This window comes from Amycolatopsis sp. NPDC045836, from assembly GCF_056431745.1.
The window spans coordinates 57672-115342 of record NZ_JBWKKF010000021.1; the positions used below are offsets into that span (position 1 = coordinate 57672).

Annotated in this window: 10 protein-coding genes and 1 pseudogene (2 of these 11 cut by a window edge); 6 read left to right on the plus strand and 5 right to left on the minus strand. The window is 72.6% G+C overall.

Annotation, left to right across the window (positions count from 1 at the left end):
* Both AC07EG_RS32215 and AC07EG_RS32220 read right to left on the minus strand, forming a co-directional pair.
* Positions 1-31576, minus strand: the 5' portion of a protein-coding gene (locus AC07EG_RS32215) for a type I polyketide synthase (protein ID WP_478257006.1). The gene continues 1364 nt to the left of window position 1, outside the view; 31576 of the gene's 32940 nt are visible here — the first part of the coding sequence; the start codon lies at positions 31574-31576; the stop codon falls past the left edge of the window.
* 36 nt (positions 31577-31612) lie between these two features.
* Entirely contained in the window at positions 31613-39349 is a 7737-nt protein-coding gene (locus AC07EG_RS32220) for a type I polyketide synthase (RefSeq protein ID WP_478257007.1), read from the minus strand.
* 223 nt (positions 39350-39572) lie between these two features.
* Between AC07EG_RS32220 and AC07EG_RS32225 the strand changes: the two genes are divergently transcribed.
* A complete protein-coding gene (locus AC07EG_RS32225) occupies positions 39573-40742 on the plus strand; it encodes a 3-deoxy-7-phosphoheptulonate synthase (protein WP_478257008.1) in 1170 nt (389 codons plus the stop codon).
* 19 nt (positions 40743-40761) lie between these two features.
* On the plus strand, positions 40762-42366 hold the full coding sequence (gene mhpA / locus AC07EG_RS32230; protein ID WP_478257009.1) for a bifunctional 3-(3-hydroxy-phenyl)propionate/3-hydroxycinnamic acid hydroxylase MhpA: 1605 nt from the start codon (positions 40762-40764) through the stop codon (positions 42364-42366).
* A 438-nt stretch (positions 42367-42804) separates the two neighbouring features.
* Here the strand turns inward: mhpA and AC07EG_RS32235 are convergent, their stop codons facing one another.
* Positions 42805-45525: a helix-turn-helix transcriptional regulator gene (locus AC07EG_RS32235; protein ID WP_478257010.1), complete on the minus strand. Its 2721-nt coding sequence runs from the start codon at positions 45523-45525 to the stop codon at positions 42805-42807.
* Positions 45526-45664: 139 nt separating this feature from the next.
* Between AC07EG_RS32235 and AC07EG_RS32240 the strand changes: the two genes are divergently transcribed.
* From AC07EG_RS32240 to AC07EG_RS32255, 4 genes are read left to right on the plus strand one after another with little or no spacing between them, the layout of a single operon-like run.
* Positions 45665-47059, plus strand: a complete 1395-nt coding sequence (locus AC07EG_RS32240; protein ID WP_478257011.1) for a glycosyltransferase — start codon at positions 45665-45667, stop codon at positions 47057-47059.
* Position 47060: 1 nt separating this feature from the next.
* Positions 47061-48119, plus strand: coding sequence for a DegT/DnrJ/EryC1/StrS family aminotransferase (locus AC07EG_RS32245; protein WP_478257012.1), 1059 nt, complete (start codon positions 47061-47063; stop codon positions 48117-48119).
* A 2-nt stretch (positions 48120-48121) separates the two neighbouring features.
* Entirely contained in the window at positions 48122-49297 is a 1176-nt protein-coding gene (locus AC07EG_RS32250; protein WP_478257013.1) for a cytochrome P450, read from the plus strand.
* Positions 49298-49308: 11 nt separating this feature from the next.
* Positions 49309-50502: a cytochrome P450 gene (locus AC07EG_RS32255; protein ID WP_478257014.1), complete on the plus strand. Its 1194-nt coding sequence runs from the start codon at positions 49309-49311 to the stop codon at positions 50500-50502.
* A 121-nt stretch (positions 50503-50623) separates the two neighbouring features.
* Here AC07EG_RS32255 and AC07EG_RS32260 read toward each other — a convergent pair.
* Together AC07EG_RS32260 and AC07EG_RS32265 are read right to left on the minus strand one after the other, a co-directional pair.
* Positions 50624-55849 (minus strand): annotated as a pseudogene (locus tag AC07EG_RS32260) (SDR family NAD(P)-dependent oxidoreductase); the annotation flags it as partial.
* 19 nt (positions 55850-55868) lie between these two features.
* Positions 55869-57671, minus strand: partial view of a type I polyketide synthase gene (locus AC07EG_RS32265; protein ID WP_478257015.1) — the 3' end only. 11532 nt of this gene lie beyond the right edge of the window; 1803 of the gene's 13335 nt are visible here — the last part of the coding sequence; the start codon falls outside the window, past its right edge; it ends in the stop codon at positions 55869-55871.

Genomic DNA, 57671 nt, shown 5'->3' on the forward strand with positions numbered 1-57671 from the left:
CCCCGGCCGGACGCACCGCGACCTGGTCCTCCCCGGTTCCGGCGAGCACCCCGGCCAGCAGTTCGGCGGTCCGGTCGCCGAACTCGCCGGGCAGGTCGACCAGCCCGCCCCAGCGGCGCGGCAGTTCGAGCGCGGCCACCCGGCCGAAGCCCCAGAGCGCGGCCTGTTCGGGGTGGCTGACCGGATCGGCCTGGCCGGCGGAAACCGCGCCCCTGGTCACGCACCACAGCGGGGCTTCGATGCCGGTGTCGCCGAGCGCCTGGGTGATCAGCAGCGTCATCGCCAGGCCGACCGGCACGTTGCCGACCGCCGGCGCTTCGGCGATGCCCGCCAGCGAGACGACCCCGGCGAACTCGTTGTGCGCCACCTCGGCCAGTTCCTTGGCCAGCTTGGTCCGGTGGGTGTCACCGACCTCCACCAGTACCGCGTCGTCACCGAGCACGGCCAGCACCGCGGTCACCCACGGATCGCTGGTGTAGCCGGTCGGCACCAGCGCGAGCCAGCTGCCGCCGAGCCCGGCGGTGGTGGTGATCGGCGTCCACGACTCGCGGTAGCACCAGGAATCCACAGTGGACTGCGTGCGCTGCCGGTGGCGCCACCCGGCCAGCGCGGGCACCACCAGTGCGGCGGTGTCGTCGTCCAGCGCGAGGGCTTCGGCGAAGCCGCCTTCCTCGACCAGGTCCCAGAACGCCGCGTCCACCGGATCGGCGGTGGCGGTTGCCGTGCGCTTCGCCGGTTCCGGCCAGTAGCGCTGGCGCTGGAAGGCGTAGGTGGGCAGCTCGATCCGCCGGGCGCCGGTACCGGCGAAGAACACCGTCCAGTCGACCGGCACACCCGCCACGTACGCCTCGGCGAGCGAGGTGGTGAACCGGGCCGGGCCGCCTTCGTCGCGGCGCAGCGAGCCGACCGCGACGGCCGGGATCTCCAGGTCCTCGGCGGTGGCCTGCACGGCCATGGTGAGCACCGGGTGCGCGCTGGTCTCCACGAAGGCGCGGAAGCCGTCGTCGAGCAGGGTCTTGACCGCACCGGCGAAGTTCACCGGCTGGCGGGCGTTGTGGAACCAGTACTCCGGCCCCAGTTCCGCGCTGTCGGCCAGTCCACCGGTCACCGTCGAGTAGAACGGGATCTTCGCTTCCCGCGGCTCGATCCCGGCGAACATCTCCAGGATCGCGTCCCGCAGCGGGTCCACCTGGGCACAGTGCGAAGCCACCGTGGACGGCACCACCCGCGCCCGGATGTCCTCGGCCACACAGCCCGCGACGAACTCGTTCAGCAGGTCGAGCGGTCCGGCGACGGTGAGCGCCTTGGGACCGTTGATCCCGGCGATCGTCAGCCCCTCCGGCAGGCGCGCGAGCAACTGCTCCTCGGTCAGCGCCACCGAGGCGACGGCGCCGTTGCCGACCAGTTCGTCGGCGAACAACTGACTGCGCAGCACCACGATCCTGGCGGCATCCTCCAGGGACAACGCCCCGGCGATGTAGGCCGCCGGGATCTCACCCTGCGACGAACCCACCACCGCAGCCGGTTCCACCCCGGCGGAACGCCACAACTGCGCCAGCGACACCATCACCGCGAACAACACCGGCTGCAGCACCTCGATGCGCTCCAGCCCGTCACCGCCGTCACGGGATTCACGCAGCACGTCGAGCACCGACCAGTCGACCATGGTGCCGATCACCCGGTCGCACTCGGCCATCCACTCGGCGAACACCGGCGACGAATCCAGCAACTCCAGCGCCATGCCGTTCCACTGCGCGCCCTGACCGGGGAACACGAAGACCGGCGCCGACGCACCCTCGGCCACACCGCCGCGCACCACCTGCGAACCCAGCAGCACCGCCCGCGAATCGAACACCGACCGCGTGGTCAGCAACGACGCCCCGATGTCGACCGGATCGCCGTCCAGCGCCCGGACCCGGTCCAGCTGGGCACCGGCCGCGGCCTCGGTCTTCGCGGAGACCACCCACGGCACCACCCCGTCGATCGGCGACCGCGTGCCCTTCAGCGGCAGCGCCGCCGGCTCGGCCTCCGGGGCCTGTTCCAGGATGATGTGCGCGTTGGTGCCGCTGATGCCGAACGAGGACACCCCGGCCCGCCGCACCCGGCCGACCTCCGGCCACGGCACGGTTTCGGACAGCACGCTGACCGCACCCGAGTTCCAGTCCACGTGCGACGACGGCTCGTCGGCGTGCAGCGTCTTCGGCAGCACCCCGTGCCGCAGCGCCATGACCATCTTGATGATGCCAGCGACCCCGGCCGCGGCCTGCGTGTGACCCAGGTTCGACTTGACCGAGCCCAGCCACAGCGGGTGTTCGCGTTCTTGGCCGTAGGTGGCCAGCAGGGCCTGCGCCTCGATCGGGTCACCCAGCGCGGTCCCGGTGCCGTGGGCCTCCACCGCGTCCACGTCCTGGGTGGACAGCCCGGCCGCGGCCAGCGCCTGCCGGATCACCCGCTGCTGCGAGGGACCGTTGGGCGCGGTCAACCCGTTCGACGCCCCGTCCTGGTTCACCGCGCTGCTGCGCACCACGGCGAGGATGTTGTGCCCCTTGCGCTTCGCGTCGGAGAGCCGCTCGACCACGATCAGGCCGACACCTTCCGACCAGCCCGTGCCGTCGGCCGCGTCGGAGAAGGCCTTGCACCGGCCGTCGGCGGCCAATGCGCCCTGCTTCGACAGCTCCGAGAACACCAGCGGCGTGGACATCACCGTGGCACCACCGGCCAGCGCCAGATCGCATTCACCCTGCCGCAGCGACTGGACCGCCAGGTGCAGCGCCACCAGCGAAGCCGAGCACGCCGTGTCGACGGTGACCGCCGGGCCTTCGAAGCCGAAGGTGTAGGACAGGCGGCCGGAGATGACGCTGGCGGCCAGGCCGGTCGCCCCGTGCCCACCGGTCTCCTGGCCGGTGTTGGCGATCAGCGTGGCGTAGTCCTGCCCGTTCGTGCCGACAAAAACGCCGGTCTGGCTGCCGCGCAGCGCGGCGGGGTCGAGCCCGGCGCGTTCCAGCGCCTCCCACGAACCTTCGAGCAGCAACCGCTGCTGCGGGTCCATGGCCAGCGCCTCGCGCGGCGAGATGCCGAAGAACGCCGGGTCGAACTCGGCCGGGTTCGGCAGGAAGCCGCCGAAGCGGGTGATGCTCGGGTTCTCGCCGCCGAACACCTCCTCCAGGTCCCAGCCGCGGTCGGCGGGGAAGCCGGTGATGCCGTCACGGCCGTCGACCAGCAGCTCCCACAGCTCCTCCGGCGAACGCACGTCGCCGGGGAACCAGCAGGACATGCCGACGATCGCGATGGGTTCGTCCGCATCGCGGGTCCGCTCGGCCACGGTGACCGTGCCCCGGTGGCCCAGCAGCTCGTCCCGCAGGAACTCCGCGAGCACCCGCGGGGTCGGGTAGTCGAAGACCAGGCTGGCCGGCAGGGCGAGCCCGGTGGCCTCGTTGAGCTGGTTGCGCAACTCGACCGCGGTGAGCGAGTCGAAACCGAGGTCGCGGAAGGCGTTGTCCACGCCCACCGCACCCGCGCTCGCATACGCCAGCACCGACGCGACCCGGGTCCGGACCACGTCGAGCACGGCATCGAGTTGCTCGGCGCCGGACAGCTCCAGCAGTTCCCGGTGCAGTTCGTTCGCGACGGTCTCGGTGTCCCGGCGGGCAGCCGTGGCCTCGTCCAGCAGGCGACGGGCACCGGGCAGGTCCGCCAGCGACGGCGTCGGCCGCAGGCCGAGCAGCCACCCGAGCACCTGCGGCTGCCGCAGGTCCGCGACCACCATCGCCGCCGCGCCTTCGGCGACCACCTGCCGCATCGCCGTGACCGCCAGCTCCGGATCCATCACCGGGGAGCCTTCGCGGTGGGCCCACTCCGAGTCGACGGCCATGCCCGCCCCGGCCCAGGCACCCCAGGCGATGGAGGAGGCGGCGAGGCCGAGCGAGCGGCGGCGCCGCGCCAGTGCGTCGAGCACCGCGTTGGCCGCGGCGTAGTTGCCCTGGCCGGGGTTGCCGACGGTACCGGCGACCGAGGAGAACAACACGAAGGCGGTCAGGTCCAGGTCCCGGGTCAGCTCGTCGAGCACCACCGCCGCGTCCACCTTGGCGCGGTAGACCGTGGTGAAGCGCTCGGGTGTGAGCCCTTCGAGCACCCCGTCGTCGAGCACCCCGGCGGTGTGCACCACCCCGGTCAGCGGCTGCTCGGCCGGGATCCCGGCGAGCACCTGCGATACGGCGTCGCGGTCGGCCACGTCGCAGGCGGTGATGGTGACGTCGGCACCGAGGCCGGTCAGCTCGTCCCACAGCTGGACCGCACCCGGCGCGTCCGGGCCGCGGCGGCTCAGCAGCACCAGCCGCTCGGCACCCCGGCGGGCCAGGTCGCGCGCCACGGTCGCGCCGAGCGCGCCGGTGCCACCGGTGATCAGCACGGTGCCCGACGGCACCCAGTCGCCGATCCCCCCGGGAGCCGGGGCGGCGATGACCCGGCGGCCGTAGAGGCCGCGGGCCCGCACGGCGACCTGGTCCTCCCCGGCCGCGCCGGAGAGCACGTCGGCGAACCGCTGCGCCACCTGCTCGTCGATCACCTCGGGCAGGTCGACCAGCCCACCCCACTGCCGCGGCAGTTCCAGCGCGGCCACCCGGCCCAGGCCCCAGACCCCGGCCTGCCACGGCGCGCTGAGCTGCTCGGACTCGTCCACCGCGACCGCACCGCGGGTGATCGCCCAGACCGGCGCCGGGATTCCGGCGTCGCCGAGCGCCTGCACCAGCGAAGTCGTCGCGGTGACCCCGCCGAGGTCGGCGTCCAGCGCGAGCAACGAGATCACCCCGGCGAAGCCGTCCTCGAAGTTCCCGGGCAGCCGCGCGGCGATCTCCTCACGGCCGATTCCGGCGACCTCGACCCGCAGCATGTTGGGGCCGAGCACGGCGCTCAGCCACTCGCCGTCGTGGAAGCCGGTGGGCACCACGACCAGCCAGGTGCCGGACAGCGCACCCGACGCGGTCCCCGGCAGCGCCCGCCAGGTTTCGCGGTACCGCCAGGAATCCACAGTGGACTGGGTCCGGCGGCGGCTGCGCCACGAGGACAACGCGGGCAGCAGGGCGTCCAGTGGTGCCTCGTCGACGCCCAGTTCGGTGGCCAGGCTCTCCAGGTCCTCGCGTTCGACGGCGGCCCAGAACTCGGCGTCCACCGTGGCTGCCGTGTCTGCCGTGGCTGCCGCCTCGACCGGCTCCGGCCAGTACCGCTCGTGCTGGAAGGGATAGGTCGGCAGGTCCACCCGGCGTGCCCCGGTGCCGGCGAAGAACGCCCGCCAGTCCAGGTCCACGCCGTTGACGTGCAGTTTCGCCAGCGCCGACACGGCAGCCAGTTCCTCGCCGCGGTCCTTGCGCAGCACCGGCACGGCCACCGCCGCGGGCGTGGTCTCGGCCGCCATCGCGGACAGCACGCCGTCGGGACCCAGCTCCAGGAAGGTGTCCACCCGCTCGCCGGTCAGCGTGCGCACGCCGTCGGCGAACCGGACGGTCTCACGGACGTGGCGCACCCAGTACTCGGGGTCGGCCAGCTGCGCCGGGGTGGCGATCTCCCCGCTCAGGCCGGACACCACCGGAATCCGGGGCTCGCCGAAGGACAGGCCCGTCACCACGGTCCTGAAGTCGTCGAGCATCGGGTTCATCAGGGGTGAGTGGAACGCATGGCTGACCGGCAAACGCCTAGACTTCCGCCCGCGCTCGGCAAAACCGGCCGCGATCTCGGCGGTGACCTGCGCGTTTCCGGAGATCACCAGTGACGTGGGCCCGTTGATCGCGGCGATCGAGACGTCCTCGGTGAGCAGTGGGGTGACTTCCTCCTCGGTGGCCTGGATCGCCACCATTCCGCCACCGGCCGGAAGGGCCTGCATCAGCCGAGCCCGCGCGGAAACCAGCGTGCAGGCGTCTTCCAGCGAGAGCACCCCGGCCACGTGGGCGGCGGCGATCTCGCCGATGGAGTGCCCGATCAGGTAGTCCGGCCGGATGCCCCACGACTCGGCGAGCCGGTAGAGCGCCACCTCCAGGGCGAACAACGCGGGCTGCGCGTTGCCGGTCTGGTTCAGCGCCTCCTGATCCTCGCCCCACATCACCTCGCGCACGTCCAGGTGGGACAGGACCTCGTCCAGTGCCCGCGCGAACACCGGGAACCGCAGGTACAGCTCCCGGCCCATGCCGATCCGCTGGGAACCCTGACCGGAGAACAACACCGCCGGCGAGCGCTCGCCCGCCACCCCGCGGGCGAGTTCGGCCGAGCCGTCCACCAGCACGGCCCGGTGCTCGAACGACGACCGGGTGACGGCCAGCGAGTAACCGAGGTCCAGCGGCGAGACCTCGTGGTTCGCCACGAAGGCGTCGAGGCGGGCGAACTGGGCGCCCAGCGCCTCGGCCGACCGGCCCGACACCAGCCACGGCACCACGGCCGGTTCGACCTCGGCCGGTTCGAGCACCGGTTCGACGGCGGGCGCCTGCTCCAGGATGAGGTGCGCGTTCGTGCCGCTCACGCCGAACGAGGACACCCCGGCCCGGCGCGGGCGGCCGGTCTCCGGCCACTCGGTGCGCTCGGTGAGCAGTTCCACCGAACCGGCGTCCCACTCCACGTTCGACGAGGGCGCGTCGACGTGCAGGGTTTTCGGCAGCACGCCGTGCCGCAGCGCCATCACCATCTTGATCACCCCGGCCACCCCGCCGGCGGACTGCGGGTGCCCCAGGTTCGACTTGATCGAGCCGAGCAGCACCGGCCGGTCCTGGCTGCGTTGTCCATACGTCGCCAGCACCGCCTGCGCCTCGATCGGGTCACCGAGCACGGTGCCGGTGCCGTGGGCCTCCACCGCATCGACGTCCGAGGTGGACAGCCCGGCCGCGGCCAGCGCCGCCCGGATGACCCGCTGCTGCGACGGCCCGTTCGGCGCGGTCAGCCCGTTCGACGCGCCGTCCTGGTTGACCGCGCTGCCCCGCACCACGGCGAGGACCGGGTGCCCGTTGCGCTGGGCGTCGGACAGCCGCTCCAGCGCGACCACCCCGACGCCCTCGGACCACCCGGTGCCGTCGGCGGCCTCGGCGAACGACTTGCACCGGCCGTCCACGGCCAGGCCGCCCTGCGAGCTGAACGCGTTGAACGCGCTCGGCGTGGACATCACCGCGACGCCACCGGCCAGCGCCAGGTCGCATTCCCCCTGCCGCAGCGCCTGCGCCGCCAGGTGGATCGACACCAGCGAGGACGAGCACGCGGTGTCCACGGTGACCGCCGGGCCTTCGAGACCGGCGGTGTAGGAGACGCGGCCGGAGATCACGCTGGCCACCGAGGAGGTGGTGGCGTAGACGTCCTGGTCACCGCCGTTGCCCGGCAGGTTCGGGTAGTCCTGCCCGGTGGTGCCCATGAACACCCCGGTCTGGCTGCCGCGCAACGACATCGGGTCGATGCCCGCCCGCTCGATCGCCTCCCAGGTGGTCTCCAGCACCAGCCGCTGCTGCGGGTCCATCGCCACGGCTTCGCGCGGCGAGATGCCGAAGAAGCCCGCGTCGAACCCGGCCACGTCGGTGAGGAAACCGCCTTCGCGGGTGGCGCTGTTGATGGCGTCCAGCGCCCAGCCGCGGTCGGCCGGGAACCCGGCGATCGCGTCGGTGCCGCTGTCGACCAGCTCCCACAGCTCCTCCGGGGTGGTGACCCCGCCGGGGTAACGGCAGGCCATGCCGACGATCACGATCGGGTCGTCGCCGACCGGCGCCACCGCACGAACCGGTTCCGGTGCGGCCTCGGCGCCGAACAGCTCACCGAGCAGGTGCTCGGTCAGCGCCCGCGGGGTCGGGTAGTCGAACACCAGCGCGGCGGGCAGCGCGAGCCCGGTCGCGGCCCGGAGCTGGTTGCGCAGCTGGACCGCGGTCACCGAGTCGAAGCCGACCTCGCGGAAGGCCTTGCCGGCGGGCAGGTCCTCGACGGCGTCGAAGCCGAGCGTGGCGGCGGCTTCGACGCGGACCAGGTCGAGCAGCACACGGGTGCGTTCGGCTTCGGACAGCCCGGCGAGGCGCTGCTTGAGCGCCGATTCCTCCTCGGGCTCGTCGTCCTCCAGCGCCTGGACCTCGGGCAGTTCGGCGAGCAACCGGCTCGGCCGGCGGCTGGTGAAGCTGGGCGCGAACCGCGCCCAGTCGGTGTTGGTGACGGTGATCAGCGTGCGGTCCTCCTCGATGGCCCGCTGCATGGCGCTGATCGCCAGCTCCGGCTCCATCGACAGCAGCCCGCGCCGCACCAGGTGCTCGGCCATGTCCTCGTGCGTGGCCAGGCCCGCTCCGGCCCACGCGCCCCAGGCGATCGAGGTCGCGGTGAGCCCGTGTGCGCGGCGGTACTGGGCGAAGGCGTTGAGGAAGGTGTTGCCCGCGGCGTAACCCGGCTGGCCACCACTGCCCCACATCGCCGCGCCCGAGGAGAACACCACGAACGCGTCGAGGTCACCGGTGAGTTCGTGCAGGTTCCAGGCGGCGGCCAGCTTGGCCCGCAGCAGGGCGTCCAGCTGCTCGACGGTCAGCGTCTCGGCCCGGGCGTCCCCGGCACCGACCCCGGCGGTGTGCACCACGGCGGTGACGGGGTGTTCGGCGAGCAGTGCGGCCAGTGCCTCGCGGTCGGCCGCGTCGCAGGCGGCGACCGTGACGCGGGCACCCATGCCCTCCAGTTCGTCCCGCAGCTCCGGCGCGCCGGGTGCGTCGAGGCCGCGGCGGCTGGTGAGCACCACGTGCTCGGCACCGGTGGACACCGCCCACCGGGCCACGTAGCCGCCGAGACCGCCGGTGCCACCGGTGATCAGCACCGTGCCGCTCGGCTGCCACGTACGGACCCGCTCGGCCGGGGCCGCGTGCACCAGGCGCCGCCCGTAGGTGCCGTCGGCCCGGATCGCCACCTGGTCCTCGTTGCCGGTCAGCACCGCGGGCAGGCGGTCGTCGAGCCCGGCCGGCACGTCGACCAGGCCACCCCAGCGGTGTGGCTGCTCCAGCGCCACCGCCCGGCCGAGGCCCCAGAGCGCGGCCTGCTCGGGGTCGGTGACCTCGGTGGCATCGGCCACCGCGACCGCACCGCGGGTGACGTTCCACAGCGGAGCTTCGATTCCGGCGTCGCCCAGTGCCTGCACCAGGATCAGCGACCGGGCCAAGCCCGCCGGAACGGCCCCGGTGCGGGGTGCGCCGGTGGTGCCCAGCAGGGACACCACCCCGGCGAACCCGGTGTCCAGCGCCCGCAGTTTCTCGGCCAGTCCGGCGCGGTCGGTGTCGCCGACCGCCAGCACGACGGTCTCCGTGCCAAGGTCGACCGGTTCACCGCCCTCGGGCACCACGACCAGCCAGGTCCCGGAGAGCGCACCGGCCGGGGTGAACCGCGTCCACGACTCGTCGTACCGCCAGGAATCCACTGTGGACTGGGCACGGCGGCGGCTGCGCCAGCCGGCCAGCGCGGGCACCACCCGTGCGGCGGTGTCGGTGTCCAGGTCGAGTTCGGTGGCGAAGTCGCCGTCGGAGACCAGCTCCCAGAACTCGGCGTCCACCGGGTCGACCGTGGTCGCCGGGGTGAGCGGCTCCGGCCAGAACTGCTTGTGCTGGAAGGCGTAGGTCGGCAGGTCGACCCGGCGGGCCCGGGTTCCGGCGTAGCACACCCGCCAGTCCACGCCCACCCCGGCCACGTACGCCTCGGCGAGGGAGGTCATGAACCGGGCCGGGCCACCCTCGTCACGGCGCAGCGAGCCCACCACGACGGCCGGCACGTCCAGCGACTCGGCGGTCTGCTGGGCGGCCATGGTCAGCACCGGGTGCGCGCTCGGCTCGATGAACACCTTGAAGCCGTCGTCGAGCACGGTCTTGACCGCACCGGCGAAGTTCACCGGCTGGCGGGCGTTGTGGAACCAGTACTCCGGCCCCAGTTCCGCGCTGTCGACCAGCCCGCCGGTCACCGTCGAATAGAACGGGATGCGGGCTTCCAGCGGGGTGATGTCGGCGAACATCTCCAGGATCGCGTCCCGCAGCGGGTCCACCTGGGCACAGTGCGAAGCCACCGTGGACGGCACCACCCGCGCCCGGATGTCCTCGGCCACACACGCCGCGACGAACTCGTTCAGCGGCTCCACCGGACCGGCCACCGTGACCGCCTGCGGGCCGTTGACCCCGGCCAGCGTCAGCCCCTCCGGCAGGCGCGCGAGCAACTGCTCCTCGGACAGCGCGATCGACGCCACCGCCCCGTTGCCGACCAGTTCGTCGGCGAACAACTGACTGCGCAGCACCACGATCCTGGCGGCATCCTCCAGGCTCAGCGCCCCGGCGATGTAGGCCGCCGGGATCTCACCCTGCGACGAACCCACCACCGCAGCCGGTTCCACCCCGGCGGAACGCCACAACTGCGCCAGCGACACCATCACCGCGAACAACACCGGCTGCAGCACCTCGATGCGCTCCAGCAGCACCGCGGCCGCCTCACCACCACCACGGGAATTCCGCAGCACCCGCAGCACCGACCAGTCGACCATGGTGCCGATCACCCGGTCGCACTCGGCCATCCACTCGGCGAACACCGGCGACGAATCCAGCAGTTCGACCGCCATGCCGGCCCACTGCGCCCCCTGACCGGGGAACACGAAGACCGGCGCCGACGCACCCTCGGCCACACCGCCGCGCACCACCTGCGAACCCAGCAGCACCGCCCGCGAATCGAACACCGACCGCGTGGTCAGCAACGACGCCCCGATGTCGACCGGATCGCCGTCCAGCGCCCGGACCCGGTCCAGCTGCTCGTCCAGCGCCGCCGCCGACTTCGCGGACAGCACCCAGGGCACCTGCCCCTGGACGGGGGCCGGGCCGGCGGGCAGGTCCAGCAGCGGGGCGTCCGACTTGGGCGCCTGCTCCAGGATCACGTGCGCGTTGGTGCCGCTGATGCCGAACGAGGACACCCCGGCCCGGCGCACCCGGTCGACGGCGGGCCAGTCGGTGGCCCGCACGAGCACCTCGACGTCACCGGCTTCCCAGTCGACGTGGGAGGACGGCGTGTCCACGTGCAGCGTCTTCGGCAGCACCCCGTGCCGCAGCGCCATCACCATCTTGATCACCCCGGCGACCCCGGCCGCGGCCTGGGTGTGCCCGAGGTTCGACTTCACCGAGCCGACGTACAGCGGCCGGTCGTGGCGGTCCTGGCTGCGTTGTCCATAGGTCGCCAGCAGCGCCTGCGCCTCGATCGGGTCACCCAGCGTCGTGCCGGTGCCGTGGGCTTCCACCGCGTCCACGTCCGAAGTGGACAGACCGGCATTGGCCAGCGCCTGCCGGATCACGCGCTGCTGCGACGGGCCGTTCGGTGCGGTCAGCCCGTTCGACGCCCCGTCCTGGTTCACCGCGGAGCCGCGGACCACGGCGAGAACGGTGTGCCCGTTGCGCTTAGCGTCGGACATCCGTTCCAGCACCAGCAGGCCGACGCCCTCGGAGAACCCGGCGCCGTCGGCGGAGTCGGAGAACGCCTTGCACCGGCCGTCCACCGCGAGACCGCGTTGCCGCGACAGCTCGATGAAGGTGCTCGGCGTGGACATCACCGTGACCCCACCGGCCAGCGCCAGGTCGCATTCACCCTGCCGCAGCGACTGCGCCGCCAGGTGCAGCGCCACCAGCGAAGACGAGCACGCCGTGTCCACGGTGACCGCCGGGCCCTCGAAGCCGAAGGTGTAGGAAATCCGGCCCGAAGCCACGCTCAGCGAGCCACCGGTGGCCTGGAAGCCCTCGGCGGTCCCGGCGTCCAGGATGGTGGCGTAGTCGCTGTACATCACCCCGGCGAACACGCCGGTCTGGCTGCCCTTGAGCGAGGCCGGGTCGATGCCCGCGCGCTCCAGCGCCTCCCACGAACCTTCGAGCAGCAGGCGTTGCTGCGCGTCGGTGGCCAGCGCTTCACGCGGGCTCATGCCGAAGAACACCGGGTCGAACTCCCCCGCGTCGTGCAGGAAGCCGCCGAGGCGGGTGTAGGAAGTGCCGGACACCTCGGGATCCGGGTGGTACAGCGCGTCGAGGTCCCAGCCCCGGTTGGCCGGGAAGCCGGTGATCGCGTCGGCGCCCTCGGACACCAGCCGCCACAGGTCCTCCGGCGAGCCCACGTCACCGGGGAACCGGCACGACATGCCGACGATCACGACGGGGTCGTCCGAGACCGCCCGCTGGACCTGCTGCGGAACCACGGCGTCGGTGTCGAACAGCTCGTCACGCAGGTGGGCCGCGAGCACGGCCGGGGTCGGGTAGTCGAAGACCAGGGTGGCGGGCAGCTTCAGCCCGGTCGCCGAGGTCAGCCGGTTGCGCAGCTGGACCGCGGTCAGCGAGTCGAAGCCCATGCTCTGGAAGGCGAGCTGCGGGTCGACGGCCTCGGCCCCGGCGTACCCCAGCACCACGGCGACCTGGGCACGCACCAAGTCGGCCAGTGCCTCGGTGCGCTCGGCCCCGCCCAGCGGCGCGAGCCGCTGCACCAGGGTCGACGCGGTTTCCGCGCCGGCCACCGTGCGCCGCGACCGGCTGCGGACCAGGCCACGCAGTAGTGGCCGCACCTCACCCTGCGCCCGCAGCGCGGGCAGGTCCAGCCGGATCGGCACCAGGGTGGGTTCGGCGGCGGCCATGGCGTCGTCGAACAGGGCCAGGCCCTGCTCGACGGTCATCGGCGGCATCCCCGCCCCGGTCAGCCGTTCCACGTCCGTTCCGGCGAGCATGCCGGTCTGGTCCCAGGCGCCCCAGGCGAGCGAGACCGCGGGCAGCCCTTCGGCTCGGCGGTGTTCGGCGAGGGCGTCGAGCCAGGCGTTGGCGGCGGCGTAGTTGCCCTGGCCCGCGGTGCCGAAGACCCCGGCGGCGGAGGAGAACAGGACGAACGCGTCGAGGTCGCCGGTGAGTTCGTGCAGGTTCCAGGCCGCGTCCACCTTGGGCCGGAGCACGGTGTCGAGTCGATCGGCGTCGAGCGAGCCGAGCACCCCGTCGTCCAGGACTCCGGCGGTGTGGATGACGGACTTCACCTCGTGCTGGGCCAGCAGCGCAGCCAGGGCATCCCGGTCGGCCACATCACAGGCCACCACCTGCACATTCGCGTCGAGGTCGCGGACGTCGGCCTCACCACGACGGCTGACCAGCACCAGCTCACGCACCCCGTGCTCGTCGACCAGGTGCCGGGCGACGGCCAGGCCGAGACCACCCGTGCCACCGGTGATCAGCACCGGACCGGTCCAGGTGAACGGGTTTTCCGGCTGGGTACGAACCAGGCGCGGCACCAGCAGCTCACCGTCGCGGACGGCCACGTGCGGCTCGTCCACCGCGAACGCCTCCGCGGGCACCTCCGCCGAATCGGCCTCGACCAGGCCGAACCGGCCCGGGTGCTCCGCCTGCGCGACCCGCACCAGGCCACCGACGGCCGCCGCGGCGAGACCGCCGTGCGTCACGACCACCAGGCGTCCGTCGCGTTCCCCGGCCAGCCAGTTCTGCAGCACCCCGAGCACTTCGGCCGTCGCCGCGTGCGTGGCGTCCACGACCTCCCCGGCGGTTTCGACGTGGTACACCTGATATTCGTCCACAGTGGACGAATCGGTGGCCGGCACCCAGCCGACCCGGAACAGCGGGTCACGCGGGGCCACCGGTTCCGCGACCACGCGGGTGGCCAGCGACCGCACCGAGGCGACCGGCGCCCCGGCCGGATCGGTGACGGCGATCGCGAAGCCCCCGGCGGTCGGCGTGAACCGGACCCGTACCGCGGTGGCGCCGGTCGCGTGCAGCGAAACGCCCTCCCACGAGAACGGCAGGCCCACACCGGCCTCCTCGTACACCCCGGTCACCCCGGCCAGCAGTTGCCCGTGCAGGCCACCGTCCAGCAGGGCCGGGTGCAGGCCGAACGCCTCCGCCGACACCCCGTCGGGCAGCGCGGCTTCGGCGAAGACCTCGTCACCGAGGCGCCAGGCTGCCCGCAGCCCTCGGAACACCGGGCCGTACTCGAAGCCGAGTTCGGCGAAGCGCTGGTAGCAGCCGTCCACCTCGATCGGCTCCGCTCCGGCCGGTGGCCAGGCGGTGTCGAACTCGGCGCGGTACTCGCCGGTGGCCAGCACCCCGGTGGCGTGCTCGGTCCACGGCTCGTCCACCGCCTCCTCCGGACGGCTGTGCACGGTGATCGGCCGCCTGCCGTCCTCGTCCGCGGCGCCGACGCGGACCTGCAGGCACACGGCCCGTTCGGTGAGCACCAGCGGCGCCGCCAGCGTCAGTTCCTCGATCCGGTCGCAACCGGCCTCGTCCCCCGCCGCCACGGCGAGTTCGAGGAACGCCGTGCCCGGCAGCAACGCCCGGCCCTGCACGTGGTGATCGGCCAGCCACGGGTGCGACCGCAGGGAGATCCGGCTGGTCAGCACCGCTTCACCGGCGGCGAGGCCGACGGCGGCGCCGAGCAGCGGGTGGCCGACCGCACCGAGCCCGGCGGCCCGGACGTCACCCGTGCGCCCGGTGGCCGCCGGCCAGAACCGTTCGTGCTGGAAGGCGTAGGTGGGCAGGTCGACCTGCCGGGCGCCCGCCGGGAAGAACGCCGTCCAGTCCACCTCGACGCCCCGGACGTGGGCTTCGGCCACCGAGGTGGTGAACCGGAGCCAGTCGCCGTCGTCCCGCCGGAGCGTGCCGAGCACCACCCCGGCGACCCCGGCGTCCTCCAGCGTCTGTTCCACGCCGACGGTCAGCACCGGGTGCGCACTCGGTTCGACGAAGACGCGGAAGCCGTCGCCGAGCAGTTCGCGGGTGGCGCGTTCGAATTCGACGGTCTGCCGCAGGTTGGTCACCCAGTACCCGGCGTCCAGCCGGGCGGTGTCGATCGGCTCGCCGGAAACCGTGGAGTAGAACGGGATGTCCCCCGTCCGCGGGGTGATCGGTGCCAGGTCGGCCAGCACGCGGTCACGGATGGTCTCCACCTGCGGGGTGTGCGAGGCGTAGTCCACCGGGATGCGGCGGGCGCGGATGCCGTCGGCTTCGCAGGCGGCCTTCAGCTCGTCGAGCGCGGCGGCTTCCCCGGCGACCACGGTCGCGGCCGGGCCGTTGACCGCGGCGATCGAGAGCCGCTGGCCCCACAGCTTCAGCCGTGGCCGCAGTTCGCCCACCGGCTGGCCGACCGACATCATGCCGCCGTGCCCGGCCAGGAACTCCGCCACGGCCAGGCTGCGCAGCGCGACCACCCGGGCCGCGTCCTCCAGGCTCAGCGCCCCGGCGACCACCGCCGCCGCGATCTCCCCCTGCGAGTGGCCGACCACGGCCTCCGGCTCGACCCCGGCCGAACGCCACAGCTCGGCCAGCGAAACCATCACCGCCCACAACACCGGCTGCACCACGTCGACCCGGTCGAGGTCGCCGTCACCACGCAGCACGTCCAGCAGTGACCAGTCCACGAAGGACGACAGGGCCTCGGCGCATTCGGCGATGCGCCCGGCGAACACCGGCGACGTCTCCAGCAGGTCACGGCCCATGCCGGCCCACTGCGAACCCTGCCCGGGGAACACGAAGACGGTCTTGCCGACCGCACCCGCGACCCCGGTGACCACCCCACCGGCGGTTTCGTCCAGCGTCCGCAGGTGCGTGTGGTCGAGCACCACCGCACGGTGCTCGAACGCGGTGCGGGTGGTCACCAGCGAGTACCCGACGTCGACCGGGTCGTGCCGCACCCCGGCCAGCCGGGCGGCCTGCGCACGCAGGGCCTCCGGCGTCTTGGCCGACAGCAGCCACGGCACCACCCCGGCCACCGGCTCGGCGGGCTCACCCGGCTGCTCGTCGGGGCCCTGCTCCAGGATCACGTGGGCGTTGGTGCCGCTGACCCCGAACGACGAGACCGCCGCCCGGCGCAGCCGGTCCACCTCGGGCCACCGCGTCGGCTCGGTGAGCAGTTCGACGGCACCGGCCTCCCAGTCCACATGGGACGACGGCGTGCCCGCGTGCAGGGTCCGCGGCAGCACCCCGTGCCGCAGGGCCATGACCATCTTGATCACCCCGGCGACACCCGCCGCGGCCTGCGTGTGCCCCAGGTTCGACTTCACCGAGCCCAGCAGCAACGGCCGGTCCTGGCTGCGTTGTCCATACGTGGCTAGGAGAGCTTGCGCCTCGATCGGGTCACCCAGCGTGGTGCCGGTGCCGTGACCTTCGACCGCGTCCACGTCCGAAGCGGACAGACCGGCGTTGGCCAGTGCCTGGCGGATCACCCGCTGCTGCGACGGGCCGTTCGGTGCGGTCAGGCCGTTCGACGCACCATCCTGGTTGACCGCACTCCCGCGCACCACCGCGAGCACCTTGTGCCCGTTCCGCCGGGCATCCGAAAGCCGCTCCAGCACCACCAGGCCGACACCCTCGGACCAGCCGACACCATCGGCATCATCCGAATACGCCTTGCACCGGCCGTCCGCGGAAAGACCGCGCTGGCGGGAGAAGGCGATGAAGGTGTTCGGGGTGGACATCACCGTCACCCCACCGGCCAGCGCGAGCGAACACTCGCCGTTGCGCAGCGCCTGCATCGCCCAGTGCATGGCCACCAGCGACGACGAACACGCCGTGTCCACGGTGACCGCCGGGCCCTCCAGCCCCAGCGTGTACGCGACCCGGCCCGAAGCCACGCTCGGTGAGGTGCTGGTCGCCTGGTAGTTCTCGAAGTCGTCGCCGTCGAGCAGGGAGGCGTAGTCGCTGTACATGACACCGGTGAACACCCCGGTCTGGCTGCCGCGCAGCGAAACCGGGTCGATGCCCGCGCGTTCCAGTGCTTCCCACGAACCTTCGAGCAGCAACCGCTGCTGCGAATCCGTCGCCAGCGCTTCACGCGGGCTCATCCCGAAGAACGCCGGGTCGAACTCCGCCGCCTCACGCAGGAAGCCACCTTGCCGGGTGTACGAGGTGCCAGGGCGCTCGGGATCGGGGTCGTAGAGCGAGTCCAGGTCCCAGCCGCGATCGGCGGGGAACTCGGTGATCGCGTCGGCGCCCTCGGACACCAGCCGCCACAGGTCCTCCGGCGAACCGATACCGCCGGGGAACCGGCACGACATGCCGACGATGGCGATCGGGTCGTCGGTGACCACCTGGCCGGCCCGCACGGGAACCGGGGCTTCGGCGCCCAGCAGTTCGTCGCGGAGGTGACCCGCCAGCGCGGCGGGTGTGGGGTAGTCGAAGATCAGCGTCGCGGGCAGGCGCAGGCCGGTCGCCGTGCCGAGGCGGTTGCGCAGCTCGACCGCGGTCAGCGAGTCGAAACCGAGTTCGGTGAACTGCCTGCCCGGCTCGACCTCGGCGGCGCCGTCGTGCCCGAGCACCCCGGCCACCTGCGTGCGCACCAGGTCGAGCAGCAGCTCCAGGCGGTCGGCCGGGCTGCGCCCGGACAACCGCTGGACCAGGTCCACCGCGGTCTCGGCCCCGGCCGCCGAACGCCGGGTCCGGGTGCGGACCAGGCCGCGCAGCAGCGCCGGGACCTCGTCCTGCGCCCGCAGCACCGGCAGGTCGAGGCGCACCGGGAGGACCAGCGGCTCCCCGGACAACGCGGCGTCGAACAACCGCACCCCCTGCTCCACCGGCAGCGGCGGCAGCCCGGCCCGCGCCAGCCGTTGGGTGTCGGCTTCGCCCGCCATGCCGGTTTCCCAGGCACCCCAGGCCATCGAAACACCCGGAAGGCCCTGTGCCCGGCGCTGGGCGATCAGGGCGTCGGCGAAGGCGTTGGCGGCGGCGTAGTTGCCCTGCCCCGCCCCGCCGAGCACCCCGGCGATCGAGGAGAACACCACGAAGGCGTCCACGTCGCCGGCCAGCTCGTGCAGGTTCCACAGCGCGTCGACCTTGGGCCGCAACACGGCGGCGAGGCGGTCGGGGGTGAGCGAGCCGAGCACACCGTCGTCGAGCACCCCGGCCGCGTGGATCACGGCCTTCACGTCGTGCTGGACCAGCAGCGACGCCAGGGCATCGCGGTCGGTCACGTCGCAGGCGGCGACCTGCACGCGGGCGTCGATACCGGACACGTCGGCCCGGCCGCTGCGGCTGACCAGCAGCAGGTCACGCACGCCGTGCTCCTCGACGAGGTGCCGGGCGACGGCCAGGCCGAGACCACCGGTGCCACCGGTGATCAGCACCTGCCCGCTCAGGGTGACCGGCGCCCCCGCGTGCGCGCGGGCGATGCGCGGCACCAGGATTTCCCCGTCGCGGATGGCGACGCGCGGCTCGTCGACGGTCAGCGCCCGCGGCAGCAGGTCGGTCGAGTCGGCCTCGACCAGGCCGAACCGGCCGGGGTGCTCCGACTGCGCCGAGCGCACCAGCCCACCGGCCGCGGCACCGGCCAGATCACCGGCCTTGGTGACGAAGACCAGCCGCGAGCCGTCGAAGCGCTCGTCCCCGAGCCACTCCTGCACCAGGCCGAACACCCGGGTGGTCAGCGCGTGCGTGGCGGCGACCGCCTCGCCGTCACCCTCGATCGGCACCACCAGGGTGTCCGGCACGTCCACCACGGACGACAGCGGACCGTCCAGTTCGATGACGGGTTCCGCGGCCGAAGCGGTGACCGGCCGCCAGTCGAGACCGTACAGATCGGTCACACCGGACCGCCCGGCCGGAAGCGGCCGGGTGACCAGCGATTCGACCGAGGCCACCGGCGCACCGGCCGGATCGGCGAGCGCGACCGACAGCGTGTCGCCGTCCTGGACCAGCCGGACCCGCACGGACTTCGCGCCGGTCGCGTGCAGCGACACCCCGGTCCAGGCGAACGGCAGGCCCGGGGTGCCGGAACCGGCGGCCAGCGCGGCGTGCAGGCTCGCGTCGAGCAGGGCCGGGTGCACACCGAAGCCGTCGGCCGGGGTGTCCTCCGGCAGCGCCACCTCGGCGTAGATCGCCTCGCCGGTCCGCCAGACCGCCCGCAGGCCCTGGAAGCTGGGGCCGTAGGTGAAACCGTGGTCGGCGAAGGTGTCGTAGGCGCCGGTGAGGTCGACCGGCTCGGCGCCGGCGGGCGGCCAGGTGGTGGTGTCGAAGTCGGCGCGGAACTCGCCGGTGGCCAGCGTTCCGGTGGCGTGGCGGGTCCACGCCAGGCCGTCCTCGGGGCGCGAGTACACCGCGAAGGCACCCGCGTCGTCGACCGAAACCTGCACCTGGACCGCGCCCTGGTCCAGGACGAGCGGTTCGGCGAGGGTCAGTTCGGCCACGCGGTCGTGGCCGAGTTCGTCCCCGGCCCGCAGGGCCAGTTCGGCGAACGCGGCGCCCGGCAGCACGAACCGGCCGTTGACCGCGTGCTCGGCCAGCCACGGCTGGGTGCTGGTGGACAGGCGGCTGGTGAACAACGCGCCGCCGCGCTCGGCGAGGTCCACCGCCGCCCCCAGCAGCGGGTGTGCCACCGCGGTCAGGCCGAGGCCGGACGCGTCGCCGGTGCGGGTGCTCGCCGACGGCCAGAACCGCCTGCGCTGGAAGGCGTAGGTGGGCAGGTCGACGCGGCGGGCACCGGTGCCCGCGAAGACCGGCGCCCAGTCCACCGCGATGCCGTTGACGTGCAGCGTGGCCAGCGCGGTGACGGCCGACAGTTCCTCACCGCGGTCCTTGCGCAGCAGCGGCACCGCGGTGGCGGACTCGGCGGCCATCGCCGTGAGCGTGCTGTCCGGACCCAGTTCGAGGTAGGTGGTCTCCGCGTTCAGGTGATCGGCGAAGCGCACGGTGTCGCGGACGTGGTTCACCCAGTACTCCACGTTCGTGACATCACCGGGCATCGGAATGCGCGGCTCGTGGAAGGTGAGACCTTCGATGGCGGCCCGGAACTCGTCCAGCATCGGGTCCATCAACGGCGAGTGGAACGCGTGGGACACCTTCAGCCGCGTGGTCTTCTCAAATCCCTCGGCAACCGACAGAACCGCGGCCTCTTCACCGGCGATGACCACACTCGACGGCCCGTTGACCGCCGCGATCGACACCCCTTCACGCACCGGGATATCGGCTTCGGCGGCCTTGATCGCCACCATCGCGCCACCGGCCGGAAGGGCCTGCATCAGCCGGGCCCGTGCCTCGATGAGCGTGCACGCGTCTGCCAAGCTGAGCACCCCGGCCACGTGGGCGGCGGCGATCTCGCCGATGGAGTGGCCCACCAGCGCGTCCGGCTTGAGGCCCCACGACTCGGCCAACCGGAACAACGCCACTTCCAAAGCGAACAACGCGGGCTGCGCATTGCCCGTCTGGTTCAACGCCTCCTGATCGTCGCCCCACATCACCTCACGGACGTCGAGGTGCTCGAAGACCTCGTCCAACGCCGCCGCGAACACCGGGAAGCGGGCGTACAGCTCCCGGCCCATGCCGATCCGCTGGCTGCCCTGCCCCGAGAACAGGAACGCCAGCGACCGCGCACCCGCCTGGCCACGGGCCACCTCGGTGCCGTCGACCAGCACCGCCCGGTGCTCGAAGGTGGACCGCGAAAGCAGCGAGAAGCCGATGTCCAGCGGCGACGCGTCCAGGGCCCGCAGGCGCCCGGCCTGCTCGTCGAGCGCGGCTTCGGTCCTGGCCGACAGCACCCACGGCACCACGGCCGGTTCGACCTCGGCCACCACCGGCGTCGGCTCGGAAACCGGGGCCTGCTCCAGGATCAGGTGCGCGTTCGTGCCGCTGACCCCGAACGAGGAGACCCCGGCCCGGCGCACACGACCGGACTCCGGCCACTCGGCGGGCTCGGTGAGCAGTTCGACGGCACCGGCCTCCCAGTCCACATGGGACGACGGCGTGCCCGCGTGCAGGGTCCGCGGCAGCACCCCGTGCCGCAGCGCCAGCACCATTTTGATCACCCCGGCGACACCCGCCGCGGCCTGCGTGTGCCCCAGGTTCGACTTGATCGACCCGAGCAGCAACGGCCGGTCCTGGCTGCGTTGTCCATACGTGGCGAGCAGCGCTTGCGCCTCGATCGGGTCACCCAAGGTCGTCCCGGTGCCGTGACCCTCCACCGCATCCACGTCCGAAGCGGACAGACCGGCACTGGCCAGCGCCTGCCGGATCACCCGCTGCTGCGAGGGCCCGTTCGGTGCGGTCAACCCGTTCGACGCACCATCCTGGTTGACCGCGGAACCCCGCACCACGGCAAGAATCTGATGCCCGTTCCGCTGAGCGTCCGAAAGCCGCTCCAGCACCACCAGGCCGGCACCCTCGGACCAGCCGACACCGTCCGCGTCATCCGAATACGCCTTGCACCGGCCGTCCGCGGAAAGACCGCGCTGCCGCGAGAACGAGACGAACGTGCTGGGCGTCGACATCACCGTCACGCCACCGGCCAGCGCCAGCGAGCACTCGCCACTGCGCAGCGCCTGCATGGCCCAGTGCATGGCCACCAGCGACGACGAACACGCCGTGTCCACGGTGACCGCCGGGCCCTCCAGCCCCAGCGTGTACGCGACCCGGCCCGAAGCCACGCTCGGTGAGGTGCTGGTGCCTTCGTAACCCTCGTCGCCTTCGACGAGACGGCCGTAGTCGTTGTACATGACACCGGCGAACACGCCGGTCTGGCTGCCCCGCAGGGAAACCGGGTCGATCCCGGCCCGTTCGATCGCCTCCCACGAGGTCTCCAGCAGCAACCGCTGCTGCGAATCGGTGGCCACCGCCTCACGCGGGCTCATCCCGAAGAACGCCGGGTCGAACTCGGCGGCGTCGTGCAGGAAACCGCCGGAGCGGGTGTACGAGGTGCCGGGGTGATCGGGGTCCGGGTGGTACAACGCCTCCAGATCCCAGCCGCGATCGGCCGGGAAACCGGTGATCGCGTCGGTGCCGTCCATCGCCAGCCGCCACAGGTCCTCCGGCGAGCCGACCCCGCCCGGGAAGCGGCACGCCATGCCGACGATGACGATCGGGTCGTCGGTGACCGGCGGGAGCGACCGCAGCGGTACCTCGGTGCCGGCCTCGGCGCCGAGCAGTTCGTCCCGCAGGTACTCGGCCAGCGCGAGCGTGGTCGGGTAGTCGAAGATCAGCGTCGCGGGCAGCCGCAAGCCGCTGGCCGCCCCGAGCCGGTTGCGCAGTTCGACCGCGGTCAGCGAGTCGAAGCCGAGGTCCTTGAACTGCCGTGCCGGTTCCACGCGGGTCGTGGTGCCGTGCCCGAGCACGGCCGCGACCTGCGTGCGCACCAGTTCGACCAGCACCTCGTGGCGCTCGTCCTCCCCGAGCGCGGTCAACCGGCGCACCAGCGAATCGGCGGCCTCGGCTCCGACGGCGGACCGGCGCGCTCGGGTCCGGACCAGGCCACGCAGCAGCGGCCGCACCTCCCCCTGCGCCCGGAGCGCGGGCAGGTCCAGGTGCACCGGGAGGACCAGCGGGTCCCCGCCCAGCGCGGCGTCGAACAACGCGACGCCCTCCTCGGCGGACACCGCACGCAGGCCCGTGCGTGCCATCCGCTCCGCCGAGTCGCGGCTCGAACCGGCCATCATGCCGGTCTCCGCCCAGGCACCCCAGGCCAGCGAGACGCCAGGCAGGCCCTCGGCCCGGCGGTGGGCGGCGAGGGCGTCGAGCCAGGCGTTGGCGGCGGCGTAGTTGCCCTGACCCGCGGTGCCGAAGACCCCGGCGACCGAGGAGAACACCACGAAGGCGTCCAGGTCGCCGGTGAGTTCGTGCAGGTTCCAGGCGCCGTCGACCTTGGGCCGCAGCACCTCGTCCAGTCGCTCGGGCGTGAGCGAGTCGAGCAGGCCGTCGTCGAGCACCCCGGCGGTGTGGATGACGGATTTCACCTCGTGCTGGGCCAGCAGCTCACGGAGAGCTTCCCGGTCGGCCACATCACAGGCCACGACCTGCACGTTGGCGTCGAGGTCGCGGACATCGGCCTCACCACGACGGCTGACCAGCACCAAGTCCCGCACCCCGTGCTGATCGACCAGGTGCCGGGCGATGGCCCGGCCGAGACCACCCGTGCCACCGGTGACCAGCACCGGACCGGTCCAGGTGATCGGGTCGGCCGCGGTGGCGCGAGCGAGTCGCGGCACCAGGACCTCACCGTCGCGGACGGCCACGTGCGGCTCGTCCACCGCGAACGCCTCCGCGGGCACCTCCGCCGAATCGGCCTCGACCAGGCCGAACCGACCGGGGTGTTCGGCCTGCGCCGAGCGCACCAGCCCGCCGACCGCGGCGGCGGCGAGACCGCCGTGCGTCACGATCACCAGCCGGGAACCCCGTTCTTCGGCCAACCGGCGTTGCAGCACCCCGAGCACCTCGGCCGTCGCCGCGTGGGCGGCTGCCGCGTCGTTCCCGGTGACTTCGACGTGGTGGACCTCGTATTCGTCCACGGTGGACTGGATCGGAGCGGGCACCCAGTCCAGGCCGAACAACGCCTCGGGCCGCGAGGTGCGGTCCAGCGGACGGGTGGCGAGCGCGCCGATGGTGGCGACCGGCTGGCCCGACGGATCGGCGACGGCCACCTCACCCGAACCGGACAGGCGGACCCGCACCGAGGTCGCGCCGGTCGCGTGCAGCGACACCCCCCGCCACGAGAACGGCACACGGGCCTCGCTGTCGGCGAAGGCCGCGGCGTGCAGGCTCGCGTCGAGCAGCGCCGGGTGCAAGCCGAAGTCGCTCACTTCGCTGTCCTCGGGCAGCGACACCTCGGCGAACAGGTCGTCACCGCGGCGCCACGCCGCCCGGAGCCCTTGGAAGACTGGCCCGTACTCGATGCCGAGTTCGGCGAAGCGCTCGTAGCAGCCGTTCACGTCGAGCAGTTCGGCGCCGGCTGGCGGCCAGACGGTGGCGTCGAAGGCGGGGTGCTCGGTGCCGGTACCCAGCACACCGGTCGCGTGCTCCACCCACGGCGAGCCGTCCTCGGCCCGGCTGCGGATGGTCACGGTGTGGCCGGTCACCCGGAGCTGGAGCTGGACGGCACCCTGCTCGGGCAGGACGAGCGGGGCGGCGAGGGTCAGTTCGTCGATGCGGTCGCAGCCGATCTCGTCGGCGGCCCGCAGCGCCAGTTCCACGAACGCGGTGCCGGGCAGCAGGATCCGGCCGCCGACCCGGTGGTCGGCCAGCCAGCCGTGGGTCCACCGCGAAAGCCTGCTGGTGAACAGGAAATCGCCTTCACCGAGGTCCGCCGACGCCCCCAGCAGCGGGTGCTCGGCCGAGGTGAGGCCGAGCCAGGAGGCGTTCCCGGTGCCGGTGGCGCCCGCGGGCCAGAACCGCTGGTGCTGGAAGGCGTAGGTGGGCAGCGGGATCCGGTGGGCGCCGGGGTAGAACGGCCGCCAGTCGACCGGCACACCGTGGACGTGCAGCCGGGCCAGCGCGGTCAGCGCCGACAGCTCCTCCGGCTGGTCCTTGCGCAGCAACGGAACCGCGAGGGCCGATTCGGCGGCCATCGCCGTGAGCGTGCTGTCCGGACCCAGTTCGAGGTAGGTGGTCTCCGCGTTCAGGTGATCGGCGAAGCGCACGGTGTCGCGGACGTGGTTCACCCAGTAATCCACGTTCGTGACATCACCGGGCATCGGAATGCTCGGCTCGTGGAAGGTGAGACCTTCGATGGCAGCCCGGAAATCGTCCAGCATCGGATCCATCAACGGCGAATGGAACGCGTGAGACACCTTCAGCCGCGTGGTCTTCTCGAAACCCGCAGCAATCTCCAACACCGCGGCTTCCTCACCGGCGATGACCACACTCGACGGCCCGTTGACCGCCGCGATCGACACCCCTTCACGCACCGGGATATCGGCTTCAGCGGCCTTGATCGCCACCATCGCCCCACCGACCGGCAACGCCTGCATCAGGCGGGCGCGAGCCGAGATGAGCGTGCACGCGTCTGCCAAGCTGAGCACCCCGGCCACATGAGCCGCCGCCACCTCACCAATCGAATGGCCCACCAGCGCGTCCGGCTTGACACCCCACGACTCCACCAACCGGAACAACGCCACTTCCAACGCGAACAACGCAGGCTGCGCATTCCCCGTCTGGTTCAACGCCTCCTGATCCTCACCCCACATCACCCCACGGACGTCCAGGTGCTCGAACACCTCGTCCAACGCCGCCGCGAACACCGGAAAGCGGGCGTACAACCCCCGCCCCATGCCGATCCGCTGCGAACCCTGCCCGGCGAACAGGAACGTCAGCTCACGCGTGCTCGCGGTCCCCCTGGCGACCTCGGTGCCGTCGACCAGCACCGCCCGGTGCTCGAACAGCGAACGCGCGGTCACCAGCGAGTACCCGATGTCGGCCGGGGAAGCGTCCAGCGCCCGCACGCGTTCGAGCTGGGCGTCCAGCGCGGCTTCGGTCTTCGCCGAGACCACCAGCGGAACGCGGTGCTCCACCGAGGTCGGCTCGACCGGTTCGGTGGCCGACGCCTGCTCCAGGATCACGTGGGCGTTCGTCCCGCTGACCCCGAACGAGGACACCCCGGCCCGGCGCGCACGACCGGACTCCGGCCAGTCGGCGGACGAGGTCAGCAGCTTGACCGCACCGGCCGACCAGTCCACGTGGGACGAAGGCGCGTCCACGTGCAGGGTCTCGGGCAGCACCCCGTGCCGCAGGGCCATGACCATCTTGATCACACCCGCGACCCCCGCCGCCGCCTGGGTGTGCCCGAGGTTCGACTTCACCGAACCCAGCCACAGCGGCCGCTCACGGTTCTGGCCGTAGGTCGCCAGCAACGCCTGCGCCTCGATCGGATCACCCAGCGTCGTGCCCGTCCCGTGCGCCTCCACCACATCCACGTCCGAAGCGGACAGACCAGCCGAAGCCAGCGCCTGCCGGATCACCCGCTGCTGCGACGGCCCGTTCGGCGCCGTGAGCCCGTTCGAAGCACCGTCCTGGTTGACCGCGGAACCCCGCACCACCGCCAGGACCTCGTGCCCGTTGCGCCGGGCATCCGAAAGCCGCTCCAGCACCAGCAGGCCGACACCCTCGGAGAACCCGGTCCCATCGGCCGCGTCGGCGAACGCCTTGCACCGGCCGTCGGCGGACAGCCCGCGCTGCCGCGAGAAGGTGACGTAGGTGCTCGGCGTGGACATCACCGTGACCCCACCGGCCAGCGCCAGCGAGCACTCCCCCGACCGCAACGCCTGCGCCGCCAGGTGCAACGCCACCAGCGACGACGAGCACGCCGTGTCCACGGTGACCGCCGGGCCCTCGAACCCGAAGGTGTAGGACAGGCGCCCGGAAGCCACGCTCAGCTGCGCGCCGGTGCTCTGGTAGCCCTCGTCACCCTCGATCAGCGAGCCGTAGTCGTTGTACATCACCCCGGCGAACACACCGGTCTGGCTGCCCCGCAAGGAAACCGGGTCGATCCCGGCGCGCTCGATCGCCTCCCACGAGGTCTCCAGCAGCAACCGCTGCTGCGAGTCCGTCGCCAGCGCCTCACGCGGGCTCATCCCGAAGAACGCCGGGTCGAACTCGGCGGCGTCGTGCAGGAAACCGCCGGTCCGGGTGTACGAGGTGCCGGGGTGATCGGGGTCCGGGTGGTACAACGCGTCCAGATCCCAGCCGCGATCGACCGGGAAACCGCTGATCGCGTCGGTACCGCCGAGCACCAGGTCCCAGAGGTCCTCCGGCGAGTTCACCCCGCCGGGGAAGCGGCACGACATGCCCACGATGACGATCGGGTCGTCGCTCACCGCGGGCAGCGCACCCGTCGGCGCCACGGCTGCCGACTGGGCCCCGAAGAGCTCGTCACGCAGGTGCGCGGCCAGCGCGGTGGGTGTCGGGTGGTCGAAGACCATGGTGGCGGGCAGCCGCAGCCCGGTGGCCGCGGTCAGCCGGTTGCGCAGTTCGACCGCGGTCAGCGAGTCGAACCCGAGGTGCTGGAAGGTCTGGGCGGGGTCGACCGCCGACGCGCCCGCGTACCCGAGCACCACGGCGACCAGGCCGCGGATGGTCTCGCGCAGCGACTCGGCGCGCTCGGCGTCACCCAGGCCCGCGAGCCGCCGCACCAGCGAGTCCGCGGCCGGTTCCCCGGCGGCGGCCCGGCGGGCCCGCGTCCGCACCAGGCCGCGCATGAGGTGCGGCACGTCGTCCCGGCCACGCAGCACCGTCAGGTCCACGTTCATCGGCAGCACCACCGGCTCACCGGTGGCCAGTGCCGCGTCGAACAACGTGACGCCCTGTTCGGCCGACAGCGGCGGCATACCGTCCTGCGCGAGGCGGCGCAGGTCGGCGTCGGTCACGCTGCCGGTCAGGCCGATCGCGCGGTCCCAGGCACCCCACACCAGCGACACCCCGGGCAGTCCGGCGGCCCGGCGCTCGCGGACCAGCTCGTCCACGGCGGCGTTGGCGGCGGCGTAGTTGCCCTGCCCGGCACCGCCGAACACCCCGGCGCCGGCGGAGTAGACCACGAACGCCGACAGGTCGCCGGTGAGTTCGTGCAGGTTGCGGGCGCCGTCCAGCTTCGGGCGCAGCACGGTGTCCAGTCGCTCCGGGGTCAGCGAGCCGAGCACCCCGTCGTCGAGCACCCCCGCCGCGTGCACCACGGCCTTCACGTCGTGCTCGGCCAGCAGGGCGGCCAGCTGCTCGCGGTCGGCCACGTCGCAGGCGGCGACCCGCACGTCGGCGTTGATGCCGGACACGTCGGCTTCGCCGCTGCGGCTGACCAGGAGCAGGTTGCGCACGCCGTGCACGTCGGCGAGGTGGGCGGCGAGCACCCGGCCGAGGCCACCGGTGCCGCCGGTGATCAGCACGAGTTCGTCGGGGTCCCAGCGGAACGGTTCCGCCGGGGCGGGCACGCGCGCGAGCCGCGGCACCAGGATCTCCCCGTCACGCACCGCGAGCTGCGGTTCGCCGGTGGCCACGGCCGCCGAGACCCGCGCGAGGTCGTCGGCCTCGACCAGCACGAACCGGCCGGGGTGCTCCGACTGCGCCGAGCGCACCAGGCCCCAGACCGCCGCGGTGGCTGCCGATCGGCCGCGGGTGAGCAGCACCAGCCGCGAGCCGTCGAACCGTTCCTCGGCCAGCCAGCGTTGCAGCAGGCCGAGCGCGTGCGCGGTGAGGTCGCGCACCGAGTCCGACTCCGGCAGCGGCAGCACCACCACCTCCGGAACGTCCTCGATGGACTCCAGGGTTTCGTGCACGGAGAGCACCGGTTCGGGCCCGGCTGCCGGAGCGGGCACCCAGTCGACCCGGAACAGCCCGTCGCGGGCGAGGTCGCCGACCTGGCCGGTGGCCACTTCCCGCAGCACCAGCGAATCGATCGAGGCGACCGGGCCACCCGCCGCGTCCGCGACCTCGACCGCCAGGCCGTTGCCTTCGGCCCGCAACCGCACCCGCGCGGTGGCCGCGCCGACCGCGTGCAGGGTCACGCCCGTCCAGGAGAACGGCAGCGCGCCACCGCTCAGCACCCCGAGCTCGGCCAAGCCCGCCGCGTGCAGTGCGGCGTCCAGCAGCGCCGGGTGCAGGCCGAACCCATCCGGTGAGACGCCTTCCGGCAGGGCCACCTCGGCGAACACCTCGTCGCCGTGCTGCCACGCCGCCCGCAGGCCCTGGAACACCGGGCCGTAGGCGAACCCGTCATCGGCGAAGCGCCGGTAGCAGCCGTCCACGTCCAGCGGTTCGGCGCCGGGCGGGGGCCAGCTGACGCTGTCGAAGGTGGCCGGGCGGGTGCCGTGGCCGAGGAAGCCGGTGGCGTGCTCGGTCCAGGGCAGGTCGGCGGCGTCCTCGGCCCGGCTGTGCACGACGACCGCGCGCCGCCCGTGCTCGTCGGGCAGGCCGACGCGCAGTTGCAGCTGCACCGCGCCCCGTTCGGGCAGCACCAGCGGCGCGGCCAGGGTGAGTTCGTCGACCCGGTCGCAGCCCAGTTCGTCCCCGGCGCGCACGGCCAGTTCGACGAACGCCGTGCCGGGCAGCAGGACCTTGCCGTGCACGGTGTGGTCGGCGAGCCACGGGTGCGAGCGCAGCGAAAGGCGGCTGGTGAACACGCTCTCGCCCTCGGCCAGTTCGACCGCGGCGCCGAGCAGCGGGTGTTCGACCGCGCCCAGCCCGGCCGCGCGCACGTCCCCGGCGCCGTTGGCCGCCGACGGCCAGTAGCGCTGCCGCTGGAACGCGTACGTCGGCAGGTCGACCCGGCGTGCCCCGCCGAAGAAAACCGGCCAGTCCACGGAAACCCCGGCGACGTGGGCTTCGGCGACCGAGGTCAGGAAGCGCAGGGCACCACCGTCGTCGCGGCGCAGCGAGCCGAGCACCACACCGTCGGCCCCGGCGGCTTCGAGCGTCTGCTCGACCCCGACGGTGAGCACCGGGTGCGCGCTCGGCTCGACGAACACGCCGAACCCGTCGTCGATCAGCCGCCGGGTGGTGCGCTCGAACTCGACGGTCTGCCGGAGGTTGGTGTACCAGTACTCGGCGTCCAGTCCGGCGGTGTCGATCGGCTCGCCGGTCACCGTGGAGTAGAACGGGAGGTCCGCGCTGCGCGGGCTGATCGGCGCGAGGTCGGCGAGCACCCGGTCGCGGATCGCTTCGACCTGCACGGAGTGCGAGGCGTAGTCCACGGTGATCCGCCGCGCCCGCACACCGTCGGCCTCGCAGGCGGCGAGCAGTTCGTCGAGGGCGGCGACTTCGCCGGACACCACGGTCGCGCCGGGCCCGTTGATCGCGGCCACGGACAGCCGGTCACCCCAGCGCGAAAGGTCCACTTCGGCGGCGGGCAGCGCCACCGACACCATGCCGCCGTGCCCCGCCAGCGACTCGGCCACGGCCAGGCTGCGCAGCGCGACCACCCGGGCCGCGTCCTCCAGGCTCAGCGCCCCGGACACCGCGGCGGCCGCGATCTCGCCCTGCGAATGCCCGACCACGGCCTCCGGCTCGACCCCGGCCGAACGCCACAGCTCGGCCAGCGAAACCATCACCGCCCACAGCACCGGCTGCACCACGTCGACCCGGTCGAGATCGCCGTCACCACGCAGCACGTCGACCAATGACCAGTCCACGAAGGACGACAACGCGTCGGCGCACTCCTGGATCCGCCTGGCGAACACCGGCGAGGCGTCCAGCAGGTCACGGCCCATCCCGGCCCACTGCGAACCCTGCCCGGGGAAGACGAACGCCGACCGGCCGACCGCCGACGCCACCCCCGAGACCACGCCGGCAGCCGGCTCCCCGGCGGCGAACGCGGCCAGTGCGCCACGGTCGAACGCGACGGCACGGTGTTCGAGCGAGGCACGGGTCGTCGCCAGCGAGAAGCCGATGTCCTCCGTGGACCCTTCGACGTCGCGGAGGCGGGCGGCCTGTGCCGTCAACGCGGCCTCGGTGCGTGCCGAGACCAGCCACGGCACCACCCCGGTCACCGGCGCCTCGTGCTCGACCGGCTCGACCGGCTCGGGTTCCGGCGCCTGCTCCAGGATGACGTGCGCGTTGGTCCCGCTGACCCCGAACGAGGACACCCCGGCGCGGCGGTCCGGCCGCGGCCACGGCGTCTGCTCGGTCAGCAGTTCGACCGCCCCGGCGGACCAGTCGATGTGCGACGACGGGCGTTCGGCGTGCAGCGTCTTCGGCAGCGCACCGTGCCGCACCGCCAGCACCATCTTGATCACGCCCGCCACCCCGGCGGCGGCCTGCGCGTGCCCCAGGTTCGACTTGATCGACCCCAGTTTCAGGGGGTGCTCGCGGTCCTGGCCGTACGCCGCCATCAGGGCGTCCGCCTCGATCGGGTCACCGAGCGCGGTCCCGGTGCCGTGCGCCTCCACGGCGTCCACATCGGACGGTTTCAGGCCCGCGTTCGCCAGTGCCGCCCGGATCACCCGCTGCTGCGACGGGCCGTTGGGCGCGGTCAGCCCGTTCGACGCCCCGTCCTGGTTGACCGCGGAACCCCGGATCACCGCCAGGATCTCGCGGCCGTTGCGCTGGGCGTCGGACAGGCGTTCCAGCACCAGCTGACCGGCGCCCTCGGACCAGCCCATGCCGTCGGCGTCGTCGGAGAACGCCTTGCTCCGGCCGTCCGCGGCGAGCGCGCCCTGCTTGGTGAACTCGGTGAACGCCCCCGGGGTGGACATCACCGCGACGCCACCGGCCAGCGCGAGCGAGCACTCGCCGTTGCGCAGCGCCTGCACGGCCAGGTGCAGCGCGACCAAGGAGGACGAGCACGCGGTGTCCACCGAGACCGCCGGGCCCTCGAAACCGAAGGTGTAGGAAACCCGGCCGGAGATGACGCTGGCGATCACCCCGGTGGTGGCCTCGCCGGCCAGCAGGTTGGCGTAGTCCTGGCCGTTGGTGCCGGTGAACACCCCGGTCTGGCTGCCGCGCAGCGACTCCGGGTCGATGCCCGCGCGCTCCAGCGCCTCCCACGAGGTCTCCAGCAGCAACCGCTGCTGCGGGTCCATGCCCAGCGCCTCACGCGGGGAAATGCCGAAGAAGCCCGCGTCGAAGTCGGCGGTGTCGTGCACGAAACCGCCCTCGGTGGCCCGGCTGGCACCGGTGCGGAACAGCGTGTCGAGGTCCCAGCCGCGGTCGCCGGGGAACGCCCCGATCACGTCGCGGCCCTCGGTCAGCAGCGCCCAGAGGTCCTCGGGTGACCGCACGCCACCGGGATACCGGCAGGCCATGCCGACGATCGCGATGGGCTCGGTCTGCCTGCGCTCCAGCTCCTGGACGCGTTCGCGGGCGCGGCGCAGGTCGACGGTGACTCGCCGCAGATATTCGACGACCTTGTCCTGCTGCTCATCCTGCTGCACTGGTCCATCCTCTTTCTGCTGCACAACCAGGGCGCCTCACGAGAGGTCGGAGAGTTCCCCGTCGATGATGTCGAGTAGGCGGTCCACCGGGACCGAGTTGATGTCTTCGGTGTCCTCTTCGGACGGACGGGCGGCCGGCTTCCGCAATCGGCCGAGGATCGCCTCCAGCCGCTCGCCGATCACCTGCGTGTCGGCGCCCTCCGCCTGCAACGCCGCCTCGAACCGGTCCAGTTCGCTGAGCGCGGAACCACGCGGCTGCTCGGGCGCCAGGTGCTCGGCCAGGTAACCGGCCACCGCCCGCGGGGTCGGGTGGTCGAACACCAGCGCCGCGGGCAGCGAAAGGCCCGAGCGCACCCGCAGTCGCTCCCGCAGCTCCACCGCGGTCACCGAGTCGAAGCCCTGCTCGCGGAACACCTTGTCGGCCGGGACCGCCTGCGCCCGGTCGTGCCCGAGCACCGCCGCGGCCTCCGCCCGCACCAGGTCGAGCAGCAGCCGTCCGCGGTCGGCCTCCGCCATGCCCGCCAGCTGCTGCCGCAGCTCCGGTTCCGCCGGAGCTTCCGGTTCGGTGACCTCGATCAGTTCCGAGAGCAGCGGACTCGGCCGGGCGGCGGTGAAGCTCGGCCCGAACCGCTTCCAGTCGGTGTTCGTCACGGTGAGCAGGGCGGCGTCCTCGGCCAGCGCCTGCTGCAGGGCGACGAGCGCCAGCCGCGGCTCCATCGGCAGCACACCGATCCGCCGCATGTGCTCGGACAGCTCGGGGTGGTCGGCACCCAGTCCGGCATCGGCCCAGGAACCCCACGCGATCGAGGTGGCGGGCAGGCCCCGGCCACGGCGGTGCATCGCCAGCGCGTCCAGGTAGGCGTTGCCCGCCGCGTACCCGGGCTGGCCGCCGCTGCCCCAGCTGCCCGCGCCCGAGGAGAACAACACGAAGGCGTCCAGGTCGCCGGTGAGTTCGTGCAGGTTCCGCGCCGCGGTCAGCTTCGACCGCAGGAGCCCGTCCAGCTGCTCGGCGGTGACCGAGCCGATCGGCGCGTCACCGACGCCGACACCCGCCGCGTGCACCACGACGTTCACCGGATTTTCGGCCAGCAGCAGGCGCAGGGCCTCGCGGTCGGCCACGTCGCAGGCGGCCACGGTGACCCGGGCGCCCTGTGCTTCCAGCTCGGCCGCCAGTGCCGCCGCTCCGGGTGCGTCCGGGCCGCGGCGGCTGGTCAGCACCACGTGCTCGGCGCCGCCGGCCACGGCCCACCGGGCGACCTGCCCGCCGAGACCGCCGGTGCCGCCGGTGATCAGGACCGTGCCGCGTGGCCGCCAGTCCACCCGGGAAGCCGGGGCCGGGACCAGCCGCCTGCCGAAGCTGCCGCCGGAGCGCACGGCCACCTGGTCCTCTTCACCGGTCAGCGCGGCCACGAACCGCCGTGCGGCGTGCTCGTCGAACTGCTCGGGCAGGTCGATCAGGCCACCCCAGCGGCGGGGCAGTTCCAGTGCCGCCGACCGGCCGAGGCCCCACAGCGCGCCCTGCTCGGGCCGGGTCACCTCGCCGGGGTCCGCGACCGCCACCGCACCACGGGTCACCAGCCAGACCGGCGCCTCGATCCCGGCGTCACCCAGGGCCTGCACCACTTCGACGGAGTAGAGCAGCCCGGCGGGCACGGACTCGATCGGCGGTGCCCCGCTCAAGCCCGCGAGCGAGACGACCCCGGCGAACTCCTGCCCGGCGAGGTCGGCGAACTTCGCGGCCATGGCCTTGCGGTCGGAGACCTCCACGCGCACCAGATCGGGGCCGAGCGCGGCGAGCACGGCCGTGGCCCACTCGTCCGCCCCGTCCAGCACGGCCAGCCACGGCTTTCCGGCTGCCACGGACTCCTCGGGCAGCTCGACCCACGATTCGCGGTACCGCCAGGAGTCCACCACGGACTGGCTGCGCCGCCGCTCCCGCCAGTTCGCCAGCGCGGGCACCACGGTGGCGGCGGTGGTCGAGTCGACCTCCAGCGCGGCGGCCAGGGTGTCCAGGTCACCGTCCTCGACCAGGCGCCAGAACGCGGCGTCCACCGGGTCCGAGGTGACCGGGGGCCGGGGCGGTTCCGGCCAGAACCGCTCGCGCTGGAAGGCGTAGGTCGGCAGGTCCACCCGCCGGGCCCCGGTGCCGGTGAAGAGCGCGCGCCAGCTCACCGGGACGCCGTTGACGTGCAGCCTGGCCAGGGCGGTGACCGCGCTGAGTTCCTCCCCGCGGTCCTTGCGCAGCAGCGGCACCAGCGTGGCATCCGGAGCGGAGTCGGCGGCCATGCCGGACAGCACGCCGTCCGGGCCCAGTTCGAGCAGCACGTCCACCCCCGCGTCCACCAGCGTGCGCACCCCGTCGGCGAAGCGCACGGTGTCACGGACGTGCCGCACCCAGTAGTCCGGCGAGCACAGTTCGGCACCGGTGGCGACGCCCCCGGTCAGGTTCGACACCACCGGCACCCGCGGCGCGGTGAACGACAGCCCCGACACCACCGCCCGGAAGTCATCCAGCATCGAGTTCATCAGGGGTGAGTGGAACGCATGGCTGACCGGCAAACGCCTAGACTTCCGCCCGCGCTCGGCAAAACCGGCCGCGATCTCGGCGGTGACCTGCGCGTTTCCGGAGATCACCAGTGACGTGGGCCCGTTGATCGCGGCGATCGAGACGTCCTCGGTGAGCAGCGGGGTCACTTCGTCCTCGGTGGCCTCGACCGCCACCATTGCTCCCCCGGCGGGGAGTGCCTGCATCAACCGCGCGCGGGCGGTGACCAGCGTGCACGCGTCGTCCAGGTCCAGCACCCCGGCCACGTGGGCCGCGGCGATCTCGCCGATGGAGTGCCCGGCCAGGTAGGCCGCCTTGACGCCCCACGACTCGATCAGCCGGTACAGCGCCACCTCGACGGCGAACAACGCGGGCTGGGTGTGGCCGGTCTGGTCCAGCGCCTCGGGGTCCGTCCCCCACATGACGTCACGCACGTCGAGGCGCTCCAGCACCTCGTCCAGCGCGGCGGCGAACACCGGGAACCGCTGGTACAGCTCACGGCCCATGCCGAGCCGCTGCGAACCCTGCCCGGAGAACAGGACCGCCGGCGAACGGTCACCCGCCTCACCCCGCGCCACCTCGGTCAGGCCGTCCTCGGTGGACAACAGCACCGCGCGGTGCTCGAACACCGACCGGGAGATCACCGTGGAGTAGCCGACGTCGAGCGGGTCGCCGCCGACCGCACGCAAGCGGTCGGCCTGGGCAGCCAGCGCGTCCGGGGAGCGCCCGGACACCAGCCACGGCACCACCGACGGCGTGACCTCGGCGGGCTCGGCCACCCGCGGCTGCGGTGGTGCCTGCTCGACGATCACGTGCGCGTTCGTGCCGCTGATGCCGAACGAGGACACCCCCGCCCGCGCCGGCCGGTCGGGAACCGGCCACTCGCGCGGTTCGGTGAGCAGTTCCACCGCACCGGCCGACCAGTCCACGTAGGACGACGGCTGGTCCACGTGCAGGGTGCGCGGCAGCACCCCGTGCCGCAGCGCCATGACCATCTTGATCACCCCGGCGACCCCGGCGGCGGCCTGCGTGTGCCCCAGGTTCGACTTCACCGAGCCCAGCAGCAGCGGCCGGTCCTGGCTGCGTTGCCCATAGGTGGCCAGCAACGCCTGCGCCTCGATCGGATCACCCAGCGTGGTGCCGGTGCCGTGCGCCTCCACGGCGTCCACCTCGGCCGGTTTCAACCCGGCGCTGGCCAGCGCCTGCAGCACCACCCGCTGCTGCGACGGGCCGTTCGGCGCGGTCAGCCCGTTCGACGCGCCGTCCTGGTTGACCGCGCTGCCCCGCAGCACCGCGAGGATCTGGTGCCCGTTGCGCTTGGCGTCCGACAACCGTTCCAGCACCACGAAACCGACGCCCTCGGACCAGCCCGTGCCGTCCGCGGCGTCGGCGAACGACTTGCACCGGCCGTCCGGCGCGAGGCCGCCCTGCAGGGAGAACTCCACGAACGTCTGCGGGGTCGACATCACCGCGACGCCACCGGCCAGCGCCAGGTCGCATTCGCCGTCCCGCAGCGACTGCCCGGCCCAGTGCATCGCCACCAGCGACGACGAGCACGCCGTGTCCACGGTGATCGCCGGGCCCTCCAGCCCCAGCGCGTAGGCCACCCGGCCGGACACCACGCTGCCCGCGTTGCCGATGCCCCAGTACGCCTCCGAACCCTCCGGCGGCTCGGCCAGCCCCCAGCCGTAGTCGTGGTACATCACCCCGGCGAACACCCCGGTCCTGCTGCCGCGCAGCGACAGCGGGTCGATCCCGGCGCGTTCCACCGCCTCCCACGAGGTCTCCAGCACCAGCCGCTGCTGCGGGTCCATGGCCAGCGCCTCGCGCGGGGAGATGCCGAAGAACCCGGCGTCGAACTCGGGGGCGTCGTAGAGGAAACCGCCCTGCTGGCAGTAGCTGGCCCCGGCCTCGGAACCGAACAGCCGGTCGAGGTCCCAGCCGCGGTCGGCGGGGAAGTCCGAGACCACCTCGGCGCCCTCGGTGACCAGCCGCCACAGGTCCTCCGGCGAACGCACCCCGCCGGGGTACCGGCAGGCCATGCCGACGATGGCGATCGGCTCGTCCGGCCCGGTCACCGGCTCGTCCACGGTGATCGGCGCGGGCTTCTCGCCGAGCAGCACCGCCCGCAGGTGCCTGGCCAGCGCCACCGGCGTCGGGTAGTCGAAGGCCACCGTCGCGGTCAGGTCGAGGCCGGTCGCCGCGGCCAGCCGGTTGCGCAGTTCCACCGCGCTGACCGAGGTGAAGCCCAGTTCGCGGAAGGTCTTCCCCACACCGGCCCGGTCGCCGCCGGTGATGCCGGGAATGGTCGCCACCTCGGCGCGGATCAGATCGACCAGGAAGGTCTCCCGCTCCTCGACCGACATCGCGGCGACGCGTTCCTTCAGCGACGACGAGTCCGTCACGGGCGCGGTGTCGACCAGGCCCCGCAGCAACGCGGGCACGGTCCGCGAGGCGGTCTGCTCGTGCACCCGCATCACCACCGCCTGGGGCAGGTCCATCGCGGTGACCGCGTCGAACATGGCCAGGCACTCCTGGGTGGACAGTTCGGCGGCGGGTGCGGCGGTGCCGAGCGCGACGCACACCGCGGGCAGGCCGCGGGCACGGCGGGACTGGGCGAGCGCGGTGAGGAAGGCACCGGCGGCGGCCTGGTCCCCGCGACCGGCGGCGCCGAGCGCCCCGGCCACCGAGCCCAGCAGCACGAACGCGGCCAGGTCGCCGCCCTCGGTCAGCTCGTGCAGGTTGACCGCACCGTCCACGACGGACCGGAAGGCCAGGCGGCGGTCCCCCGGCGGGGCCGCCGGGCCCTCCACCTCACCGTCGCAGTGCAGCACGGCGGTGACCGGCCGCTTCAGCCCGCCGAGCAGCTGCCCGAGCGCGGCGCGGTCGCCGGTGTCGCAGGTCGCCGTGGTCACCCTGGCACCGAGCTTGGTCAGCTCGGCCGCCAGCCCGTCGTCCCCCGGGTTGATCAGCAGCAGGTTCCTGGCGCCGTGCGCGGCCACCAGGTGCCGGGTCAGCGCCACCCCCATCGGCCCGGTGGCACCGGTGACCACCACCGTGCGCTTGGCGTCGAGGTTCAGCGGCGTGCCCTCGGTGGTCGCGGTGACGCGCATCAGGCGGGGGCGGAAGGCGATGCCACCGCGGATCGCCAGCTGCGGCTCGTCCGAGCCGACCGCGAACGGCAGCACCGGTGCCGCCCGCTCGTCCACGTCCACCAGCACGAACCGGTTCGGGTACTCGGCCTGCAGCGACCGCATCAGCCCCCACAGCGAGGCGTGCACCAGGTCGCCGACGTCCTCACCGGCGCCGGTGGCCAGCGCTCCCCTGGTCACCACGACCAGGCGGCACCCGGCCAGCCAGTCGTCGTGGGCCCACGACCACAGCAGGTCCGACAGCTCGCGCATCGCCTCGTGCGCGGCGTCCGTGCCACGCAGATCGCTGCGGCAGCACAGCACGGCCACCTCCGGCACCGGCTCCCCCAGCGACGCGGCCACGTGCAAGGCGGCGGCATCGGGGTACGCCCGCACCGACACCCCGGCGGAGACCAGGCCCGCGGTCAGGCCGAAGTGGTCCCGGCCGAGCACCGCCCAGCCGGTCGGCAGCGGGGTGGTGCTGGTGCGGACCGAGGGCAGCGGCACCCAGTCGGTGCGCAGCAGGGACTCGTGCCTGCCGCCGCCGGCCGCCCGCAGCCGGGCCGGCCGGTCCAGCAGCACGTGCCGGGTGATCTTGCCGGACGGGGTGCGCGGCACCTCGTCGATCTCGTACAGCTCCTCGGGCACCTTGAAGTTGGACAGCTGCTCGCGGCAGGCGTCGAACAGGCGCTCGGGGTCGAGGCCGGGCCCCGGCACGACGAAGGCGATCGGCACCTCGCCGAGCACGTCGTGCGGCCGCCCGACCACCGCGGCGTCGGCCACCCCCGGCACCTTGCGGAGCACCTCCTCCACCTCGCCGGGGTGGATGTTCTCGCCGTTGCGGATGATGAGTTCCTTGATCCGCCCGGTGATGGTCAGGTAACCGGACTCGTCACCGCGGGCCAGGTCGCCGGTGCGGTACCAGCCGTTGACCATCGCCTCGGCGGTCGCCTCCGGCTGGTTGTGGTAACCGACCATCACGTTGGGACCGCGGACCCACACCTCGCCCTCGGCACCGGGTGCCACGTCCAGGCCGGTGTCCGGGTCGACCAGGCGCACGGTCACGCCGGGCACCGGCAGCCCGCACGAACCGTCCACCCTGGTCCCGGTGATCCCGTTGACCACGAACGAACCGCAGGCTTCGGTGCTGCCGTAGCAGTCGAGCAGCGGCACGCCGAACACGCGCTCGAACTCGTGGCGCAGGGGCGCGGGGCACACCGTGCCACCGGTCATGCAGGCCCGCAGGCTGCTCGCGCGGACCTCGACGTCCTTCGCGGCTTCGAGCAGGTAGTGGTAGAGCGCGGGCACCCCGGCGAGGAAGGTGTAGGCGTCCTCGCCGAGCGTGCGCAGCACGTCCTCGGCGGCGAAGCCGTCCATCAGGTGGGCGGTCGCCCCGACCGCGGTCACGCCCAGCACGGTGAAGATGTGCGCGAGGCTGTGGTGCAGGGGCAGCGGCCAGAGCACCAGGTCCGTTTCGGACAGTCCGATGATTGGCGCGTAGCAGGCGGCCACCGACCACAGGCAGTTGCGCTGGGTGGACAGCACCCCCTTCGGTTTCCCGGTGGTGCCGGAGGTGTAGAGCATCCAGGCGACGTCGTCGAGTTCCTGGTCGTCCCGCGCGGGCAGCTCCGGCGGGGTGTTCATCAATTCCCGGTAGGACACCACCGATCCGTGCTCGGGCAGCGGTTCGTCGCCGGTGACCACCACCCGCAGGTACGGCCGCCCGGGCAGCAGCGCGAGCACCTGGTCGAGGTGGGCCGGGTCGGTGATGACCACGCTGGCGCCGCTGTCGTCGACCACGTGCGCCAGTTCGGCGGCGGCCGAGTGCGGGTTGAACGGCACGCCGACCCCGCTGGCCCTGGCGATGGCCAGGTAGCTCTCGATCACCTCGACCGAGTTGCCGAGGTAGATCAGCGCGCGGTCACCGGGTTGCAGGCGCAGCCCGGCCAGGTGCCCGGCCAGCCGCCCGGTCCGCCGGTGCAGTTCCGCGTAGGTGACCGCCCGCCGGTGGTCGCGGAAGGCGACCTTGTCCCGCAGCCGCCCGGCGTGCGCGGCCAGCAGTTCGGGCAGGGGCCGGATCAGCTCTGTACGCAACATCAGCGGAACTCCCGGGGTCGGCGGTGCAGTTCACCGGCGCGATGCTCCCCGCCGCACAACGGTTATTTCCCTGCATCACCCCCTTATGACCCCCCTATCTTCCGCCGCGTGCAGTCATTTCCCTAGTGTGTGCGCGCTCGCCGCCGTGGTGGGTCGCGGCGCTGGTAGCGTCCGTTTCCGTGCACATTTTCCCCCGTTGTGCCAACGCAGGAGATGTTGCCGAATGCAGCCCACCACGTGCCGGACGGACCCCGGCGGTGCGCCGCTTCCCGCGGCCGAGCAGCCGGACTGGCGGCACCACCCGGACTACGAGCGCACCCAGCGACGGCTCAGCGCCGCCGATCCCCTGGTCACCCCCGCGGAACTGACCGAGGTGCGTGGCGCGCTGGCGGCGGTGGCCGAGGGCTCGTCCCGCGTGCTCCAGGCCGGCGACTGCGCCGAAAGCTTCGGTGACGCCAGCCTTTCCTGCACCGCGGCCAAGGTCGCGGTGCTCAACGACCTCGCCGACCTGTTCGGCAAGAAGCTTTCCCAGCCGGTGGTCCGCTTCGGACGGATGGCCGGTCAGTACGCGAAACCGCGGTCGAACGCCTTCGAGACGGTCAACGGCGTCGAAGTGCCGGTGTTCCGCGGGCACCTGATCAACTCCGCCGAACCGGACCACGCGAGCAGGCAGCACGACCCGCGCCGCATGTTGTGGGCCTACCACGCCAGCGCCGAGGTGCTGGGCGCCTTGCGCACGCACTGGGCACCCGAGCAGCACAGCGGCCCGTGGACCAGCCACGAAGCGCTGGTGCTGGACTACGAACGCCCGCTGGTCCGGAGTGGACCCGGCGGCGACTATCTCGGTTCCGCGCACTTCCCGTGGATCGGCGAGCGCACCCGGCAACTCGACCACGCCCACGTGCACCTGCTGGCGTCGGTGACCAATCCGGTCGGCTGCAAGGTCGGGCCGCGCACGGATCCGGACACCGCGGTGCGGCTGTGCGAACTGCTCGACCCCGAGCGCGTGCCGGGCAGGCTGACGCTGATCGTGCGCATGGGCAAGGCCATCGGCTCGGCCCTGCCGCCGGTGGTGCGGGCGGTGCGCCGCGCGGGCCACCCGGTGGTGTGGCTCAGCGATCCCATGCACGGCAACACCGTGCGCGCCGAGACTGGGCAGAAGACCAGGTACCTGGCGGACATCATCGACGAGGCCGCCGCCTTCACGCGGCTCGTCGAGGAGCAGGGCGCGCACGCCGGCGGGCTGCACCTGGAGGTGGCGGCCGCGGACGTGACCGAGTGCGTCGGCGGGCCGGTGGCCGGGGAACGGCAGCTGGGGGCCAGGTACCGGTCGCTGTGCGATCCGCGGCTGAACCCGGAACAGGCTTTCGAACTGATCGACACCGTTTACTGACGCGAGCGGGATGGAACCCATGCCAGAACCCAGGACCACCGACGCCGACGTGGTGATCGTCGGCAACGGACCGGCCGGCCAGACCCTGTCCATGCTGCTCGCCCAGCGCGGGTGGCGGGTGATCGTGCTGGAACGCTGGCCGGAGCCGTACCCCTTCCCGCGCGTCAAGGGGTTCGACGGGGAGACCGCACGCAACTTCGCCGCGGCGGGCATCGGCGAGGCGCTGCCGCGGATCTACGAGCGGCTGGGCGAGTACGAGTTCCTCAACGCCGCCGGGCAGCGGCTGATGCGCTTCGACGTCCCGTTCGAAACCGGCCGCGACGGCTGGCCACCGGCCGTGGTCATCCACCACCCCACCCTGGAAGCCGCCCTGTCCGAGCAGGCCGCGAAACTGCCCACGCTGAAGGTGCTGACCGGCCACACCGCCACCGGCCTGACCGACCACGGCGACCACGTCGAGGTCGAGGCCCCCGGCCCGCACGCGGAGTACGACCGGATCACCGCCTCCTGGGTGATCGGCTGCGACGGCGCCAACAGCTTCGTCCGCGAGCACATCGGCTCCACGAACACGGACTTGGGCTTCAAACAGGACTGGCTGCTCTGCGACGTGCTGTTCCACGAGCCACGTGAGTTCCACCCGAACGACCGGCAGATCTGCGACCCCCTGCGGCCGACGACCATGGTCGCCAGCGGCCGGGGCCACCGCCGGTGGGAGTTCCGGCGGCTGCCGGGCGAGACGGTCGAGCGGATGAACCGCCCGGAAAACGTCTGGCGCCTGCTCAAGCGCTTCGACGCGACGCCGGAGAACGCCACCCTGTGCCGGCACACCATGTACACCTTCCAGGCCCGCATCGCCGACAAGTGGCGGGAGGGCCGGATCCTGATCGTCGGCGACGCGGCCCACCTGATGCCCCCGTTCGCCGGCCAGGGCATGTGCTCCGGCGTCCGCGACGCCGCGAACCTGGCGTGGAAACTGGACCTGGTCCTCCGCGGCGTCGCTACTGATGAACTGCTGGACGAATACCCCGCCGAACGCGACCCCCAGGTGCGGCACGCGATCAACGTCTCGGTGGAGATGGGCAAGATCATCTCGGAACTGGACACCGTCGCCGCCGCCAACCGGGACGCCCACCTGCTGGGCATGCAAGCCGCCCCCGAAGCCGACGGCTCCTCCTCCGACGACTCCTCTTCGTTCTACTCGCTGGAAACCGGCGTGATCCGAAGCGGTGCCCTGGCCGGTGAACTCAGCCCCCAGGGCCGGGTCGCCCGAGGCAACGAGGAGGCCCTGTTCGACGACGTCGTCGGCCGGGGTTTCGTGCTGCTGTCCACTTTCGACCCGTTCTCCGTGCTGGACAGCGAAGACCTGGAGTTCCTGGGCACCATCGGCGCCCACCTGGTCCGGGTGCTGCCCTCGGACACCTCCCCCACCGATGTCAAACCCCACGAGGTGGTCGACGTGCAGGACGTCTACCTGCCCTACCTGGCCGAGGCCAAGGTCGTCGGCGCCCTGGTCCGCCCGGACTTCTACCTCTACGGCACCGCCCTGGACCGAGCCGACCTCTCCACCCTGGTCCGCGACCTGCGCACCCACCTCACCACCAAGGCCCCGGCCCCCACCCCCTGACCTCAAGCGGGCACCACCCCGGCAGCCGGGCACCCACCCGGCAGCCGCCCGAAGCACCGCCGGCCAAGCACCACACCAGAATCAAGCACCCATCAGAAGCCAGACACCACACCAGAGTCAAGCACCCCACCAGAACCAGACACCACACCAGAAACCAAGCACCCCACCAAAAACCAGACACCACACCGAAAGCCAGACATCGCCCCAGAAGCCAGACATCCCCCCAAATCGGGCCACCAAATCGGGCTACCAAAATCGGGCACCAAACCGGCAGCCGGGCCCCAACCGCACCACCCAGCCACCCAGCCCCGCCCCCACCCCGCTCCACAGCCCAAAACACGGCGAAGACCTCGTTGCCAAGGTAATCCCCCCAGCCTTGACAACGAGGTCTTCGCCGTAGTCACAATGAAAAAGCGGGGTGACTCCCCCCAAACCCCCCTACCCCGCCCCAGCCATATCCGTCAGCAACTCCACCGGCAAATCCTTCCGGTACTTGACATTCAACTTCCGGTAAACCCGCGTCAAATGCTGCTCAATGGTACTCGGCGTGATGAACAACTTGTTCGCGATTTCCCGATTCGTGTACCCCACCGCCGCCAGCGCCGCCACCCTCCGCTCCGCGTCCGTCAACGCGTCCACCCCCCTGTCCGTGGGCGTCTTCCGCCGCGAAACCTCCGGCTTCGCCGACCGGCTCGGCAGCAGTTCCTCACACAGTTCCAAAGCATCACAGGCGTTCGCCACGTGCCAGGCCCGTCGCGCGATCGTCCAGGCGCGGCGGTGTTCCCGCAGTGCCTGGTGCGTGCGGCTCAGCTCGGCCAGCGCCAGCGCCAGCTCGTACTGGTCCCCGTGCTCCTCCAGGATGGACACCGCCTCGGCCAGCAGCTGCGGGCGCGTGTGCGGCTGGCTCGTCGCGGCCAGCAGGCGCAACGCCGTGCCGCGCGTCCGTGAACTCTCCGGCCCGAGCTTCGCCAGCTGCTCGTTGACCAACCGGCGTGCCTCGTCGCGGTTGCCGTGCCGCAGCCACGCTTCGGCCGCGCTCGTCCGCCACGGCACCAGCCCCGGTGAGTCCAGGCCCCAGCTGGTCATCAGTTCACCGCACGCCAGGAAGTCGGCCAGCGCTGCGTAGTGCCGTGAAGTGGCCAGGTAGTGCGTTCCGCGCGCGGCCAGGTAGTGCAGCCCGTGGCGGCTCTGGAACATCGCCTCCGGCACCGACTGCTCCAGCTGCTTCGCCGCGTCCGCGTGCCTGCCCATCCGCGTCAGCGCGGTGATCAGCGCGCCGAGCGGCAGTCCGGCGGCCACGCCCCAGCCCGTGGGCGGCAGCAGGTCGAGCGCGGTCCGCGCCTGCTCCACCGCCACCGGCAGCTCACCCCGCCGCACCGCGATCTCCGCCCGCGCCGCGGCGAACAACGCCCGGCTGACCGGCGTGCGCGCCTCACCGAGCAACCGCCCGGCCGCCGTCTGCGCGGCCTCCAGCCGGTCCGCGTAGACCAGCGCCAGCAACGCCGACATCGCCGTTTCCGGTCCCCACGACCGGCTGTCGCTCGGCCGGGCCGCCTCCAGCACCTGCTCGGCGTCGGTCACCACCTGCGCACCCGGCCCGTACGCCAGCACCCCGGCCAGCGCCGCGGTGGCCTTGAGCGACGGCCCGGTGGTCAGGTCGAGCGAGCGCCGGGCGGCGTCGGCGGTCACCGGCCCGCGGGTGGCCAGCGCCGGGTGCGTGCAGGCCAGCCACAGCTCCATCGCCCGCGTGTCCTCCCCGCCACGGGCCACCGGCCGCCCGTCCCGCTCCACCACCTCCAGCGCCCGCTTGGCCTCGGTGAACCGGCCGTCCCAGAGCAGCTGCCGGACCAGGGCCAGCACGTCGGGCTCGGTGAGCCGGTCGACGGCCCGGGCCAGCGGCGGCAGCCGCCGGGCCGCCGCCGAGGGGTTGACCCGCCATTCCGCCCGCGCCAGCCGGGCCGCGATCGCCGCCCGCTCCTGCACCCCCGGGCACCCGCGGTGGGCGAGTTCCAGGCAGCGCACGGCGTCCTCGATCCGTTCGTCCCGCAGTGCCTGGTCGGCCGCCTCCACCAGTACCGGCACCGTCCACGGGCTGTGCGTGTCCTCGGCGTCGAGCAGGTGCGGCGCCACCTCGACCGCGGGTGCGCCCCGGTCGTGCCGCAGGCGGGCGGCGGCGAGGCTGCGGGCCCGGCGGTCCGCCGCGGACATGTCGGCCAGCACGGCCTCCCGCGCCGCCGGGTGGCGGAACCGGCCGTGTTCGGTCAGTTCCGCCGCGTCGAGCGACGAGATCGCCGACGCCACCGCCGCCGCGGTCAGGCCACCGAGTTCCGCGACCGCCGCCGGGGTCGCCGCCTCCCCCAGCACCGCCAGTGACCGGGCGACCGCCAGCACCTCCGGCTCACCGCGGTGCAGGCTGCTCAGCAAGCCCTGCCGGAAGCACCGGCCGGGCACCACCTCCCCCGGCTGCTCGGGCAGATCGGCCAGCACCGCCCGGACCAGCAGCGGGTTGCCGCCCGTCACCGGATACAACTTCGGCGCCAGCCGGCGGGCCCGCCTGCCGCCCAGCTGCTCGGCGGCGAGCGCGGCCACCCCCTCCTCGGACAGCGGCGGCAGCTCCAGGTGCACGCAGTCGTGCCGGGCGAGTTCGTCGTGCAGCGCGGAGTGCCCGGCCGCCGGGGTGTCCACTTCGGTCAGCACCAGCAGCGCGTCCGCCCCGCGCAACCGGCGCAGCAGGTACCGGAGCCAGTGCCCGGACTCGGCGTCCGCGTGCTGCACGTCGTCGACGGTGATCAGCACCGGGGCCCGGTCGAGCAGGATCCGGCAGAGCGAATGCCGCAGCCGCGCGAGTTCCCGTTCGCCCACACCGGTTTCCAGCGCCCGGGTCAGCCGGTCCGCGGTCTCGGGCGGCAGGTCGACGCCACGGAACAACTGGTGCACCACCCCGAACGGCAACGCCCGCTCGTCACGCGAACACGAAGCCGCGTGGTGCGGCCGGTCCGCGACGGCGGCCAGCGCGGACAGCAGCTCGGTCTTGCCGGTGGCGACCGGCCCGGTGAGGCGGACCACGTGCCCGCCGCCGTCGAGCAGGCCGCTGAGGCGGTCCCACTGGGCCTCGCGCTCGACCAGTCCGGCCGGGGGTTCCGCGTCGCGATCGGCCATGCTCGCGCCCCTCGTGTCGACACTCCGCCGAATACACTCAAGCACGCGTTACCGCAGCACACCCGGGGTACTAGGGGTTTTCCTCGAGTTGCGGTGAGGCTCACGACAAGGCTTCCGGCGGTGCGCCATGCTCCCGGTCATGGCGTTCGAAAACCGCAGTCAGCGCCCCGTCCTGTTCGTCAGCTACCCCGAAAGCGGGCTGCTCAACCCGATGCTCGTCCTGGCCGGGGAGCTGTCCCGCCGCGGTGTCGCCGATCTCTGGTTCGCGACCGACGAAAACCGCTCAGCCGCCGTCGACGGCCTGAACGCGGGCACCCCGGTCGAGTTCTACTCCCTCGGTGAGCCGATCCCCGAACTGTCCTCACCGAACTGGGACGACAAGACCTATCGCGAAGTCACCCAGAAATCGAAGTTCAAGGCCCGGCGGGCGGTCATCGAGCAGACCGACCACCCGCGGCTGCGGGTGCCGAAGTACCGCGCGCTCGAAGAGGCCGTCGAGAAGATCAACCCGGCGCTGATGGTGGTCGAGAGCATGTGCCGGTTCGGCATCGAACTGGCCATCACCAAGAAGATCCCGTACGTGCTGAACGTGCCGTTCGTGCCCAGCAACCTGCTCACCTCCTACGTGCCGATCGGCCCCTCCTACACCCCGAAGGGCTTCCCGGTCCCGCATTCCGGCCTGCCGTTCCGGGGTTCGCTCCGGCAACGCGTGGCGAATCGGCTGTTCGGCTGGCGCACGCTGACCATGGCGATGTCCCCGGCCATGCGGGCACGCCAGGCCGAGGACGCCGAAGTCCGCGCGGAACTGGGCGTCGCCCCCGAGGCGTACGGGCAGTTCGCCCGCGTGGAACGAGCGGAACTGGTGTTGTGCGACACCATCGCCGAACTGGACTACCCGTTCGAACTGCCGCCGAAGGTGCGGCCCGTCGGCGCGATGGTGCCGCCGCTGCCCGAAGCGGCGCCGAACGAGCTGACCGCCTGGCTCGACGCCCAGGATTCGGTCGTGTACATGGGTTTCGGCACCATCACCCGGCTCACCGCCGAGCAGGTCGGCGCGCTGGTCGAGGTGGCCAGGCGGCTCGACGGCCGCCACCAGGTGCTCTGGAAGCTGCCCGCCGAGCAGCAGCGGTGGCTGCCACCCGCCGAACAGCTGCCCGGCAACCTGCGCATCGAGCACTGGGTGCCGTCGCAGCTCGACGTGCTCGCCCACCCCAGCGTGAAGCTGTTCTTCTCGCACGGCGGCGGGAACGCCTACAACGAGGGCGTCTACTTCGGCAAACCGCAGGTGATGCGGCCGCTGTGGGTGGACTGCTACGACCAGGCGGTGCGCGGGGAGTCCTTCGGCATCAGCCTGACCCTGGACGATCCCCGCGGCATGGCGGTCGACGACGTGCTGGACAAGCTGACCAGGGTGCTCGGCGACGACTCGTTCCGCACCCGTGCCGAACGGCTCGCCCGGTTGCAGCGGGCGGCGGGCGGCCGGGAAGCCGCCGCCGACCTCCTGCTCGGCCTGCCGTCGATGGCGAGGAACTGACATGAGCTACCGGTATCCGGTGTCCCAGCCGTGGCTGGAGGGGCGCGAACTGGAATACGTCACCAAGGCCGTCACCGGGAACTGGATCTCCTCGCAGGGCCCGTACGTCCGGCAGTTCGAGGAGGCTTTCGCCGCCTACAACGGGGTCGCGCGCGGGGTGGCCTGCTCCTCGGGCACCACGGCGCTGACGCTGGCGTTGCGGGCGCTCGGCATCGGCCCCGGCGACGAGGTCCTGGTGCCGGAGTTCACCATGATCGCCAGCGCGTGGGCGGTGACCTACCTCGGGGCCACCCCGGTGTTCGTCGACTGCGGTGACGACCTGAACCTCGATCCGGCGCTGCTCGAAGCCAAGATCACGCCGCGCACCAAGGCGATCATGCCGGTGCACGTCTACGGCAGGCGCTGCGACATGGACGCGATCATGGCCATCGCCTTCGAGTACGGCCTGCGGGTGGTCGAAGACGCCGCCGAGGCGCACGGCGTGAAACCGGCCGGTGACATCGCCTGCTACTCGCTGTTCGCGAACAAGATCATCACCGCCGGTGAGGGCGGGATCTGCCTGACCGACGACCACTGGCTGGCCGACCAGCTGGCGCACCTGCGGGGCATGGCCTTCACCGCGGACCACAACTTCCTGCACAAGAAGCTCGCCTACAACTTCCGCATGACCAATCTCCAGGCCGCCGTCGCGCTGGCGCAGGTGGAGCGGCTCGACGAGATCCTCCAGCGGCGGGCGGCGATCGACAAGCACTACACCGCCGGCCTGGAGGGCATCGGCGGCATCACCCTGATGCCGCCGCGCGACGTGCTCTGGATGTACGACCTGCTGGCCGACCGGCGCGACGAGCTGATGGCCCACCTGGCCGCCGAAGGCATCGAAACGCGGTACTTCTTCAAGCCGATGAGCCGCCAGCCGGGCTACCTGGCCGACGGCTGGGCGGAGCTGAACGCGAACCGGTTCGCCGAAACCGGCCTGTACCTGCCGACCTACACCCAACTGACCGAGTCGGACCAGGACTTCATCATCGGGAAGATCCGCGGGTTCTACGGGGAAGAGTGATCATGCCGAGTGCCGAACAGCCGCTGGTCCCGTTCATGCTGAAGCGGCCGGGGCAGCCGTTCCCGCCCGCCGAGTACGAGCAGTTCCGGAAGGTGGACGGGCTGGTGCGGGCGTCGCTGCCGACCGGCGGCCAGGTCTGGCTGGTCACCCGGCACGAGGACGTGCGCAAGGTGCTGACCGAGCCGAGGATCAGCTCGAACCCGTCGAAGGAGGGTTTCCCCCGGCCCGGCCGCACCGGCGGCGCGCCGTCGGCCCACGAGGTGCCCGGCTGGTTCGTCTCGCTGGACCCGCCCGAGCACACCCGGTTCCGCAAGGCGCTGATCCCCGAGTTCACCGTGCGCCGCATCAAGGAGATGCGCGAGGCGGTGGAGGCGATCGTCGACGGGGTGCTGGACCGCATGCTGGCCAAGGGGAATTCGGCGGACCTGGTGGCGGACTTCGCCTTGCCGGTGCCGTCGCTGGTGATCTCCTCGCTGCTCGGGGTGCCCAAGGTGGACCGGGACTTCTTCGAGTCCAAGACCCAGGTGCTGGTCACCCTCAGCTCCACCGACGAGGAGCGCGACGACGCCAGCCAGCAGATCCTGCGGTACCTCAACCGGCTGATCTCGCTGCGCGGGAAGCGGCCCGGCGACGACCTGATCAGCAGGCTGGTCTCGGCGGGCACCCTGGACCCCGCCGAGATCTCCGGGGTGGCCATGCTGCTGCTGATCGCCGGGCACGAGACCACGGCGAACAACATCGCGCTCGGCGCGATGACGCTGATCGACAACCCGCAGTGGATCGGGGACGAGCGCGTGGTGGAGGAACTGCTGCGCTACTACTCGGTGGCCGACGTGGTGGCGTTGCGCGTGGCCGTGGAGGACGTGGAGATCGGCGGCCAGCTGATCAGGGCCGGGGAGGGCATCGTGCCGCTGGTGGCCGGGGCCAACCACGACGAATCGATGTTCGAGCGGCCCCGCGAGTTCGACCCCGGGCGTTCGGCGCAGCACCACGTGGCCTTCGGCTACGGCGTGCACCAGTGCCTCGGCCAGAACCTGGTGCGCGTCGAGATGGATGTGGCCTACCGCAAGCTGTTCGAGCGCGTGCCGACGCTCAAGGTGGCCGAGGCCCCCGAAGGTCTGCCCTACAAATACGACGGTGTGCTGTTCGGGCTGCACGCGTTGCCTGTTTGCTGGTAGGAGAACTGGGGATGACCACTTCGCAAGACGAGCTGCCGTCGCTGGCGGCCGAATCGGAGGGCCTGCTGCGCATGCGGCCGAGCACGCTGCTGCGCGAGTTGCAGCAGCGGGCGCCGGTCTGCCGCGTGCGCACGCCCGCCGGCGACGAGGCCTGGCTGGTCACGCGCTACGCCGAGGTCAAGCAGCTGCTGATGGACGAGCGGATCGGGCGGTCGCACCTGGACCCGGAGTCGGCACCGCGCTATGTCGACAACCCGTTGCTGGACATGCTGATCATCCCGGACCACGAGGCCGCGCGGGACGCGCACAAGCAGGCGCGGTCGTGGCTGGCGCCGAACTTCACCGCGCGCCGCGTGCTGAACCTGAAGCCGCGGGTGGAAGCGATCGCAGCGTCTACTTTGGATTCGTTCGCGGAGTCCCCGCGGCCCGCCGATCTGCACGGCGGGTTCTCCTTCCCCTTCGCGTTGCTGGTGCTGTGCGAGCTGATCGGGGTGCCGCTGGACGAGCGGGACCGGATCCTGGAACCGCTGCAGCAGATGGGCGGCGTCGACGACCGGAACGGCGCCGAGGGCGGTATGGGCGCGATCTTCGCGTACGCCGCCGAACTCGGGGCGCGCAAGCGCGTGGAACCCGGTGAGGACGTCATTTCCCGCATGGTGCAGAACGGCGCCACCGACGAGCAGGTCGGGCCGATCGCGGCGAACCTGCTGTTCGCCGGGCTGGAGAGCGTGGCGTCGCACATCGACCTCGGGGTCGCGCTGCTGTCGGCCCACCCGGACCAGCGCGACGCGGCGCTCGCCTCCTCGGGCGGGCTGACGCACGCGGTCGAGGAGATCCTGCGCGCGGCGAAGGCGGGCGGCTCGGCGTTGCCGCGGTACGCCGCCGAAGACATCGAAATCGGCGGGGTCACCATCCGCGCCGGCGACCTGGTGCTGATCGACTTCACCCTGGCGAACTTCGACACCCGGGCCTTCGACGACCCTTCGCGGTTCGACGTGACGCGCTCGCCGAACGCCCACCTGACCTTCGCCCACGGCATCTGGCACTGCATCGGCGCACCACTGGCGCGGGTGCAGCTGCAGGTCGCCTTCTCGGCCCTGTTCACCCGGCTGCCGGACCTGCGCCTGGCGGTGCCGGTCGAAGACCTGCAAATGCGCGGCAGCGGCCTGGCCGACGGTTTGGGCGGTCTCCCCGTCACCTGGTAGCCCGTTTTCACCCCGTCGACGTGCCTGCACGTCGACGGGGTTTTTTCACGGCCTGAGTTCCGCGGCCCCCGGGCACGCCGCCGCTCACGGCCGCGAGGGGCGCGGCCGTGAGCGGCGGGGGTCACTTGAGCGTGGTCAGCCAGTCTTCGATGACGCCGGCGGTCAGCCCCGAGTGCTCCTTGACCATGGCCATGTGGTCGGCTTCGATCATGCGGACTTCGGTGGTCGGGATGGGGACCTCCGTCATGGCCGTTTCCAGTTCCGTGCCGTCCACTTCGACGGCGCACCGGATCAGCAGCGTGGGCGCTTCCGGGTGCAGCCCGATGTCGGTCATCTTCATGAACCAGTGCGCCATGGCCGACAGGCGGGCGCTGTTCATCTTCACCGCCGGCGAGTCCATGGTGTTGAAGTAGTTGTTCGACACCGCGTCGAAGTTGATGCCTTCGTTCGAGTCGTAGCGCAGGCTCAGCGTGTCCAGCAGGATCACCGCCTCCGGGCTGATCCCCCACGTCTGCTCCAGCACCGCCGCCGCGAAGTAGGCCAGCGTGCCCCCGGTCGAGTGCCCCACCAGCACGAACGGCTCGCCGTCGCTGGCTTCCAGCACGCTCTCCGCGACCACCCGAGCCGCCGCTTCCGTGGTCGCGGGCAGGCTCTCGCCCGGCGCGAAGCCGACCAGCGGCAGGGCCGAGACGTGCCGCTTGCCCCGCAGGTGCGCGGCGATCCGCGCGTACATGTGCACCCCGGCGCTGGCCCCCGGCGCGCTGATGCAGATCAGCCGCGGGGTCGACGGCCCGTCGGCCAGGGTCACCGCGGCGGGCAGCTCCTCCAGCTCGGCCGGGGTGTCGAAGGTCGGCCGCAGCTGCGCCACGTACTTCAGCATCCGCAGCCCTTCCACCGCCTTGCCCTCGTTCACCGCCTTCATGAACAGGCCCTGCACGGTGTCGTCCGGGTCGACCAGCTGCTGCGCCCCACCGGACACCGCCGTCGAAGCCGGTTCCGCGGGCAGCTCGCCCAGCAGCCACTCCGCCAGCTTCGACGGCGTCTTGTTGTCGAACACCACCGAACTCGGCAGCTTCACCCCCAGCAGTTCCGAGAGCTGGTTCCGCAGCTCCACCGCGATCAGCGAGTCGAAGCCCAGCTCGAGGAAGTCCCGTTCCGGATCGACCTCACCGGCGTCGCTGTGCCCCAGCAGCACGGCCGAGGTCTGCACGACCAGCTCCTGCAGCGCGTCCTGCTGCCCGGCCGGGTCCATCCCGCGCAGGCGGTCGAGCACGGTGACCGAAGCCTTCTCCGCCGCGGCGGGCACCGGATCGCCGAGCAGGCCGCGGAACAGCGGTGCCGCGCCGCCCTGCGAACGCTGGCCCTCCTCGTTGAAGTGCATCGGCACCACCACGGCGTCCGGGCGCGACAGCGCCGCCTCGAACAACGCCATGCCCTGGCCGGGCGTCAGCGGCGGCATCCCGGAACGCGTGATGCGCTCCATCGCGGCCTGGCTGAGCCCGCTGGTCATCCCGCTCTCCTGCGCCCACGGCCCCCACGCCAGCGAGGTCGCCGCCAGGCCGAGCCCGCGGCGGTGTTCGGCCAGTGCGTCGACGAACGCGTTGGCGGCGGCGTAGTTGCCCTGCCCGACCGCACCGGTCACCGACGAAACCGACGAGTACAGCGCGAACACCGGCAGGTCCAGCGCCAGGGTCGCCTGGTGCAGGTTCCACGCGGCATCGACCTTCGGCCGCAGCACCGCGTCCAGCCGCTCCCGGGTCAGCGAGCCGACCAGCCCGTCGTCGAGCACACCGGCGGCGTGGATCACCGCGGTCAGCGGGTGCTCGGCGGGAATCGACGCCAGCAGTTCTGCCAGCGCGGCCGCATCGGCGACGTCGCAGGCGGCCACCGTCACCGAAGCCCCCAGCTCCGAAAGCGAGGTCTGCAACTCGGCCGCACCCGGCGACCGCGAACCGCTCCGCGAGGCCAGCAGCAGGTGCCGGACGCCGCGTTCGGCGACCAGGTACCGCGCGAGCACCTTGCCGAGGCCACCGGTGCCGCCGGTCAGCAGCACGGTGCCCTCGGGGTCCAGCTCGCGCCGCGGCAGCTCCTCCTCGGCCAGCCGCGCCAAGCGCGCCACCCGCACACCGCCCTTGCGCAACACCACCCGCGGCTCGTCCCAGGACAGCAGCGACGGCAGCACGGCGGGGGAGGTCTCGGTGTCGTCGAGGTCCACCAGCAGGAAGCGCCCGGGGTTCTCCGACTGCGCCGAGCGCACCAGCCCGCAGGCCGCCGCGGCACCGGCGTCGGTCAGCTCCTCCCCCGGCAGCGCCACCGCCCCGCAGGTGATGAACACCAGCTTCGAGTTGGCGAACCGCTGGTCCTCCAGGCTCTCCTTGATCAGGTCCAGCACCCGGCCGGTCAGCTCGTGCACCGAAGCGGGGCCTGCACCACCGGCCACCGACACCAGGAACACGTCCGGGGCGAGGCCGCCGTCGGTCAGGGTGTCGGCCAGCGTCTCGCCGTAGGCCGTGATGGTTTCCCCGGCGCCGTACATCTTGTGCGCCATGTCGAACTCGTCGGCGCCGATGACCGCCCACCGGGCTCCACCGGCCGAGACCGACGGCGACGCCGGGATCCAGTCCAGGTGGAACAGCTCCGGGCGGCCGCTCGGCAGCTTCGCCGGGCCGCTCTCCGGGCGCGCCCCGCCGGTCGGCCAGAAGCGCTGGTGCTGGAAGGCGTAGGTGGGCAGGTCGACCCGCTTCGCGCCCATGCCGGTGAAGTAGGCGGGCCAGTCCAGCCGCACGCCGCTCACGTGCAGCCGGGCCAGCGCGGTCAGCACCGACTTCTCCTCGGAACGGTCCTTGCGCAGCAACGGGACCACGGTCACCTGACGCGGCACGTCCTCCAGGCTTTCCTGCGCGAGCGCGGAAAGCACCCCGTCCGGGCCGAGTTCGAGGAACGCGCCGACGCCGTGGCCGACCAGCTCGCGCACCGCGTCCGCGAAGCGCACGGCGTCGCGGACGTGCCGCACCCAGTACTCCGGTGAGGTCACGTCGCCGCTGGTGACCACCGGAATTTCGGGTTCGCTGAACGAAAGCCCGGAAACCACCGCGCGGAACTCGGACAGCATCGGGTCCATCAGCGGTGAGTGGAAGGCGTGCGAGACCGGCAGGCGGCTCGTCTTGCGGCCCTCGCCCTCGAACTTCGACGCGATGGCGGCCACGGCGTCCTCTTCACCGGAGACGACCACCGAAGACGGCCCGTTCACCGCGGCGAGCGACACGGTGTCACCGAGCAGCGGCGTCACTTCTTCTTCGGTGGCCTTGATCGCCACCATCGCCCCGCCCGCCCGTCGCCCACCACCACCCTCAACGGAGTCGCTGCGCGACGCCGAGTCAACTCCCGGGAGGGCCTGCATCAGCCGGCCCCGCGCTTCGACGAGCTTGCACGCGTCCTCCAGCGAGAGCACCCCGGCCACGTGCGCGGCGGCGATCTCACCGATGGAGTGCCCGGCCAGGTGGTCCGGCGAGATCCCCCACGACTCGACCAGCCGGTACAGCGCCACCTCGACGGCGAACAACGCGGGCTGCGCGTTCCCGGTCTGGTTCAGCGCACCGGGGTCCGAACCCCACATCACGTCACGCACGTCGAGGTGCGTGAACACCTCGTCCAACGCCGACGCGAACACCGGGTACCGGCCGTACAGCTCACGCCCCATGTCGATCCGCTGCGAGCCCTGGCCGGTGAACAACACGGCCAGCGACCGGCGCGAAGCCGTGCCACGGGCGAGTTCGCCGGAGCCGACCAGCACGGCCCGGTGCTCGAACTGCGACCGCGTGGTGGCCAGCGAGTAACCGACGTCGACCGCGGAAAGCCCGGACAGTTCCCGGATCCGCGCGATCTGGGCGTCCAGCGCGGCCTCGGACCTGCCGGAAACCAGCAGGGGCACCAGCTCGGTGCGCACGCTCGCCGGTTCCCCGGTCACCTCGACCGGGGGTGCCTGCTCCAGGATCACGTGGGCGTTGGTGCCGCTGACCCCGAACGACGAAACCCCGGCGCGCCGGGGCCGGTCGACCCGCGGCCACGGCGTGTTCTCCTGGAGCAGCTCGATTTCACCGGCCGACCAGTCCACGTGGGACGAGGGTTCGGTGACGTGCAGGGTCCGCGGCAGCTCACCGTGCCGCAGCGCCATGACCATCTTGATCACCCCGGCGACACCGGCGGCGGCCTGCGTGTGCCCGAGGTTCGACTTGACCGCCCCCAGCAGCAACGGCCGGTCCTGGCTGCGTTGTCCGTAGGTCGCCAGCAACGCCTGCGCCTCGATCGGATCACCGAGGGTCGTCCCGGTGCCGTGTGCCTCCACCGCGTCCACGTCGGCCGGGGAAAGCCCGGCGGAGGCCAGCGCCGCCCGGATCACCGCACGCTGCGACGGGCCGTTCGGCGCGGACAGGCCGTTGGACGCACCGTCCTGGTTGACCGCCGAACCCCGCACGACCGCCAGCACCGGGTGCCCGTTGCGCTGCGCGTCGGACAGCTTCTCCAGCAGCAGCACGCCGATGCCCTCGGACCAGCCCGTGCCGTCGGCGGTGTCGGAGAACGCCTTGCACCGCCCGTCCGGCGCCAGCCCGCCCTGGCGGGTGAACCCGGCGAAGTTCGACGAGGTGGTCATCACCGTCACCCCACCGGCCAGCGCCAGCGAGCATTCCCCGCTGCGCAGCGCGTGCCCGGCCAGGTGCATCGCCACCAGCGAGGAGGAGCACGCGGTGTCCACGGTGACCGCCGGGCCCTCCAGCCCGAAGGTGTAGGACAACCGGCCGGAGAGCACACTGGCCGAGGTGCCCATACCGGCGTGGCCCTCGACGTCCTCCTGCGACGCGATCAGCACGTGCCCGTAGTCCTGGCCGTTCGTGCCGGCGAACACACCGGTCCGGCTGCCCCGCAGCGAAACCGGGTCGATGCCGGCGCGCTCGATCGCCTCCCACGACACCTCCAGCAGCAACCGCTGCTGGGGGTCCATCGCCAGCGCCTCCCGCGGCGAGATGCCGAAGAAGCCGGGGTCGAACTCGGCGGCGTCGTAGAGGAACCCGCCCTGGAGCGTGGCGCTCTGCCCCTGGCCGTCCCCGGCGAGCACGCTGAGGTCCCAGCCGCGGTCGGCCGGGAAGCCGCCGATCGCGTCGGTGCCCTCGGCCAGCAGCGTCCACAGCTGTTCCGGGGAGGACACCCCGCCGGGGAAGCGGCACGCCATGCCGATCACCGCGATCGGCTCGTGCCTGCCCGCCTCCGCCTCCTCCAGGCGCCGCCGGGTCTCGTGCAGATCGGCGGTGACCCATTTCAGGTATTCAACGAGCTTCTCTTCGTCGGGCATCGTCGGAAAACCTCTCCTGTCAGCGGTCAGCCGAGCCGCGGCCTAGTTCGTTGTCGATGAAGGCCAGCACCTCGTCGGTGCTCGCCGCGTGGAGGCGCTCCGCCACCGGAGCCGCCTGTTCGGCCTGGCCACCGCCGACCTGCGCGAGCAGGTGCCGCAGCCGGGCGGCCACACCCGCCCTGGCCAGTTCGCCCGCGTCGCTGGCCGAGAGCGCCTGCTCCAGCCGGTCCAGTTCCGCGAGCAGCGACGGGCCCTCGTCCGGTGCGGTGCCGAGCAGTTCGGCGACCAGGAACCCGGCGAGCGCGGTGGGCGTCGGGTAGTCGAAGACCAGCGTGGCAGGCAGCACCGCGCCGGTCGCCGCGGCGAGGCTGTTGCGCAGCTCCACCGCGGTCAGCGAGTCGAAGCCGAGCTGGCGGAACTCGCGGTCCGGCTCGATCGCGTCGGCGGAGGCGTGGCCGAGCACCACCGCCGCGTGCGTGCGCACCAGGTCCACCACGAACCGGATGCGCTCGTTCTCCCGCATCCCGCTCAATCGCCGGGTCAGCGCGGCCCCACCACCGGCGCGGCCACCGGCGGTCCGGCGGCCGGTGCGCACCAGGCCACGCAGGATCGGCGCGATCGGCGCGTCGGACCGGGCGTTCCCGGTCCGCACCCGCAGCGGCACCAGCACCGCGTCGTCGCGGGCGGTGGCCGCGTCGAACAGGGCCAGGCCCTGCGCCAGTGACAGCGGCGGGGTGACCGAGCGCTCCATGCGTTCCACCGCACCGGCGTCCAGGCCGCTGGTCATGCCGCCGTCCTGGGTCCACGGGCCCCACGCCAGCGAGGTGGCGGGCAGGCCGAGGGCACGGCGGTGGCGGGCGAGGGCGTCCAGGAAGACGTTCGCCGCGGCGTAGTTGCCCTGACCGGCGCTGCCCAGCACCCCGGAAACCGAGGAGTACAGGACGAACGCGGCCAGGTCGCGGTCCCGGGTGGCCTCGTGCAGGTGCCAGGCACCGTCGACCTTGGGCCGCATCACCGTGTCCAGGCGCTCCGGGGTGAGCGAGCCGACCACCCCGTCGTCGAGCACACCGGCGGTGTGGACCACGGCGGTCAGGTCACCGATCCCGGCGAGCAGTCCGTCCACCGAGGCGCGGTCGGCCACGTCGCAGGCCACCACGTCGACTTCGGCGCCGCGCGCGGTCAGTTCGGCCCGCAGTTCCAGTGCACCGGGGGCGTCCGGGCCACGCCGTGAGGTGAGCACCAGGCGCTTCACCCCGCGGCTGCCGACCAGGTGCCTGGCCAGTTCCGCGCCCAGCCCGCCGGTGCCACCGGTGACCAGCACGGTGCCGTCCGGGTCCCACGCCGGGGCCGGGGTGCCGTCGGCCGCGCGGGCCAGCCGGGCCACGCGCGGGGTGCCGTCGCGGACGACCACCTGCGACTCCCCGGAGGCGAGCAGCGCGGGCAGCATCGGCAGCAGGTCCAGCGAGTGGTCCTCGCCGTCCACGTCGACCAGCAGGAAGCTGCCGGGGTTCTCGGACTGGGCGGACCGCACCAGGCCCCAGCTCGGCGCGGCCGTCAGGTCGCCACCACCGCGGGTCACGAACAGCACGCGGGAGCGGGCGAACCGGCTGTCCGCCAGGTACTCCTGGATGACGCCGAGCACCCGGCCGGTGGTTTCGCGGACGAGCTGCGGCACGTCACCGTCGGCACCCCCGGAAACCGGGACGAGCACCAGGTCCGGCACGCCGTCCGTCTCGGCGGCGCTGTCCAGAACGGTGTCCACAAGCGACTCCGCCGCCCCCGAGACGTCGAATCCGGCGGACTTCACCGCGGCACCGACCCC

Bases quoted from the DNA above. Each gene is read 5' to 3' on its own strand.
- AC07EG_RS32250 (WP_478257013.1), top strand. From the start codon at position 48,122: ATGCCGAGTGCCGAACAGCCGCTGGTCCCGTTCATGCTGAAGCGGCCG.
- AC07EG_RS32240 (WP_478257011.1), top strand. From the start codon at position 45,665: ATGGCGTTCGAAAACCGCAGTCAGCGCCCCGTCCTGTTCGTCAGCTAC.
- AC07EG_RS32255 (WP_478257014.1), top strand. From the start codon at position 49,309: ATGACCACTTCGCAAGACGAGCTGCCGTCGCTGGCGGCCGAATCGGAG.
- AC07EG_RS32225 (WP_478257008.1), top strand. From the start codon at position 39,573: ATGCAGCCCACCACGTGCCGGACGGACCCCGGCGGTGCGCCGCTTCCC.
- AC07EG_RS32235 (WP_478257010.1), bottom strand. From the start codon at position 45,525: ATGGCCGATCGCGACGCGGAACCCCCGGCCGGACTGGTCGAGCGCGAG.
- AC07EG_RS32245 (WP_478257012.1), top strand. From the start codon at position 47,061: ATGAGCTACCGGTATCCGGTGTCCCAGCCGTGGCTGGAGGGGCGCGAA.
- mhpA (WP_478257009.1), top strand. From the start codon at position 40,762: ATGCCAGAACCCAGGACCACCGACGCCGACGTGGTGATCGTCGGCAAC.
- AC07EG_RS32220 (WP_478257007.1), bottom strand. From the start codon at position 39,349: ATGTTGCGTACAGAGCTGATCCGGCCCCTGCCCGAACTGCTGGCCGCG.